This is a genomic window from Azospirillum sp. TSO5 (assembly GCF_003116065.1).
GTDB lineage: Bacteria > Pseudomonadota > Alphaproteobacteria > Azospirillales > Azospirillaceae > Azospirillum.
Genome location: NZ_LGQY01000063.1, coordinates 1 through 55,365 on the forward strand (window position 1 = coordinate 1; position 55,365 = coordinate 55,365).

Genomic DNA, 55,365 nt, shown 5'->3' on the forward strand with positions numbered 1-55,365 from the left:
GGGGCGGGGGTGGGGAGTGGGGCGGCAGGGGGGCGGTGGCGCAGCGCCGCCAGATCGCCCAGCGCCACCAGATCGGGACCCAGGTGATAGCGCTTGCTGCGGGTGTCCTGCTCCACCAGCCCGTCGCGCGCCAGCGCCATCAGCAGCCGGTGGGCGGTCGCCTTCGACAGCCCGACCCCGGTTATCAGGTCGGCCAGCCGCGCGCCGCCGGTTTCGGCGTCGGCCACCGCGCGCAGCAGGGCGATGGCGCGTTCCAGGCTCTGGGTGCCGCCCGCCGCGCTTGAGGTGGAGGGCGGAGCGGCCGGAGAGGGGACGATGTCGGCGTGACTGTTCATGAGGTCCATCATATGGACCGTGCGGCGCCTTATCGCAACAAAAAACATGCAATGGCGGAATGTCAGTGTTGAAAACAGACGGAGGCTCGGTATATAGTCGGGAAGTTGCTCATGAAACGGTCCACAATATGGACCTCGCCGGCCGCCAAGAGCCGGATCGTGACCCCGAGAAGCGGTACCAACTAGCAACGGAGGAGGAAATGTCCGGCGCGCCCGTCGCACCACACCCCGGCCCTGGCCAAAATTCCCCTGGCCAAAATTCGCCGACCACTCAGGCGGAGACCATTTTCGAGGCTCGGGGCGTCAACCTGCGCTTCGGGGGCGTCCATGCGCTGACCGACGTCAGCTTCGGCATCCGCAGGGGCGAGCTGTTCTCGATCATCGGTCCCAACGGGGCCGGCAAGACCTCCATGGTCAACTGCATCTCCGGCCGCTACCGGCCGACCGACGGCAAGGTCTTCTTCAAGGGCCGCGACGTGACGGGGATGACCCCGAACCATCGCGCCTCTCTCGGCATCGGCCGCACCTTCCAGAATCTGGCGCTGTTCGGGCACATGACCGTGCTCGACAACATCATGGTCGGCCGCCACCACCTGCTGAAGAACAACTTCCTGACCGGGTCGCTCTATTGGCTGACCGGCGCCAGGAAGGAGGAGCTGTCCCACCGCCGCGAGGTGGAGGAGATCATCGACTTCCTCGAAATCCAGCATGTGCGCAAGGCCACCGCCGGCACGCTGTCCTACGGCCTGCGCAAGCGGGTGGAACTGGCCCGCGCCATCGCGCTGAAGCCGGACCTGATCCTGCTGGACGAACCGATGGCCGGCATGAACCTGGAAGAGAAGGAGGACATGGCCCGCTACATCGTCGACCTGAACGAGGAATTCGGCATGACCGTGGTCATGATCGAACACGACATGGGCGTGGTCATGGACATCTCGCACCGGGTGATGGTGCTGGAATTCGGCAAGAAGATCGCCGAAGGCAAGCCGGAAGAGGTTCTGGCCGACCCCCGCGTCCGCCGCGCCTATCTGGGCGAGGATGACGAGGAGGAGGCGCCGGTTGCAGCCGTTCCTCCGGCCCGGAAGGAGGTCGCGTGATGTCCACTTCCACTCTGCCCGATCTGGTCGCCAACGACACCCTGCCGAAGCTGCTGGCCCTGCATGACCGCGAGCATGGCGGCGACATCGCCATGCGCGAGAAGGATTTCGGCATCTGGCGCACTTTCACCTGGAGCCAGGTCCATGCCCGCGTCCGCGCCTTCGCGCTGGGCATGACCAAGCTCGGCGTCGTGCCGGGCGAGGTCGTCGGGCTTCTCGGCGACAACCGTCCCGACTGGGTGATGGGCGAGATCGCGACCCACGCAGTGCGCGGCTACAGCCTGGGCATCTATCGCGACGCGCTGGACGAGGAGGTCGCGTACCTCATCACCTATGCCGACGTGAAGGTGGTGTTCGCCGAGGACGAGGAGCAGGTCGACAAACTGCTGAACCTCGCCGACCGTCTGCCGACGCTGCAGCACATCATCTATTCCGACCCGCGCGGCATGCGCAAATACCACGACCCCCGCCTGATGCCGGTCACCGATCTGGTCCGTATGGGCGAGGAACTGCACGCGCAGCAGCCGGCCCTCTACGACCGCATGGTGGCCGCGACGAAGGGTGAGGAGGTCGCCGTCCTCTGCACCACCTCGGGCACCACGTCGAACCCGAAGATGGCGATGCTGCCGGCCGGCCGGCTGATCCGCCATGTCGCCAGCTACCTGTCCGCCGATCCGAAGGGGCCGGAGGACGAGTATGTCTCGGTCCTGCCGCTGTCCTGGATCATGGAACAGGTCTATGCCGTCGGCATGGGCATGGTGTCGCGGATGCGCGTGAACTTCGTCGAGGAAGCCGAGACGATGATGCACGACTTCCGCGAGATCGGGCCGACCTTCGTGCTGTTCGCCCCGCGCCTGTGGGAGCAGATTGCTGCCGACGTGCGCGCCCGCATGATGGACGCCTCGCCCTTCAAGCAGAAGATGTACGATCTCGGCATGAAGCTGGGGCTGGAAGCGCTGGCCAAGGGTCAGCGGTCGGCGATGGCCGACGCGATCCTGTTCAAGGCTCTGCGCGACCGGCTGGGCTTCACCAACCTGAAATCGGCGGCGACCGGCGGTGCGGCCTTGGGGCCGGACACCTTCAAGTTCTTCCAGGCGCTTGGCGTCCCGCTTCGCCAGATCTACGGCCAGACCGAGACGATGGGCGCCTACACCGTCCACCGCGGCACCGACGTGGATTTCGACACGGTCGGCGTGCCGTTCGACGGCGGCATCGAGGTGAAGGTGATCGACGCCGACCACAACGGCGTCGGCGAGATCGTCACCCGCCACCCCAACATGTTCGCCGGCTATTACCGGAACGAGAATGCGACCGTCGCCGACATGCGCGACGGCTGGATGCACACCGGCGATGCCGGGTTCTTCGACAAGAAGGGCCATCTGGTCATCATCGACCGCATCAAGGACATTGCCACCACCGCCCAGGGCGACCGCTTCAGCCCGCAATACATCGAGAACAAGCTGAAGTTCAGCCCCTATGTGGCCGAGGCGGTGATCCTGGGCGACAAGCGCGACTATCTGTCGGCGATCATCTGCATCCGCTTCCCCATCGTGTCGAAATGGGCGGAGAAGAATCGCATCGCCTTCACGACCTACTCCGACCTGTCGTCGAAGCAGGAGGTCTACGACCTGCTGCGGGCCGAGGTGGAGCGGGTGAACCAGACGCTGCCCGAGTATCAGCGCATCTCCAAGTTCCTGCTGCTCTACAAGGAGCTGGACGCCGACGATGGCGAGCTGACCCGCACCCGCAAGGTGCGCCGCGGCGTCATCGGCGAGAAGTACGGCACCATCATCGACAGCATCTATGCCGGCCAGCCGAAGATCGACGTGGACACCACGATCGCCTTCCAGGACGGCACCAAGCAGCGCATCCGCACGACGCTGACCGTCATCGACCTGGCCCCGACCGCCGCCAAGGCGCCGCGGCAGCCGGTTGCGGCGTGAGGAGCGCGCGATGCACACCGCCAATCACACCCTCTCCCGCCCCGGGAGAGGGAGGGGACCCGTGCGCAGCACGGGGAGGGTGAGGGGTCCGGCAAGAAACGGGCACCCTGATCCTTGGACGACCCCTCACCCGACCGCTTCGCGGTCCCCCTCTCCCGGGGCGGGAGAGGGACAGAAAGAGGCCACGCCATGACCCTTCTGTTTCAGCTTCTCGTCAACGGCCTGATCGTCGGCGCGCTGTATGGCGTGGTCGCCATGTCCTTCGTGCTGATCTACAAGGCCAGCCGCATCGTCAATTTCGCGCAGGGCGAATTCCTGCTGATCGGCGCCTGGACCTGCTGGTGGTTGCTGACCAGCTGGCAGCTGCCCTTCTGGATCGGCTTCCCGATCACGCTGGTCTTCATGCTGGCCTTCGGCGTCATCCTGCAGATCGTCGTCTTGAGGCCGATGATCGGCGAGCCGATCATCTCCGTCATCATGGTGACGATCGGCCTGTCGATCGTCTTCCAGGCGGCGATGAAGTGGATGTTCGGCGTCTTCGCCAAGCCCTTCCCGCCGATCTTCGCCAGCCCCACCATGAACCTGTTCGGGCTGGAGGTGCAGACCGTCTACGTCATGTCGCTGGTCATCTCGATCCTGATCATGGCGGGCTTCGGCTGGTTCTTCAAATATTCGCGGACCGGTCTCGCCATGCGGGCCACCGCCTTCGACCAGCAGGTGGCGCAGTCGCTGGGCATCTCGGTCCGCCACATGTTCGCGATGAGCTGGGCGATCTCCGCCATGGTGTCGGCGGTGGCCGGCGTCACGGTGGGCGTGGTCAACGGCGTGTCGTCGGCTCTGTCCTTCTTCGGCATCAAGGTGTTCCCGGCGGTGATCCTGGGCGGTCTCGACAGCGTCATCGGCGCGGTGGTCGGCGGCCTGATCGTCGGCGTGCTGGAGAACATGGCGCATTACCTGGACAGCCAGTGGCTGAACTGGGGCAACATGTACGAGATCGCGCCCTTCTACGTCCTGATCGCCATCCTGATGATCAAGCCCTACGGCCTGTTCGGCACCAAAGACATCGAGCGCGTGTGAGGCCCCCATGGCATCCGTCAGCATCATCCCGAGCGGCGATTACAAGACGTCCTACGGGTCCGACACCACCATCTTCCCGACCAGGACCAGCCGCAACTTCGCGATCCTGGGCGTGGTCCTCCTGCTGGCCTGCCCGGCCTTCATGGACCGCTACTGGCTCAGCCTGCTGATCCAGATCAGCTATCTCGGCATCGCCGCGCTGGGCCTGAACATCCTGGTCGGCTTCACCGGCCAGATCTCCATCGGCCATTCCGCCTTCTTCGGCTTCGGCGCCTTCGCCTCGGCCTGGCTCAGCAACAGTGTCGGCGTCCCGGTGGCGCTGGCCATTCCGCTGGCGGGCGTCATCACCACGCTGGTCGGGCTGCTGTTCGGCATGCCGGCGGCGCGGTTGAAGGGCCTGTATCTCGCCATCGCCACGCTGGCGGCGCAGTACATCCTGCAGGACTTCTTCGCGCGGGCCGACTGGTTCACCGGCGGCACCGCCGGCACCATCGCCGAGCCGCTGACCATCTTCGGCTTCTCCTTCGACACCGACGAGCGCTATTTCTACGTCGCTCTGGTGGCGCTGGTGGTGATGTACATCCTCGCCACCAACCTGATGCGGACCCGCGACGGCCGCGCCCTGGTGGCGGTGCGCGACCATTATCTCTCCGCCGAGATCATGGGCATCAACCTGACGAAGTACCGGACGATGTCCTTCGGCATCTCCGCCTTCTACGCCGGGATCGGCGGCGCGCTGTACGCCCACTATCTGCAGTTCGTGTCGGTCGAGGGCTTCACCATCCTCTTCTCGATCCAGTTCCTGGGCATGATCATCATCGGCGGGCTGGGTTCGATCATGGGCACGCTGATGGGCACCGCCTTCATGGTCTTCCTGCCCGAGGCGATGCAGGCCCTGACCAAGCTGGTGAGCGGCACCGCCATCGATACCGCGCTGAACCTGAAGGACAACATCGCCTTCCTGCGCGAGATGTCGATCGGCCTCGTCATCATCCTGTTCCTGGTGTTCGAGCCCGACGGGCTGGCCCACCGTTGGAAGCAGATCAAGGCCTACTGGAAGCTCTATCCCTTCTCGCACTGATGCTCGTCGAACCATCTGGCTCTTTCCAACAAGCAACCACTCACCGTCATTCCCGCGAAGGCGGGAATCCAGACCTCCCGAAAAGGGGACTCCCGGCAAAGCCTGGATCCCCGCCTTCGCGGGGATGACGGCCGGGAAGCCTCCGCCTGCAAGCTTTTGCCGATCAACAAACAGAACAGAATGGGGAGTAAACGCACCATGTCGATCAAGACCGCGCTCTTCGCGACCTCTGCGCTTCTGCTGGCGACCTCCGCCACCGCTTATGCGGACATCCCGGTCGGCCATCTGGCGGACCAGTCCGGCGCCACCTCCGACGTCGGCGTGCCCTATGCGCAGGGCGTGTCGGACGCGCTGGCCTACATCAACGCCCATGGCGGCATCAACGGCACCAAGCTGGCGGTCGACACCGTCGACTACGGCTATCAGGCGCCGCGCGCCATCAGCCAGTACAAGAAATGGTCGTCGGGCAGCGACAAGATCGCCGCTCTCCAGGGCTGGGGCACCGCCGACACCGAGGCGCTGACCGGCTTCGTCGGCAAGGACGAGATCCCGGCCTATTCCGGCTCCTACTCCGGCCACCTGACCGACCCGACCGGCAAGGGTCCGCACGGCTCCAAGCCGGCGCCCTACAACTTCTTCTACGGCCCGTCCTATTCCGACGCGCTGCGCGGCATGCTGATGTGGGCGGCCGAGGACTGGAAGAAGCAGGGCGGTCAGGGCAAGCCGAAATACGTCCACATGGGCGCCAACCACCCCTATCCCAACGCGCCGAAGGAAGCCGGCGAGCAGCTGGCCAAGGAACTGGGCTTCGAGGTGCTGCCGGCCGTCCAGTTCGCCCTGACCCCCGGCGACTACACCGCCCAGTGCCTGACCCTGAAGCAGTCGGGCGTCAACTACGCCTATCTCGGCAACACCGCCGGCTCCAACATCTCGGTGCTGAAGGCCTGCCAGACGGTCGGCGCCAAGGTTCAGTTCATGGGCAATGTCTGGGGCATGGATGAGAACGCCGCCAAGGCCGCCGGCTCGGCCGCCGACGGCGTGGTGTTCCCGATGCGCACGGCGGTGACCTGGAACGCCGAGGTGCCGGGCATGAAGACGCTGAAGGACATCTCCAAGATCTCCGATGCGTCGGGCAACGCCTATCGCCCGGTGCATTACATGGCCGGCGTCTGCACCGCCTACTACATGAAGGAGGCGATGGACTGGGCGTCGAAGAACGGCGGCGTCACCGGCCCGAACATCCGCAAGGCGATGTACCAGAAGAAGGACTGGGTTCCGGCCGGGCTTGAGGGCGTCTGCGTTCCGTCGACCTGGACCGACACCGACCACCGCGGCATGACGGCGGTCAACATCTACCGCGCCAAGGTGTCGGGCGAGACCGGCGCCAGCGTGGACGATCTGGTCAAGGCCGGCACCATCAAGCTGGAGAAGCTGACCACCGTCGACGTTCCGCGCAAGGCGGAATGGCTGGGCTGGTAAGTCCTTGAGCAAGCGGCGCCTCCGCCCCGTTTCCGGCGGGGGCGCCCCCCTTCTTACGAACAGTTCAGGTGCCGCATGCTGACCACCGCCACGGCCGCTTCGACCAACGCTCCAGTCGCACCGCCGGTCACGGCCGCGAAAAAGCTGATGCTGTCCGTCAACAACATCGAGGTCGTCTACAACGACGTGATCCTCGTGCTCCGCGGCCTCAGCCTGGAGGTGCCGGAGGGTGAGATCGTGGCCCTGCTGGGCGCCAACGGCGCCGGCAAGTCGACGACTCTGAAGGCGATCTCCGGCCTGCTGAAAACCGAGGACGGCGAGGTCACCCGCGGCGACATCACCTTCAACGGCGAGCGCATCAACGGCATCGACCCCGACCAGATCGTCCGCAAGGGCATCTTCCAGGTGATGGAGGGCCGGCGCATCATCGCCGACATGACCTGTCTGGAAAACCTGCGCCTCGGCGCCTACACCCGCCGGGACGGTGGGGTGAAGGACGACCTGGACATGGTCTTCAGCTATTTCCCCCGGCTGAAGGAGCGCACCGGCCTTGCCGGCTACCTGTCCGGCGGCGAGCAGCAGATGCTGGCCATCGGCCGCGCGATGATGGCCCGGCCGAAGCTGATCCTGATGGACGAGCCCAGCATGGGCCTGTCGCCGCTGATGGTGAAGGAGGTGTTCAGCATCGTCCAGCAGATCAACAAGGACCTTGGCGTCACCATCCTGCTGGTGGAGCAGAACGCCCGCATGGCGCTGCAGGCCGCAACCCGCGGCTACATCATGGAGAACGGCAAGGTCGTGCTGGACGGCACCGCCGACGAGCTGCGCAACAACGAGGACGTGAAGGAATTCTACCTCGGCGGCGGCAATGAAGAGCGCAAGAGCTTCAAGAATTTGAAGAGCTTCAAGCGGCGCAAGCGCTGGATTTGATGGGAGCCGCTTCTGCGGTTGCCCCCTCCCTAACCCTCCCCCGCTCCGCGGGAGAGGGGACTGCCGCCACTCCTTTGCGACACTCCTGCGAGCGTCCTGCCCCCTCTCCCGCGGAGCGGGGGAGGGATGGGGAGGGGGCAAAACTGGCGATGATCGGCCGACCCCTGAACGGACGAACGACCATGACCGATTACTACGACGACCTCGAAACCCGTTCCTCCGACCGGCGCGAGGCCGAGCAGTTCGCGGCGCTGCCCGTCCATCTGCACCATGCCAAGGACGCGGCACCCTATTTCGGCCGGCTGCTGGCCGACATCGACCCGGCGTCGATCCACGACCGCAATGCGCTGGCCACCCTGCCGGTGACGCGGAAGTCCGACCTGATCGCGCTGCAGCAGGCGGACCCACCCTTCGGCGGTCTGGCGGCGGTGGAGGTCGGGCGGCTGGCCCGGGTCTTCGCCTCCCCCGGCCCGATCCATGATCCGGAGCCGCACGGCACTGATCCCTGGCGTAGCGCTCGCGCGCTGTTCGCCGCCGGCTTCCGCGCCGGTGATCTCGCCCACAACTGCTTCGCCTACCATCTGACCCCCGCCGGCTCGATGTTCGAGACCGGGGCGCACGCCATCGGCTGCGCCGTCATCCCCGCCGGCACCGGCAACACCGAGATGCAGGCCCAGGTCGTCGCCAGCCTAAAGCCGCGCGGTTATATCGGCACGCCCGACTTCCTGAAGATCATCCTGGAGAAGGGCGACGCGCTGGGGCTGGACGTGTCGTCGATCCGCATCGCCAGCGTGTCGGGCGGCCCCTATCTGCCCGACGCCCGCGCCTTCTATGAAGCGCGCGGGCTGGAGGTCTACCAGTGCTACGGCACGGCCGACCTCGGCATCGTCGCCTATGAGACGGAGGCGCGTTCCGGGCTGGTGGTGAACGAGGGCTGCATCGTCGAGATCGTCCGCCCCGGCACCGGCGACCCGGTTCCCGACGGCGAGGTCGGCGAGGTGGTGGTGACCATCTTCAACCCGGCCTATCCGCTGATCCGTTTCGGCACCGGCGATCTGTCGGCGGTGCTGCCGGGGACCAGCCCCTGCGGCCGGACCAACATGCGGCTGAAGGGCTGGATGGGCCGCGCCGACCAGACCACCAAGGTCAAGGGCATGTTCGTGCATCCTTCGCAGGTGGCAGAAGTGCTGCGCCGCCATCCCCAGATCGGGCGCGCCCGGCTGGTGGTGGGGCGGCAGGATGCCAGCGACACGATGACGTTGCGCTGCGAAGCGGAGGAGAGCGGGGAGGCACTGTCGGCCGCCATCCGCGAGACGCTGGCGTCGGTGACCAAGCTGAAGGGGGCGGTGGAGTTCGTGGCGCCGGGGAGTTTGGCGAACGATGGCAAGGTGATCGACGATACGCGGGGGTGAGCGGGTGCGGCGGGTGCCCCCTCCCTAACCCTCCCCCACCTTTGGTGGGAGAGGGGACTGCCGCCGCACTTCCACAAAGCTCCTGCCCCCTCTCCCTCGAAGAGGGGGAGGGATGGGGAGGGGGCACCCGCCGCGACAACCTATCTCAGCACTCCGCGTCGGCCGACGGCATCAGGTCGTACTGCGGCTTGTAGCCCGGCTGGGCGCGGATGCGGTCGGCCCAGGCCTGGATGTTGGGATAGTCCTTCGCCTCGATCCCGGATTCATTCAGCAGGTCGATCCAGGGGAGGGCGAAGATGTCGGCGATGGTCAGCCGGTCGCCTTCGATGAAGCTGCGGCCGGCCAGATGCTGGTCGAACAGCTTCAGGCCGCTGGCCGCCGAGGCGTCGATCCAAGGCAGGGCGTTGGCGTCGCCGTTGAACTTGCGCACCGCGCGGGCGCGCTGGACCGGCAGCAGCACGTCGGCCAGCCAGCTCAGCCATTCGGCAAGGCGCAGCTTCTCGGCCTCGTCGCGGCCGCCGAACTGGCCGGTCTGCTCGGCCAGATAGGTCAGGATCACGCTGGATTCGGAAATCGAATGGTCGCCATGCACCAGCGTCGGCACCCGGCCGAAGCGGTTGATCGCCTGATATTCGGGCGACTTCTGCTGGCCGTTGCGCAGGTCGACATGGCGGTACTGGAAGGGAATGCCGCCCAGCCGGAAGAACAGCGCGATGCGGGTCGCGGGCTGGGAATTCACGTTGCCATAGAGGATGAAGGGCGCGGTCACGTTGCTCTGTCTCCCTGATTTGTGGACACGGGGATCGCCCAGTGTCCGGCATTTCCCGGGAGCATGGCCTCAACCGGCCCAGCCGCGCCAGCGGAAACCGCGCCCACCTCCTCTCCGCATCACATGTCGCTGGTCGCCGGCTCCTGCACCCGCTTCACGCCCAGCAGCTTCAGCACATAGCGCTCGTACACCGGTTCGCTGATGCCCTTGCGGACCTTGCGCAGGAAATAGCGCTCGAACCCGATCTTGGCGAAATGGACCCAGCGCCCGTGCGACGACCAGTTGACGTTGCGCGGCGGGATTTGCGGCATGGCGACGAAGGCGACGCCGCTGTCGCCGAAATCGGCGAGGCACAGCGCGCTCCAGGTCCCTTCCTCCACCGGCTCCTTGCCGTCGAGCAGGGAGCGGATGTTGCGGGCGGCGGCGGTGACCATCGTTTCGATCATATAGCCGGTCTTCGGCACGCCGACCGGCACCGGCGTCTTTTCCACCGGCGGGATGGCGATGCAGACGCCGACGCCGAAGACGTTGCGGTGGGTCGGATTGCGCTGGTGCTTGTCGGCCAGGACGAAGCCGCGCGGGTTGACCAGCCCCTCCGCACCGCGCAGTGCGGCGATGCCGCGGAAGGCCGGCAGCATCATGGTCAGGCGGCTTTCGACCACATGCGCGGTCTTCTCCCGCCCCGCCTCGTCCATCTCCGTGACATGCACGGCGTCGGGGGTGAAGCGGTCGGTGCGGGCGTTGACGATCCACTTGATGTGACGCTCGCGCAGCGCCGATTCCAGCAGCCCCTTGGTGTCGCCGACGCCGCCCAGGCCGAGATGGCCGACATAGGGTTCCGAACTGATGAAGGTGATGGGGACCTTGTGGCGGATCTTCCGGCGCCGCAGGTCGGCGTCGGCGATCATCGCGAACTCATAGGCCGGGCCGAAGCAGGAGGCGCCCTGCACCGCGCCGATCACCAGCGGGCCGGGGTCGCGGCAGAAGGCCTCCCAGCGCTCGGCCGCCTCCACCGCATGGTCGACATGGCAGATGGAGATGGTGTTGGCCTGCGGACCGAAGCCTTCGATCTCGTCGAAGGCCAGTTCGGGGCCGGTGGCGATCACCAGCTGGTCGTAGTCGAGGCTGGTTCCGTCGTTCAGCTCCAGCCGGTTCTCCTCCGGCCGCACCTGACGGCAGCCGACCGGGGTGAAGGCGATGCCCTTGCGGGCGAAAGGTTCGGCAAGCGGGACGGTGATGTCCTCCCGCTTGCGCCAGCCCACGGCCACCCAGGGGTTGGACGGCACGAACTGGAAGCTGTTGCTGTTCGACACGACGGTGATCCGATCCTCCGGCCGTGCCAGTTCCTTCATTTCGTAGGCCATCGGGATGCCCCCGATGCCCGCCCCCAGGACGACGATATGCGCCATTGCTGTTTCCTCTCCTAAGGCAGGCCTTCTTCTCGGTCATCTCGACGGATCGACCGGCGGGCCTTGCGTTTATGGAAGATGTGCGCCGCCGCTCCCTCAGGAGAAGGCGACGCCGGAACGCGCGCCCAGCCGCTTCAGGATCATCGCCAGCGGGCAGAAGCCGGTGAAGGAGGCCTGCAGCAGGTTGGCGCCGACGAAGGCGGTAAGCCAGAGCCACTGCGGGCTGTGCAGTTGCGACAGCGCCAAACTGACCAGGATCATGGTCCCGGCGAAGGCCATTACGATACGATCGATGCTCATGTCCGTGTCTCCGGTGGGGAAGAGGGGAGTGCCGACGAATGGTCCGGTGGCGGTCCGTCGCAGTAGAGGCCCTGCAGCACCTCGATCACCGCGGCGGCCTCGGTGCTGGCCAGCGCATAGACGATCGAATGCCCAACGCGCCGGGTGCGAACGAGGCCGTCGGCGCGCAGCCGGGCCAGATGCTGCGACAGGGCCGATTGGCTGAGACCGATGGCGGCCACGAGCGCGCCGACGCACATCTCCCCGTGCGCCAGATGGCAGAGGATGGAAAGGCGCCGTTCGTTGGCGATCGCCTTCAGCAGGCGCGCCGCGGAGCGGATATGGCGGCCATCCGAATCATTCATTGACACTAAATTAGAGTATTCTAAATTAAAGGTCAACAGGCGTCCGCCGCACCTATCCGTCCGTTCCTCCCGTTCGAGGTGGCCCAATGTCCCGTCGATCCTCTCCAGCCCGTCTGGCCGCCCCCCTCGCCCTCGCCCTGGCCCTGCTGTGCGTCGCCGGCTTCCCGTCGCTGTCGCGCGCCCAGCCGGCCCCGCAGGCGGAGGTGCCGGCCAGCATCACCATCCAGCCCCGACCGGTGGAGGATCTGAAGGCCGTCTTCGCCACGGTGGAAAGCGTTCACGAGACGCTGGCCCGCACCCGCATCGGCGGCACAATCGCCGAGCTGAAGGTGAAGGAGGGGGACAAGGTCACCACCGGCCAACTGCTCGCCACCGTCCGCGACCCGAAGCTGCCGTTGCAGATCGTCTCGCTGGACGCCCGCATCCAGGCTTTGCAGGCGCAGCAGCATCAGGCCGAACTGGAGCTGGACCGGGCGCAGCGCCTGCGCGCCAGCGGGACGGGCACGCAGCAGCGGCTGGACGACGCGCAGTCGGCGGTGGACGTCGCCCGCGCCCAGATCGCCGCCATGAAGGCGGAACGGGCGGTGGTCGAGCAGCAGTTGCGCGAGGGCGAGGTGCTGGCCCCGGCCAACGGCCGCATCCTGCAGGTCAAGGTGATCGACGGCGCGGTGGTGGTCCCCGGCGAGACGGTGGCGAGCATCGCCACGGAGACCTATGTGCTGCGCCTGCACCTGCCGGAGCGCCATGCCCGCTTCATGCATGAGGGCGACCCGGTGCTGGTCGGCAACCGCGGGCTGGCGCCGGCCGCTCCGCAAGCCACGGCGCCGGTTGGTGAAACCGCGCTGAAGCGCGGCACCGTGCGGCAGGTCTATCCGGAACTGTCGGGCGGGCAGGTGGTCGCCGACGCCACCGTCACCGGGCTGGGAGATTTCTTCGTCGGCGAGCGGGTGCGGGTCTATGTGGCGACCGGCACGCGGCAGGCCATCGTGGTGCCGCCGGACTGGATCGTCCGCCGCTTCGGCACCGATTTCCTGCGGCTGGCCGACGGCAGCGAAACGCCGGTTCAGGTCGGCGGGCCGATCCCCGCGCTGGATGGCCAGCCCGGCGGGATCGAGGTGCTGTCGGGATTGAAGCCGGGCGACGTGATCGTCCGGCCGGAGGGCGTGTGATGAAGCTCGGCATTTCCGGGGTGTTGACGCGGACCTTCATCTGCTCGCCCCTGACCCCCCTGCTGCTGCTGGCTTCGCTGGTGGTTGGCGCCGTCGCCCTGATGTCGCTGCCGCGCGAGGAGGAGCCGCAGATCAGCGTGCCGATGGTCGACATCCTGGTCCGCGCCGACGGGCTGAAGGCCGACGACGCGGTCGAGCTGGTGACCAAGCCGCTGGAGGAGATCGTCAAGGGTATCGACGGGGTCGAGCACACCTATAGCCAGACCATGGACGACCGGGTGGTGGTGACCGCCCGCTTCCTGGTCGGCACCTCGTCCGACGACGCCATCCTGCGCGTGCACGAGAAGGTGCGCGCCAACATGAACCGCATCCCGCTCGGCATTCCCGAACCGCTGATCGTCGGGCGCGGCATCAACGACGTGGCGATCCTGACCCTGACGCTGGCGCCCAAGCCGGACGAGGCGGGGCGCTGGACCGACACCGCGCTGCACGGCGTCGCCGACGAGCTGCTGGCGCAGCTGGTCCAGGTCGAGGATGTCGGCAAGAGCTATATCGTCGGCGGCCGGCCCGACCAGATCCGGGTTGAACCCGATCCGGAAAAGCTGGCGCTGTTCGGGGTGACGCTGAACCAGCTGGTCGACAAGGTGAAGAACGCCAACCGGTCCTTCATCGTCGGATCGGTGCGGGCGCAGGGCGGCAGCCTGCCGGTGGTGGCGGGCCAGACCCTGCAGGGGACGGCGGACATCGGCCTGCTGCTGGTGACCACCCGCGACGGCCGCCCGGTCTATGTCAAGGACGTCGCCGACATCGTCGTCGGCTCGCGGCCCGACGACAGCATGGCGTGGACGATGACGCCGGACGGCAAGGGCGGGCTGGTCCGCACCCCGGCCGTCACCCTCGCCATCGCCAAGCGGGCCGGCGCCAACGCCGTCACCATCGCCGAGCGCGTGCTGGAGCGCGTCCACGCCATCGAACAGGAGTCGCTGCCGAAGGGCCTGACGCTGACCGTTACCCGCAATTACGGCGAGACCGCCAACGAGAAGGTGAACGAGCTGCTGTTCCATCTGGCGCTCGCCACCGTCACCATCGTCGCCCTGATCGTGCTGGCCATCGGCTGGCGCGAGGGCATCGTGACGCTGATCGTCATCCCGACGACCATCCTGCTGACCATGTTCGCGTCCTGGCTGATGGGCTACACCATCAACCGCGTCAGCCTGTTCGCCCTGATCTTTTCCATCGGCATCCTGGTGGACGACGCCATCGTCGTGGTCGAGAACATCGACCGCCACTGGGCGATGAAGGACGGCCGGTCCAAGGTGCAAGCCGCCATCGAGGCGGTGGCCGAGGTCGGCAACCCCACCATCGTCGCCACCCTGACCGTCATCGCCGCGCTGCTGCCGATGATGTTCGTGTCCGGCCTGATGGGGCCGTACATGAGCCCGATCCCCGCCAACGCCTCCGCGGCGATGGTGTTCAGCTTCTTCGTCGCCATGGTGCTGACGCCCTGGCTGATGGTGAAGCTGCGGCCCGGCGAGACGCCGGCTGCTGGGCATAGCGGTGGGCATGGTGGCGGTCATGAGGGTGGCCATGAAGGCGGCGGCGCGCTGGGGCGGATGTATCTGGCGGTGGCGCGCCCGCTGATCCGCAGCAAGCGGCGGGCCTGGACCTTCCTGCTGGTGGTTGGCGTCGCGACCCTGGCCTCGACCACGCTGTTCTACACCAAGGACGTCGCGGTGAAGCTGCTGCCCTTCGACAACAAGTCGGAACTGCAGGTCGTCGTCGATTTGCCGCGTGGCGCCTCGCCGGAGGAGACCGAGCGCGTGCTGCTGAACGCGGCGCGGGCGATTGGCGACCTGCCGGAGCTGGAGAGCGTCCAGGCCTACAGCGGCACCGCCTCTCCCTTCAACTTCAACGGTCTGGTCCGGCATTACTACCTTCGCGACCAGCCGGAGCAGGGCGATTTGCAGGTGAACCTCGCGCCGAAGGGCGAGCGCAGCCGCAGCAGCCACCAAATCGCGCTCGACGTCCGCGCCCGGCTGAAGTCCCTGGCGGTGCCGGACGGCACGACGGTCAAGGTGGTCGAGGTGCCGCCCGGCCCGCCGGTGCTCTCCACCCTGCTGGTCGAGGTCTATGGCCCCGATGCGGCGACACGGCAGAAGGCGGCGCATATCGTCGAGGACGCCTTCCGCAGCGTCGACTTCATCGTCGACGTCGACAACACCGTGCGTGCGCCCGGCGAGCGGCTGCGCTTCGCGCTCGACCATGAAAGCCTGGAGTTCCATGGCGTCGAGGAACAGGCGGTCTACGACACGCTGCAGGCGCTGGTCGGCGGCGTGCCGGTCGGCTATTCCCACCGCGGCGCCGGGCGCAATCCGATCGAGATCGCGGTGCAACTGCCGAAATCCGGCCTATTCCTGTCGGAACGCATCCTTGCCACCCCGGTGCCGGGGGCGCGCGGCACGGTGGAGTTGGGCGACCTCGTCACCATGACGCGGGAGCCGGCCTCCTACCCGCTGTTCCGCCGCAACGGCCGCTATGCCGAGATGGTGATGGCCGACCTCGCCGGCCGGTTCGAGGCGCCGATCTACGGCATGCTGGCGGTGCAGGACCGCTTGAAGCAGGTCGATTGGAAAGCCGCCGGTCTGGGCGCGGAGCCGGAGATCCTGCTGCATGGCCAGCCCGAGGACCAGAGCAAGCCGGCGCTGCTGTGGGAGGGCGAATGGGAGATCACCTATGTCACCTTCCGCGACATGGGGGCGGCCTTCGGCGTGGCGATCCTCGGCATCTATCTGCTGGTGGTCGGCCAGTTCGGCAGCTTCAAGCTTCCGCTGGTGATCCTGGTGCCGGTGCCGCTGACGCTGATCGGCATCGTGATCGGCCATTGGCTGTTCGGCGCGGCCTTCACCGCGACCTCGATGATCGGCTTCATCGCGCTGGCCGGCATCATCGTCCGCAACTCGATCCTGCTGGTGGACTTCATCCGCCATCTGCGGGAGCGCGGGAGGACGGTGCGCGAGGCGGTGCTGGAGGCGGGGGCGATCCGCTTCAAGCCGATCCTGCTGACGGCGGTCGCCGCGATGATCGGCGCCGCGTTCATCCTGACCGACCCGATCTTCCAGGGGCTGGCGATCTCGCTGCTGTTCGGGCTGCTCAGCTCGACGCTGCTGACCGTGCTGGTGATCCCGGCGATCTACGTCGTGCTGCGCGGCGACGCGCCCACCCTGCCGCCGCAACGGGGGGAGACGGCGGAGAGCCCGCAGGGGAAGGCGATGTCGGCGGGGGAATTGGTGGGGACGTGAGAGAATCCCCTCTCCCCCCGGGGAGAGGGTTAGGGTGAGGGGGGTGCGTGGTGAGGATTCTCGAGAATCCACCCTGTGCATCCCCCTCACCCCGACCCTCTCCCCGGGGGGGAGAGGGGGGGCCGGATTTTTCCCCCTACGCCTTTGAATCGCCGGACGCGCAGAACAGGTGGTAGAGGTCGCCCAGGATCGGGCGCACCCGGTCGGAGCCGATGCGGTAATGGATTGCGGTGCCCTGGCGGCGGGTGGCGACCAGCCCCTCCTCGCGCAGTTTGGCGAGATGCTGGGACAGGTTGGATTGCGACAGGCCGAGGCGGCGGACCAGTTCGCCCACCTGCATCTCGCCCTCCAGAAGGCTGCACAGGATCATCAGCCGGTGCCGGCTGGCGATGGAGCGCAGGAAGCCCTCCGCCTCCGCGGCGCGCGCTTCGAAATCGGCAGCCTCGAAGTCCGGGGTGTTGAGTGCCGTGTCGCCCAGCGTTGAGGTCATCGCCTGGACCATCCTGCCGTCGGAAGTCTGCAAATTAGGGTAAACTAATATAACCCTTGGCAGAGTGGGTTCAAGGGATTTGTCGGTCGCATGGCGGCTCAGCCGATTCGCCGCAGCGACAGACCCGACGCGGCGGTGCGGAAGCCGCCGTCCGGCGTCGGTTCGACCGGCTCGCCGCCGTCGAGGCGATAGCTCTTGCTCTCCGGAACCCAGCCGGCGGGGCCGCGGAAGGTCACCATCTGGATGAAGCTGGTCGTCTCGACTACGGCATGGATGCTGCCGTCCTCGGCCGTCACCTCGAAGCGGTCCGTTTCCATCTCCTGACGCAAAGGCATCGGCCTGCTCCCTCCCACATCCGCGGTGGCCCATAGCCTGCCACGGGGCCGCCGAAGCGAGCCATTAGTTTAATTTTGGTCTTCCGCGAGGAAAGCTCGTTTGTTCGCGCACCCCCGGCTTTTTATCGTCCGGCCATCGCAACAGCGGAAAACGGGGTTGGAGATGATCGGAAGACGGGAATTCCTGGCGGCGACAGGCGGGGGCCTGCTGCTGTCGGCGGCAGGGGCGGTGGCCGGGGTGCAGGCTGCGGAAAGCAAGAAGAACAAGGCTGGCAACGCGTCCGGCAGTGACGCGCTGGCCGCGAAGATGACGGAGCTGGAGGCCCGCAGCGGCGGCCGGCTCGGTGTCGCGGTGCTCGACAGCGGGAACGGCAAGCTGCATGGCTGGCGCGGGGACGAGCGGTTCCCGATGTGCAGCACCTTCAAATTTCTATTGGCTGCCGCCGTGCTGAAGACGGTGGACCAGGGCAAGGACCGGCTGGACCGGCGGATCCCGGTGACCAAGGCCGATCTGGTGCCCTATGCCCCCTTCTCGGAAACCCGGCTGGACGGCACGCCGCCGACGGTGGCCGAACTGTGCGAGGCGGCGCTGACGCTCAGCGACAATGTCGCGGCCAATCTGCTGCTGCCGGGGATCGGCAATCCGGCCGGCCTGACCGCCTTCATGCGGGGCATCGGTGACAAGACCACCCGGCTGGACCGCAACGAGCCGACGCTGAACACCGCCATCCCCGGCGATCCGCGCGACACCACCACGCCGGCCGCCATGGTGCGCAGCATGGAGCGGATCCTGGTCGGCGACGTGCTGCGGCCGGACTCCCGCCGGCAGCTGATCGACTGGATGGTTGCCAACAAGACCGGCGACAAGCGCCTGCGCGCCGGGCTGCCGGCCGGCTGGCGGGTGGGGGACAAGACGGGGACCGGCAGCTACGGCAGTGCCAACGACATCGCCATCGTCTGGCCGGAGGGCCGTGCGCCGCTGCTGGTCGCCTGCTATCTGACCCAGACGGCGGAGGGCTTCAAGCAGCAGGACTCCATCCATGCCGAGGTGGCGCGGGCGGTGGCCGGCCTGATCGGCTGAGGCATTCCAAGCGAGTTGGGTCAGGCGGGAGATGCCGGCGTTGGTTGCGGCGGCTGAGCCCATCGCACGATGGACCGCACGGCGTTCAGGGCGTTCACATTGTCCTGAATGTGAAAATGCCGCCGCAACTCGGCGACCGCCGCCCACTCGCCGCTTTCGTGAAACGCCTTCTGGATTGCGGCGGCTTCATCCTGGCTGACGCTGAACATCCGACCCTCATGGCCGACCTTGCGACCTTCACCGCCGATCATGCACCGGCGATGGTGTCGGTTGCAAGATCACCGACGGCCGATCCTTGCTGACGGGCCGGGAAAGGATGGGCGGCGGCATAGGCGGCGATCCGGCCGGCCAGATGGTCGGCCAGCGCGTCGACCCGCAAAGGGCGGCGGCGGCCGGAGGCGAACAGCAGCTGGAGCGGGGAATCCTCCTCGCTCCAGTCCGTCAGCAGCGGGCGCAGGCGTCCGGCGGTGACGTCGGCGGCGACATCCAGCCAGGATTTGTGGGCGATGCCGCAGCCGGCCAGCGCCCAGTCGCGCAGCACGGCGCCGTCGTCGGTGGCGCGGTCGGCCTCCACGACGATGCTGCGTTCGCCCGCCGGCCCGGCGAAGCGCCAGCGGTTCAGCGGCTCCCGGCCGCGCAGCAGGACGAGGCACCGGTGCCCGCGCAGATCCTCCGGCACGGTGGGGGTGCCGTGCGCCTCCAGATAGGCGGGCGAGGCCACCGGCACCCGGCGCGACGGCGCCATCCGCCGCCGGACGAAGGCGGAATCCGGCAGGGCGCCATAGCGCAGCGCGCAGTCGAGGTCGTCGCGCAGCAGGTCGGCCAGATGATCGCCCAGCAGCAGGGTGATGCGGATGGCCGGATGCCGGTCGTGGAACTCGTCGAGCCACGGGCGCAGGACCGTCCGGCCGAAGTCGGACGGCGCCGCCAGCCGCACCGGCCCGGCGAAGCGGCTGCGGTCGCCGGCCAGCCGTTCGGCCGCCGCGTCCAGCTGGTCCAGCGCCTGCCGGCAACTGGCGAGATAGGCGGCGCCGGCATCGGTCGGGCGGACGCTGCGCGTCGAGCGCTCGAACAGGCGGGCGCCCAGCGCCTGCTCGATCCGTTTCAGCGCCGCGCTTGCCGTCGCCGGCAGCAGGCCGAGTTGCCGCGCCGCCGCCGACAGGTTGCCATGCTCCGCAACGGCAAGCAGCAGGCGGAGGTCGTCGAGCGCGATCATTGTCAAACCTCGTTTGGCAATATCTCAAAAACTCCCAGGATTATCAGCCAAGGCGCCGAAGGACACAATGAGGTCCAAGGCAAGAGGGACGGCGCCGCCGCCCGGCCTCCGGAGATTTTCCCATGACCAATCCGATCGCCACCAGACCAAGACGGCCAATCGCCGGCGGTGCGCTGTCGCTCTTCGTCGCTTTGGCCGCCGCTTCCCTTCCGATGGGACCGGTGATGGCGGAAGAGGCGTTGCCGCAGCCCGCCCATCTGGCCGGCGATGCCGCATCGCCGACCGTGCTGGCCGCGCGCCGCTATGCCGCCTTCTGGAACAGCGGGGACGACGCCTTTGCCCGCGCCGCGCTGGCGCCGGGCTTCACCGACCGCACGCTGCCGCCGGGCCGTCCGCAGGGCATCGACGGGCCGTTGCAGGCCTCCCGCGCCTTCCGCGCCGCGGTTCCCGATTTGACCGCCGCGATCGAGGACATGGTGGCGGATGGCGACCGCGTGGCGGTGCATCTGCGCTTCCGCGGCCACTTTACCGGACGCTTCGGCGAGGCCCAGGGCAGCGGCCAGACCGTGGATTTCCAGGCCTTCGACCTCTACCGCGTCGCGGACGGCCGCATCGCCGAGAACTGGCATCTGGAAGACAACCTGACGCTGCTGCGGCAGCTCGGCGTCGTCAAGCAGTGAGGGCGGGCATCATGGACAAGACCGAAAATGCGGTGGGTGTCGCATCGCTGGCGGGCGGCAGCGTGGTGGTCATCGGCGGCGGGTCCGGCATCGGCCGGGCGGTGGCCGCGGCGGCGCGCGGGCAGGGGGCACGGGTGGTGATCGCCGGCCATGACGCGGTGAGGACCCGCATCGCCGCCGAGGCCTTGGGAGTCGAGGGGCTGACCGCCGATCTGGACGACCGCGGCAGCCTGGACGCCCTGTTCCGCAGCGTCGGCAGCCTCGACCATCTGGTGGTGACCGCCGGGCCGCAGATCGGCTCCCCGGCCTTCGCGCAGCTCGACCTCGCCGCCGCCCGGCGGGCGTTCGAGGTGAAGCTGTGGGGGGCGGCCGACGCCGTCCAGGCGGCGCTGCCGCATCTGGCGCCGGACGGGTCGGTGACGCTGACCTCCGGCCTGCTGTCGCGCAAGGCGAGCGTCGGATCGCTGGCCAAGACGGTGATGAACGCCGCCGTCGAAGCGCTGGGCAAGGCGCTGGCGAAGGAACTGGCGCCGCTGCGGGTCAACGTGGTGTCGCCGGGCGTGACGGCGACGGAGAACTGGCGGGCCATCCCGGCGGACGGGCGCGACGCCTTCTATGCGAAGGTCGGGGGCGGGCTGCCGGTCGGCCGTGTCGGCCGGGCGGAGGAGGTGGCTGCGGCCTTCCTGTTCGCGATGACCACGGGTTTCGTCACCGGATCGGTGATCGACGTCGATGGCGGAGGCCTGCTGTGAGCGGATCCCTGTTTTCCCCCTACCGGCTGGGCGGGCTGGAACTGCCCAACCGGATCGTGATGGCGCCGATGACCCGTGCCCGCGCCGGCGAGGACGAGGTGCCGTCGGATCTCGCCCCGGCCTATTACGCGCAGCGCGCCGGCGCCGGGCTGATCGTGACGGAGGCGACCCAGATCGGTCCCGGCGCCAAGGGATACTCGCGGACGCCGGGGCTCTACACGCCGGCGCAGATCGCCGCCTGGACAGCGGTGACCGATGCCGTGCACCGGCGCGGCGGGCGGATCGTCGCGCAGCTGTGGCACACCGGGCGGGTGTCGCATCCGATGTTCCATGGCGGGGCGAAGCCGCCGGCTCCCTCGGCCATCCTGCCGGTCGACACCGCGATCTGGGCGGTCGGGCCGGACGGCACCGGCGGCATGGTGCCCTGCGTCGAGCCGCGGGAGATGGACGGGGCGGAGATCGCCGCCACCGTCGGCCAGTTCGCCGCCGCCGCCGCGAATGCGGTTGCCGCCGGATTCGATGGGGTCGAGCTGCATGCCGCCAACGGCTATCTGATCGAACAGTTCCTGCGCGACGGCAGCAACCGGCGGACCGACCGCTATGGCGGGTCGGTGGACAACCGCCTGCGTTTCCTGACCGAGGTGGCGGAGGCGGTGACCGCCGCCATCGGGGCGGAGCGGACCGGCGTGCGGCTGTCGCCGCTGATCACGCTGAAGGGGATGAGCGACAGCGACCCCTACGGCCTGTTCACCCGGGTGATCGACCGGCTGGAGGCGCTGGGCGTCGCGCGGCTGCATTTCGCCGAGGATGACTGGGACAACGGCACGTCCCTGCCGATGGAGTGGCGCAAGGCTTGGCGGGAGCGGTTCCGCGGCACCATCATCGTCGCCGGCCGCTATACGGTGGAGCGGGCGGAGGCGTTGCTGGAGGCCGGGCTGGTCGATCTGGTCGCCTTCGGCCGGCCCTTCGTCGCCAACCCGGACCTGCCGGAGCGCCTGCGCCACGGCCTGCCGCTGGCGGAGTTCCGCGCCGACAGCCTGTTCGGCGGCGGGGCGGCGGGCTACACCGATTACTCCGCAGCCGCTTTCGCCGATTGAGGCTCAGGCGCCTTCCATCTCGGCGTCGGGCTCCATTCCGCCGGACTCGTCGAAATAATCGCCGGCGACGTCCGGCCCCCATTCCTGGACCAGCGCCACCTTCTTCTGCTTCAGCACCTCCACCCGCTTTTCGGCGCGGGTGACCTCCATCCCGGCGACCAGCGGCGGAATGCCGTAATAGAGGCCCCAGCCGACGGCGGCGGCGCTGTACATCACCAGCCAGGCCAGCGGATCGGCGAACACCTTCGCGGCGGCGCCGATGGTGTGCTGGTGCTTCCACAGATCGATGGCGAAGGGCATGCAGCCGCAGAAATTCAGCCCACCGACGGTGATCGGCGCCGATTTGTCGGGGTCGCGGTCGACGACATAGGCGACGATGGTCGGGATCATGCCGATGCCGAACAGGATGGTCGTCGGCAGCACGATCAGCGCCGCCGGGATGATCAGCAGGATCAGCGTGAGGCCGCCGCCCTTTTTCTTCTTCTTGCGCGCCATGGCGATCCCCCCGTTTTCCGGTCAGAAGGCGAAGAACAGGATGATGCCGGCGACCAGCACGGTCGACAGCAGGCTGGACGCGATGGCGGCGACCTGCCGGCCCGACGTTTCGATGATGGAATTGCGGTCGGCGATGGTGTGGCGGATCTTGTCCATCTCCGCATCGGCCTCGCGGTAGGCGATCTGCGCCGCCTCGAACTCCAGCCGGTCGCGGCGCAGCGCGTCCGGATCGTCCACCACCTTCAGCAATTCGGTCAGCCGGCCGTTGTGCGCGGCGGCGTCCGCCATCTTGCGCACCTCCTGCTGCTGCGGCCGGTTGTGGAAGCGGCGGAAGGCGGGGTCGAGCAGAGCCACCACCCAGCTGGCCAGATGGGTCAGCCCATCGACCCCGGTGCGGGCCTGGATATCGGACAGGATGGTCAGCATGGCGATGACGCGCCGCATCGGCTCCACCCCGCTGCCGAGCTGGGTGTAGAGCAGTTCGTCGCCGCGCTTGTGGCGGGCACCCAGGAAGGCGGCGATCTGGCGGTCGATGGGGTCCTTGTGCCGTTCACCCCCCGCGGCGATCCAGTCGAGCGCCCGCAGCAGCTCGGCCGGCGAGGTCGGCAACTGCTTGGCGACCAGGCTGCTCATGCAGGGCATGGTCGGGTTCATCTCGTACAGCACGCGCTCCACCCCCAGCCCGTGGCTGGAGCGGTCGAGAAAGCCGCGCAGCTGGTCGAAACTCTGCACCAGCGGCACGAATTCCGGCTTGAAGTCGGTCTGGACGTTGACCCAGAACATCGGCAGCTGGTTGGCCAGCACCTCCGCCACCGCCTGGGGGGATTCGCCGCGCATGAAGGCGTCTGCCAGCATGGTGGCGATGCCGTCCGGCATCATCGCCCGGCCGCGGTAGCGGATGGGGGCGGCGGGGTCGAGCGCGATGCAGACGCGGGCCACCAGCCGGTCGCCCTGGCTGCCGCCCTTGCCGCTGGAGGCGGTCTGGATGGCGTTGTTGACCGCCTCCGCCCGCACGTCGTCGCCCATCGACCGGCGCAGCCACTTGTCCAGCTCGCCGCTCTCGATGACGGAGGCGGCGGCGGGGGCATGGCGGGCGAAGGCACGGGCCAGCGTGCGGCAATGCCAGTATTCCGACCCCTGGAATTCCAGCGGCCGGGCGGCGCGGCGGGAAATCTGCGGCTGCTTCGGGCTGAGCCGGCGGCCGGCCACCCACAGATCGAGGTCGTTCAGGGTCCAGCGCTGCTTGGGGTCGTCCACCAGCAGGCCGCGCACCACCTCGTTGATCGCCAGCGGCAGACGGTGCTGCTGGACCAGCGCCGGGTAGGACCCGCGCTCCAGCTTCGCCTGCAGCACCGCCTCGTCGTCCAGGCCGGACAGCGGGTTGCGGCCGAGCGCCAGGATCAGCAGGGTGACGCCCAGCGAATAGAGGTCGTCGGCCATGGTGCCGGTGCCGCGCCCGGCCGGGTTGGCCATGCCGCGCTCGATCGTCTCCAACAGGACCGGCTGGCCGTAGCCGGGCTGCGCCGACACGCAATCGCCCAGCATCAGCCCGCCGCCGGCGAGATCGCGGTAGAACAGGTTGGTAGGGCGGATCGCGCCATGGACGACGCCGCGGCTCGACAGCTCCTTCAGCGCAGAGACCAGCGGGTGGATGATCTGCCGGGTCAGCTGGTCTTCCGGCATCGGGTCCAGCGTGTCGGTCAGCGACCCCATCAGCCGCTTGCCGCCCGGCCGTTCGAACACCAGGCAATAGCGCCGCCCGCGGTCCTGCGGCCAGTCCACCAGTCCCCAGTCGAGCAGCCGCATATGCGTGGCGTTGTCGAGGCTGCCGACGGTGGAGCAGATGTCCATCCGGGGCAGAATCGAGGCATGGCAGATGACGGCGAAGGGCTCGATCCGCTTTTCGCGCAGAGCCTTGGCGGTGAAGGCGTTGCCGCCGATGGCGTTCAGCAGCGGGATCGGCGCGCCGGGCTGGATCTCGTAGCGTTCGGCGAGTTTGACCGGTTCGGCGTTCGCCATCGCCCCCGTGGCGGCTCCCATCGTGGCGGTTTGGGCGTCGGATGGCATGGACGGCGGATCCCCGGGGCGTGCGAATGTGCGCAAGCCTTAGGTGGCGTGAAAAGGGCAAACAAACCCTTAACGTGCGCGTGCGTAACACTATCGGATTGGACCGGAAAGGAAAACCCCCGCCGGGAAGGGCGGGGGTTTCCCGTGCAGATAAGCGGCCGAACTCTGCCTTACCCGTTCTTGACCTTCACGTAGGACCCCGGCGCGTCTTCCAGGGCCGGCAGGGCGCCGTCGCCGGGCTGGCGGGCGGGAACCTTGCCGTTGGCGTACTGGCCGATCCACTTGTTCCATTCCGGCCACCAGGAGCCGGGGGTCTGGGTCGCCTTCTCCAGCCACTCGTCGGAGGTCTTGGCCAGCTTGTCGCTGGTCCAGTAGCAGTATTTGTTGGCCGCGGGCGGGTTGACGACGCCGGCGATGTGGCCCGAGGCGCCGAGCACGAACTTCACCGGGCCGCTGAACAGCTGGGCGCCGCTGTAGGTGCTCTTCCACGGCGCGATGTGGTCCTCACGGGCCGACAGGAACAGCGTCGGGACCTTGACCTTGCCCAGGTCGATCGGCACGCCCTTCAGCGTCACCGCCCCCGGCTGCGCCAGCATGTTCTTCTGGTACATGTTGCGCAGATAGAAGCTGTGCATCGCCGCCGGCATGCGGGTGCTGTCGCCGTTCCAGTACAGCAGGTCGAACGGGAACGGGTCCTTGCCCAGCAGGTAGTTGTTGACGACGAACGACCAGATCAGGTCGTTGGCGCGCAGCATGTTGAAGGTGGTCGCCATCTTGGAGCCGTCGAGATAGCCCTGCTCGGCCATCTGCCCTTCGATGAAGGTCAGCTGCTCCTCGTCGATGAAGACCGACAGCTCACCGGCTTCGGTGAAGTCCAGCATGGTGGTAAAGAAGGTGGCCGACTTGATGCGGTCGTCCTTCTTGGCCGCCATGTAAGCCAGGGTCGAGGCCAGCAGCGTCCCGCCCAGGCAATAGCCGATGGCGTTCACGTCCTTCTCGCCGGTCGCCTTCTCGATGGCGTCCAGCGCCGCCAGCGGGCCTTCGACCATGTAGTCTTCGAAGCCCTTGGCCGCCAGCGTCTCGTCCGGGTTGACCCAGGACAGGACGAAGACGGTGTGGCCCTGGTCGACCGCCCACTTGATGAAGCTGTTCTTCTCGCGCAGGTCGAGGATGTAGAACTTGTTGATCCAGGGCGGCACGATCATCAGCGGGCGCTTGTTCACGTCCGGCGTGGTCGGGGTGTACTGGATCAGCTGCATCAGGCTGGTCTGGAAGACGACCTTGCCCGGCGTGACCGCGATGTTCTTGCCCAGCTGGAAGGCGTCGTAGTCGGTCATGGAGATGCGCAGCTCGCCCTTGCCGCGCTCCAGATCCTTCAGCAGATGCTCCAGCCCCTTGACCAGATTCTCGCCGCCGCTCTCGATGGTCGCGCGCAGCACCTCCGGGTTCGTCATGACGAAGTTGGAGGGCGCCATCGCGTCGACGAACTGGCGGGTGTAGAAATCGACCTTCTTTGCGGTGTGGTCGTCCAGCCCGTCGACCTGATTGACGGTCGACTGCATCCACCGGGCGCTCAGCAGGTAGGACTGCTTGATGAAGTCGAACAGCGTGTTCTCGTCCCAGGCGGCGTCCTTGAAGCGGCGGTCGTCCTTGGCCGGGGCGATGACCGGCTGCGTCTCCTGCCCGAAGAAGCGCTGGGTGGTGCGCTGCCACAGGGTCAGGTAGTCCTGCCACAGCGACATCTGCGCCTGCATCAGCTTGGCCGGGTCGGCCATCATGCGGGTGGTCATCTCGAGGAAGGCATGGCCGACGCCCATCGGATCCGGGCTCTTCGGGCCGGCGCCGTCGGAGGCCTGGCGCGCGAGGAATTCGGAGACCAGCCGCTGGCTCTGTTCGGCGATGCGGGTCATCGCCCGCGACATCTCGACCGGATCGGGCAGCTTGACGTCGGGCACCTGGGGGGAAGCCGGGTTGGAAGCCTGGGGGGGGGCCTTGGTCTCGGCCATGAGCACGGTCCTTCTTCTTTGGGCGGGTGTCGCGTCGTCTCGGTCACATCGTGTCGACCACCATGGTCCTCATGGCCCGGCTTGCGCCAGATTGGGCTTTGGGCCTTGCGGACGGGCGGCTATACAGGCTTGCGGGCTATGGTCTTCGGTGGCGGTCTCCGGGGGGTGTTCTGCACCATGTCGCTGTGGGTGGCGTGCGGCGGTCCGACCTTCTGGTGCGGTGCGGGAGAAATCCGGGACCTCTCATACACCGCTGATGTGAACATTTCATTTCGCGGATCGTCGCACAAGTGTGGCGTGGCGGCCAGACACGGGGAAGGGTGATGGTGACGGGCAGTCAGGAAGGCGTTCGGGGCATCGTGGCGGCCGGACGGGCGGTCGGCGCGCTAATCGTAGCGATGCCAATGGTTTTCGGGCTGTCGGCCTGCAGCGACCGGGCGTTGGACACCGGCCTTCTGGGGGCCGTCACCGGCGAGCCTTCGCCGGTCAGCGACAATTCGTCGCCCATCCGCAACATGACCGGGGAGCGCACCGACTACCCCAACCTGGGGACTGTTCCGCCGCGCCCGACCGATCTGACCACCGAGGCGCAGCGCCAGCAGGCGATGGACCGCCTCGCCGAGGACCGTGCGGCATCGCGCCGCACGCGGGAGCAGACGGAAGCGATCCAGATGCCGGAGCCGCTGCCCATACCGCCGAAGCCCAACCTGCAGCCGGGCAAGAGCTGAGGGTTTTGGGTAAAGGAAAAGCCCCCGGCCGGATGGTCGGGGGCTTTTTTGTGTGTGGGAGGTGTCGGCTTCGATGGCCCCCTCCCTAACCCTCCCCCGCCCTCGGCCGGCCAAAGGCCGGTCCGATCGCGGGAGAGGGGACTGCCGCCGCTTCGCGTAAGGCACCCTCTCCCACCGAAGGTGGGGGAGGGTCGGGGAGGGGGCACAGCACTTCGCACCCCCAAACCCATCACTCCTGGATGAACGCCTTCACGTAGGACTGGCGCAGCGGCTGGATCAGGTAGTCCAGCGGGGTGCGGGCGGAGAGCACGATGCGGGCTTCCACCGGCATGCCGGCCTTGATCTTCAGGTTGCGGACCTCGTGGTTGTCGGCGTCCTTCAGGCGGATGCGAGCCAGATAATACTCCTGGCGCGTTGCGTTGTCGGTCAGGCGGTCGGCCGAGACGTAGGACACGGTGCCGTCGATGGTGCCGACGACGCGGCTGTCATAGGCGGTCAGCTGGACCTTCACCGGCAGGTCGACGGCCATCGACTTGATGTCCTTCGGCTGGATGCGGACCTCGGCCAGCAGGGCCTTGTCGTCGGGGACGATGTCCAGCACCGGCTCGTTCGCGGTGATGGTGCCGCCGACGGCCGGGTGGCCGTACATCACGACGTTGCCGGCGTCCGGCGCCTTGACGGTGCGGTTGTCCAGGCGGTTCTTGGCGTCGCGGATCTGCTCGGCCAGCTTCTGGGCGTCGCCGCGCGCCTTGTCCAGCTCGACCAGCACCTTCTCGCGGAAGTCGCTGCGGCGGCGGACCAGATCACCCTGGGCGTCGACCGCCTGCTGGCGCGACTGCGACATGCGGGCTTCCAGCTCATGGTCCTGGGCGTGGAGCTGCGCGTTCTCCTTCTGCGCCGCCACCAGCTTGGTGCGGGTGGAGTTGCCGCGGTCCAGCAGGCCCTGGGTGATCTGGATGTCCTCGTCCGACAGCTTGATCTCGCGGTTCAGGAAGGCGCGCTGCTGCTCCAGGCTCTTCACCTCGTCGCCCAGCGTGGCGATGCGGTCCTGGGTCAGCTTCGCCTCGGTCTCCAGCTGGTTGTGGCGGACCTGGAACAGCTTCTCCTGGTTCAGCATGGCGTTGTCGACCGCCGGCTCCTTGCCGCGGCGGGCGGCCAGCTCGGCCGGCCATTCGATGGCGGGCTTCTCGAACAGCTCGGCTGACAGGCGCGCTTCGGAAGCCAGCGTGTCGACCAGCGCGGCGTTCAGCATGTCCAGGCGGGTCTGCGCCTCGGTGTTGTCCAGCCGCATCAGGACCTGACCGGCTTCGACGCGGTCGCCCTCCTGGACCAGGATGGCGCTGATGACGCCGCCTTCGGTGTTCTTCACCACCTTGCGCCCGGTTTCCGGCGCCAGCGAGCCCGACGCGCTGATGGCGCTGTGCAGCGGGGCCACCGCCGCCCAGCCGGTCATGCCGCCGAAGCCGACCGCCAGGACCAGGAAGCCGCCCAACAGCAGGCCGCGCACGCTGGTTTCCGGCATCGTCGCCCGCAGCGCATGGATCGAGGTGATGGTCGCCGTCTTGCGCGACGGCTTGCCGGCGGGGGTTTCGGAACCGTTGTCACCGGACAGCGGGGTGGGGAACGTCGTGGTCATCGTGGTCATGGGGCTTCCTTGGCTCTGTCGGGTCGGGCGTCGCTGGCCGGGTGCTGAGAGGGCTGGGGGCGGTGCCGGCGGTCAGCCGGCGGCCCCCGCCGTGGCGGCGGACGGACCCTGAGGGCCGAGATTGCGAAGGCGGGCGAGGTTGACGGCGCCGGGCTGGGCCTGCTGCTGGTCCGGACGCGGCAGCTCCATCGCCATGCCGTTCTTCAGGACATAGGTGTGGTCGGACATGTCGACGAAGATCGGGGCGTGGGTCATGACGATGGTGGTCGCCCCGCGCTCCTTGCAGGCCGCGACGAAGGCGCGGACCGCCTTGATGCCCAGCTCGTCCAGGCCGGCGGTTGGCTCGTCCAGCACCAGCAGCGGCGGCTGGCCGAAGGCGGCGCGGGCAAGGCCGATCAGGCGGGCGCTGGCGCCGGTGATCGGGGACAGCGGGTCGTTGACCTCGGTCTCGTAGCCCATGGGCAGGCTTTCGATCCACTCGTGGAGGCCGACGGCCTTGGCGGCCTCTTCCACCTGTTCACGGGTGGCGGTGGTGAAGCGGGCGATGTTGTCGGCGATGCTGCCGGGCAGGAGATCGACCTGCTGCGGCAGGTAGCCGATGCCCTGTTCGGGGCTGTCGGGGGTCAGGGTGGCGACGGACAGGCCGCCCAGCCGCACCGTACCGGCCGACGGCAGGGCGACACCGGCAAGCAGGCGGGCCAGGATCGACTTGCCCGAACGGTTGGGGCCGGCGATGCAGACGGTCTCGCCCGGCTCGACCGACAGGGTGACGCTGCGCAGGATCGGCTTCTGGTCGCGGGGGGAGACGAACAGCAGGTTCTCGACGGTCAGGCGCTCGCTCTCGACGGGCACGGAGGGACGCTCCGGCTCACGCGACAGACGCTTCAGCAGCGGCAGCAGGCGGCGGACGGCCTGGGCGGAGCGGACCAGCCCGCCCCAGGCGCCGGCGGTCTGCTCGATCGGGGCGAGGCCGCGGCCGACCAGCATCGAGGTGGCGATCATGCCGCCGAAGGACAGGTGCTGCTCGATCACCAGCCAGGCGCCGATGCCCGTCACGGCGATCTGCAGGACCATGCGGACCCACTTGGTGGCGGCGCCGATGGCGGCGCTGCGCTCATAGCCCTGGCCCTGCATGGCGCTGGCGGTCAGGAAGTCGCGGTTGACGGCGTCCAGCGAGGCGTTGCCCATGCGCAGGCCGCGCACGGTGTCGGAGCGGGAGGCCAGCGCCTCGAACAGCTTCTGGGCGCGGCTGGCCGGCAGCTTGCTCTCGTCGTTGATGTCCTTGACGGCCATGTAGCCGATCCAGCCCATCACCGCCATGATCGCCATCGACACCACCAGCACCAGCGCCAGCATCGGGTGGATGACGTAGATGCCGATGACGTAGAGCGGAGCCCAGGGCAGATCCATCAGCGCCGGCAGCGAGGGACGCGAGAAGGCGCCCTTCAGCTCCATCAGGTCGGCGAGCGGACCATTGTCCGGACGGCCGCGGCCGGCGGCGTCCAGCGCGTCGGCGGTCAGCCGGCGGCGCCACCGCACCTCCAGCGCATTGCCGGCACGGGCCAGCAGGCGCGACCGCACCATCTCCAGCAGGCCGCTCAGCGTCAGCGCAAGCACGACGATGAGCGTCAGCATGATCAGGGTGTCGTAGTTGCCGGACGGAATGGCGCGGCTGAACACCTGAAGCGAATAAAGCGGCATGGCCAGCATCAGGGCGTTGATGGTGGCGCTGAAGATAAATGTACTAACGAGTATCCTGGTGAAATAACCGCGATTGAAAGCGGCTTCCGGCTTATCATTGCCGGGCTGTCGAAAAGAGTTGGACTTGGTAGTAACAGGCATGAACAGCCCTCCAATTGTCACCGGTCAGCGCAGTGCCCACTGGATGCAGGCGAGGTCAGAGAACGCCATCTTGGTAAATGGGACCTTAACATTCGGGGACGTCACAGGATTGCCACCGGATGCCACCACTTTTGCGCAGACTTGCCCCGGTATTGTTTGTTCATTCGGGGTGATTTGCGCCGCTAGGCCGGTCGGGACGCATGACCTATGGCCGGTTGGAGGGGCCGGGCATTGCCGGTATCGTGGCCCGCAGCGGCGATTCCGCCGGTCCACCCCAACCACAGCCGGAGAAGATGATGGAAGGGCGCAAGGTCCCCTCGGTGGTGTTCAAGACCCGCGTGCGCGACGAGAGCGTCGGCGGACCCAACCCGTTCCGTTGGCAGGATGTGCGGAGCGACGAGCTGTTCCAGGGCAAGCGGGTGGTTCTGTTCTCGCTGCCCGGCGCCTTCACGCCGACCTGCTCCAACGAGCAGTGCCCGGCCTTCGAACGGCTCTATGACGATTTCAAGGATTTGGGCATCGACGAGGTCTATTGCCTCAGCGTCAACGACGCCTTCGTCATGTACCAGTGGGGCAAGAGCCTGAACCTGAAGAAGGTGAAGCTGATCCCCGACGGGTCGGGCCATTTCACCCGCCGCATGGGCATGCTGATCGACAAGGACCATGTCGGCTTCGGCTTCCGGTCCTGGCGCTATGCCATGGTCGTGAAGGACGGCGTCGTTGAGAAGTGGTTCGAGGAGCCGGGCATCAACGACGAAGGCGAGAACGGCGACCCCTACGGCGAATCCTCGCCGGAGACCGTGCTGGCATACTTGCGGAGCTGAGACGCCCGATTCGGCGCCGACCGGGTGCCGCAGGGCGGGACACGAAGCAGAGCATCCGATGAAAGGCCGGCGGGGCAAGGGCTCCGCCGGCCTTTTTCATGTCCCCTCCGCGCCTGCGGCACCGGCGGTGGCAGGGCGCAGCATTGCGTATGAATGCGTGTGTCACGGTGGTCGATATTCTTTTTATTAGACAATCATTATTACATTGCTACCTTCGGCGCAGGCTTCGGCCACGGTTTCAGCCCGCAGGGCGGCCGGCAACAATCTGATCGTGCGCCGCCCGGCTTGCCGGGACAGGGTCGGCACGGCGGGGACGGATGACGCGACGAAGGGGCGGGGCGCAGATCGCCGCTGTCCATGCGACGTTGACAACCATTGCAGGGCAAAGGTGACCCTCCCATGAACATTTCCAAGCAAGACATTATCAAGACCGCGCTGGCGGCGCTCGTCGTCCTGGCACCGCTTCCCGCAGCGGCGCAAGTCAAGCTGTCGGATTTGAAGCTGAAGATCGACCCGGCGCAGACCACGGTGTCCGGCATTTCCTCCGGCGCCTATATGGCCGGGCAGTTCCAGGTCGCCTATTCGGGGCTGGTCAAGGCTGCGGGCCTCGTCGCCGGCGGTCCCTATGACTGTGCCGAGGTGTCGGAGGGCGGTATCGCCCCGGCGGTGGTGGCGCTGAAGCGCTGCATGGACGTGGCGATGGGCGCGCCCGACGTCGCTGCCCTGGTCGCCAACGCCAAGGCGCGCGAGAAGTCCAAAGACATCGACCCGCTGTCCAACATGGCGCAGTCGAAGATCTACCTGTTCAACGGCGACAACGACGTGACGGTGAAGCGCCCGGTCGCCGACGCCACCGCGCAGTTCTACAAGGCGCTGGGCGTGCCGGAGGCCAACGTCTCCTATGTGAAGCTGCCGAAGGCGGCGCACGCCTACATCACCGACGGTTATGGCGCCGCCTGCGACTTCATCCCGAAAGAGGATGAAAAGAGCGAATACATCAACAACTGCCAGTACGATCAGGCCGGTGCCATCGTCCGCTTCTTCTACGCCGACGCCAAAATCTCGAACGCCCCCACCGCGGCCCGCCAGCCGCAGCTGTTCAACCAGGCGCCCTTCGTCGGCGACACCAGCCGCAGCGGCATGGCCAAGACCGGTTACATCTATGTTCCGGAAGCCTGCGAGGGCGGCAAGCAGACCTGCCGCATCCATGTCGCCTTCCATGGCTGCAAGATGGCGTCGAACCTGATCGGCGACCATTTCGCCGTGAATGCCGGCTACAACCGCTGGGCCGACGTCAACAACATCGTCGTGCTGTACCCGCAGATCGACGGCGACGCCAAGCTGTCCTCCAACCCCAAGGCCTGCTGGGACTGGTTCGGCTACACCGGCTACGACTTCGCCCGCAAGGGCGGCTTTCAGATGACCGCCGTCCGCAAGATGATCGGGGCGTTGGCTGGGGAGTGAGGGGGCGTTCGTTTTGCCCCCTCCCTAACCCTCCCCCACCTTCGGTGGGAGAGGGAACTCCGCCGCTCTTGCGCTTAACTCCCTCTCCCGCGCTAGCGGGGGAGGGTCGGGGAGGGGGCGATCGAAGCCCGCACCCCACCAACAAAAAAGCCCCTCTCCGGCTACCCGGAGAGGGGCTTTTTCAAATCAGCGCACTCAGGCCTTCAGGATGCCGCGGCCGGCGAAGCGGGCGGCGACGCCGAGCTGCTCTTCGATGCGGATCAGCTGGTTGTACTTGGCCAAACGGTCCGAACGGCTCAGCGAGCCGGTCTTGATCTGGCCGCAGTTGGTGGCGACCGCCAGATCGGCGATGGTGCTGTCCTCGGTCTCGCCCGAACGGTGCGACAGGACGGCGGTGTAGCCGGCCTTGTGCGCCATATCGACCGCTTCCAGCGTCTCCGACAGCGTGCCGATCTGGTTCACCTTCACCAGGATCGAGTTGGCGACACCTTGGCGGATGCCCTGGGCCAGACGCTTCGGATTGGTGACGAACAGATCGTCGCCGACCAGCTGCACCTTGTTGCCGATGGCGTCGGTCAGCGCCTTCCAGCCTTCCCAGTCATCCTCGGCCATGCCGTCCTCGATCGAGATGATCGGGAAGCGGCCGACCAGATCGGACCAGTAGGAGACCATCTGCTCGGGCGACAGCGACTTGCCTTCACCGGCCAGCTCGTACTTGCCGTTCTTGAAGAACTCGGTCGAGGCGGCGTCGAGCGCCAGCATGACGTCGTCGCCCGGCTTGTAGCCGGCGGCCTCGATCGCCTTCATGACGAAGCCGAGCGCCTCGTCGGTGGAGCCGATGTTAGGGGCGAAGCCGCCCTCGTCGCCGACATTGGTGTTGTGGCCGGCGTCCTTCAGCTTCTTCTTGAGCGACTGGAAGATCTCGGAGCCCATGCGGATGGCGTCGGCGCCGGTCTCGGCACCCACCGGCATGATCATGAATTCCTGAATGTCGATCGGGTTGTCGGCATGGGCGCCGCCGTTGATGATGTTCATCATCGGCACCGGCAGCAGCGAGGCGAAGGCGCCGCCGACATAGCGGTAGAGCGGCAGGCCGGCATCCTCAGCGGCGGCGCGGGCGACGGCCAGCGACACGCCTAGGATGGCATTGGCGCCGAGGCGGCTCTTGTTCTCGGTGCCGTCCAGATCGATCATGGCGAGGTCGATGGCGCGCTGGTCGTCGGCGTCCAGGCCGGCGAGCGCGTCGTAGATCTCGCCGTTGACCGATTCGACCGCCTTCAGCACGCCCTTGCCGCCGAAGCGGGACTTGTCGCCGTCGCGCAGTTCGACCGCCTCATGGGCGCCGGTGGAGGCGCCCGACGGCACCGCGGCGCGGCCGAAGGCGCCGCTGTCCAGCGCAACGTCGACTTCCACGGTGGGGTTGCCGCGGCTGTCCAGGATTTCGCGGGCGTGAATCTCGGTGATGACGCTCATGGTCGGTCGATCCTTCGAGGAATGGCAGCCGCGTTGTCTCGCAGGCCGCGTTTTAAGGCGCGCAGGCTTGATAGCCCCGACGTCCGGGCGATGCAATATCTGCTTCGGCTTACAACCACGCGAAAATGCGGGGTTTTGCCGCAGAAATCAGAGGAATCCCTCCACCATCGCCGCGAATTCGGCCGGGCGTTCGGCGTGCAGCCAATGCCCGACCCCCTCGATCATGCGGATTTCCGCCTTGGGGAAGTGGCGGCGGATGGCGTCGTGATGCTCCGGCCGGATGTAGTCCGACGCGCCGCCGCCGATGAAGAGGGTGGGGCCGTCATAACGGGCACTGCCGAAATCGGGGAAGCCGATCAGCCCTGCCATGTTCGCCCCGATGGAGTCGAGGTTGATCCGCCAGGAGAAGACGCCGTTCTCCAGCACCAGATTCTGCATCAGGAAGGAGCGCAGCGGCGCCTCCGGCACGGCGTCGGCCAGCTGGGCCTCCACCTCCGGCCGGCGGGTGACGCCTTCCAGCTTCGCCGCCTTCATCGCGGCGACATAGGGGGCGTGGGTGTGGGTGTAGGCAACGGGGGCGATGTCGGCGACCACCAGCCGCTCCACCCGGTCGGGATGGGCCAGCGCCAGCGCCATGGCGGTCTTGCCGCCCATCGAATGGCCGACGATTGTGGCGCGGGCGAAGCCGCGGTCGTCGAGGAAACGCAGCACGTCGGCCGCCATGTCCGGATAGCTCATGCTCTCCGCCCAGGGCGCGCCGCCGTGGTTGCGCAGGTCCAGCGCATAGACCCGGCGCGATTCGCCGAAGCGCCGGGCCAACGTCTGCCAGTTGCGGGCCGAGCCGAACAGGCCGTGCAGGACCAGCATCGGCGTTCCGCCATTGGCTTCGCCGGCTTCCAGATAGGTCAGGGGGAGGGCTTGCTGCGGCATGTCGGGGCCTTCGACCTGTGATGTCGGGAGATGCGTTCTGGACGAATCCGGGCGGCGATCCTATGACGAACGCGGCCGCATCGCTAGGATGCCGCCGGGCATCATCCGCATCACAGAAGCGACCCTGCCATCGTGTTCCGTCATATCCTGTCCGTCGGCGGCCTGACCCTGGCCAGCCGGGTGCTCGGTTTCCTGCGCGACGTGCTGACCGCGGCGCTGCTCGGCGCCGGGCCGGTGGCCGACGCCTTCTTCGTCGCCTTCCGGCTGCCGAACCACTTCCGCGCCCTGTTCGCGGAGGGCGCCTTCAACTCCGCCTTCGTGCCGCTGTTCTCGGGCAAGCTGGTGCAGGATGGCGCAGCATCCGCCCGCCGCTTCGCCGACGAGGTGATGACCCTGCTGGTCATCGTGCAGATGGTGCTGCTGCTGGCGGTGCTTGCCTTCATGCCGCAATTCATGAAGGTCTTCGCCCCCGGCTTCGCCGACGACCCGGAGAAGTTCCGGCTGGCGGTGCTGTTCACCAGCATCACCTTCCCCTATCTGCTGCTGATCTCGCTGGTTTCGCTCTATGGCGGCGTGCTGAACAGCATGAGCCGCTTCGGGTCCGCAGCGGCAGCCCCCATCCTGATGAATCTGTGCCTGATCGCGGCGCTGGTGGTCGGCACGCCGCTGATGCCGACGGCCGGCCACGCGCTGTCCTGGGGCGTTCTGGCATCGGGCGTCGCGCAGTATCTCTATCTGGCCTGGGACGCCCGGCGGGCCGACATGACCCTCCGGCCGGTGGTGCCGCGCCTGTCCCCCGACGTGAAACGCTTCCTGAAGGTGCTGGGGCCGGCGGCGCTGGGGTCCGGCCTGACCCAGATCAGCCTGTTCGCCGACACGCTGATCGCCTCGGCCCTGCCGACGGGCGCGGTGTCCTATCTCTATTATGCCGACCGGCTGAACCAGCTGCCGCTGGGGGTGATCGGCATCGCCGTCGGGACCGTTCTGCTTCCGGAAATGTCCAAGCGGATCAAGAGCGGCGACGAGGCCGGCGCGGTCGACAGCCAGAACCGCGCTATCGAGCTGTCGCTGGTGCTGACCCTGCCGGCGGCCGTCGCCTTCGTGGTGGCGGGCACGCCGATCCTTTCGGTGCTGTTCCAGCGCGGCGCCTTCGGCCCGTCCGACGCCGCCGCTTCGGCGCTCACTCTGCAGGCCTATGCGCTGGGGCTGCCGGCCTTCGTGGTGATCCGCAGTCTGGTCAACGGCTTCTACGCCCGCCACGACACCGCGACGCCGGTGCGGATTGCGCTGGCGGCGGTCGGCATCAATGTGGCGCTGAAGCTGGCGCTGATGGGCCCGCTGGCCCAGGTCGGGCTGGCGGTCGCCACCTCCGTCGGCGCCTGGGTGAATGCCGGGCTGCTGGCGCTGCTGCTGCACCGGCGCGGCCTGTTCCGTGCCGACGCGCGGCTGACCCGCAACCTGCCGCGCATGGCGATTGCCGCCGCCGCCATGGCCGGCGCCCTGTGGCTGGCGACGGAGCGGCTGGCTCCTTGGCTGGGCGCCATGAGCATGGTCGAGCGGCTGGGCGGGCTGGTGGTGCTGGCGGTGGTCGGGCTGGCGGCCTATGCCGTCGCCGCCGTCCTGCTGGGGCTGGTGCGGCGCAGCGACCTCAGTCGTCTGCGCCGCCGGCGGGCCAAGGCGTAGATCACCCTTCCGTCTGCAACGGACGCTCGGGGTCGGCGCTCCACTCCGACATGGAGCCGTCATAGAGCCGCACCCCCGGCACGCCGGCGATCTCGCTCAGCGCGAACCAGGACACCGAGGCGAGGTGGCCGGTGTTGCAGAAGGTGATGGGCTGGTCGCGCAAGGGCAGCCCGGCCTGATCGGCCATCGCCTTCACCGCCTCGGGCGAGGCGAAGCGGTGCTCCGCCGGGGAGAAGAGGGCGGCGATGTCGAGATTGACCGCGCCGGGGATGGTGCCGGGGGCGCGGGCCTGCGGGCTCTTGGCCTTGCCGGCGAACTGCTCGGGCGAGCGGGCGTCATGCAGCGGCGTACCGCCGGCCTGCACCGCCGCCTCGACCTGCTCCACGGTGGCGCGCAGGTCGGTGCGGGAATGGACGGTGAAGCCGGTCGGCTGGCGAACCGCCGGCTGCGGCGTCACCGGGCCGCCGGCCGCGGTCCAGGCGGCGAAACCGCCATCCAGTACCGACACCGCGTCATGGCCCAGCATCTTGAAGGTCCAATAAACGCGGGTGGCGTTGCCCATGTCGGACGCATTGGCGCCGGCAGCCACCAGAACGACATGGTCGCCGTTGCCGATCCCCAGACCGCCGATCAGTCCCGCCAGCACATCCGGTTCCGGCAGCATCCCGGCCCCGCCGCCGACCACAGTCCGCCAGCCGGCCGTTGCGTAGTCGGAATGAACCGATCCCGAAACGAAGCCGCCGGCGGGCGGGGTCCGCATGTCGAGGACGACGATGCCGGGGCTGTCGAGCCGGCTTTTCAGCCAGGAAGCGTCCACAAGCGGGGAAATGCTGCTGTCGGTCATCAGGATAAACCCGGTTCCGGTTGGTCGATGCCCTGCCCTGCCTGGATTGTTGCGCATCGGCAATGAAAAGGCCGGCAGGTGGGCGGGCCGACAGTGTGGGCGAAGCGCCGCTATGGGAAAAGCCCAATCTTGTCGCAATCCCCATCGGTCGGTGGCGTTGCCGGCTAACCCGTCCGGGGTGTAGGATGTCCCGTTCGTGTAAGAAGGCGCCCATTCCGGCGCGGGAGCTTGGACAGACATGGCCAACATCGACGACCTGCTCGGCGCGGCCGATCCCAACGACGGCGACGCCTCGTCCTTCGCCATCGGCGATGCGCCGGTGGAGATCAAGGTCGTCATCGGCACCGCCATGCTCCGCGTCCGCGACCTGCTGAAGCTGGGCCGCGGTGCCGTCGTGGAACTTGACCGCCATCTGAAGGACCCGACCGACGTCTATGTCGAAGGCGTGCTGGTCGCCCGCGGCGAGGTGGCGATCATCGACGACAAGATCGGCGTCACCCTGACCGACTTCATCAAGTCCAGCCGCGAATGGAAGCGCTGAGCGCGTCGTCCCATCTTTGGGCCCGCCTTCCGGAATGCATCATTCGGTAGCAGCCGCGCTCCCGCTGCCGTCTTGACGGCGGGCGATGGCTTTTGGTCTCGTTGTGCGTGGTCGTGGGATGGGCCGTCGCCGACGGCACCGCTCACCGGCCGGCCCGGAGAGCGAAGCCATGCCCCAACACGCGGTCTCCCCATCCTCCTGCCTGCCGCGCCATTTCTCCAATCCGCATGCCGACCATGACCGGGTCTATGGCCCGTCGGAACGCGCGATCCTCAGCCGGGCCGCTTTCGAGGAGGCGATGGCGGAGATCGGCGCCTGGCCCGGCTATGCGCCCACGCCGCTGCGCTCCCTGCCGGGTCTGGCGCGGGAGGCCGGGATCGACCGTCTCTGGTACAAGGACGAAAGCGCACGCTTCGCGCTCGGCAGCTTCAAGGCGCTGGGCGGGGCGTACGCCGTGCTGCGGCTGCTGGCGCGGGAGGTGACGGCGCGGGTGCCCGGCGTGCCGGTGACGGCGCTGGACCTCGTGGTCGGCCGCTATGCCAAGGTGACGCGGACGCTGACGGTCACCACCGCCACCGACGGCAACCATGGAAGGTCGGTCGCCTGGGGCGCGCAGGTGTTCGGCTGCAGTTGCGTGGTGTACGTGCCCGCCGCCTGTACGCCCGGCCGCCGCGACGCCATCGAGGCGTACGGGGCGCGGGTGGTGGTGGTCGACGGACCATATGACGATGCGGTACGCCGGGCCGCCGCCGATGCGGCGGAGCAGGGCTGGTTCGTCGTCTCCGACACCTCCTACACCGGCTATATGGATGTGCCGCGCGACGTGATGCAGGGCTACACCATGATGGTGGAGGAGGCGATCTCCCAGCTTCCCGCCAGCGAGCGCCCGACCCATGTCTTCGTACAGGGCGGCGTCGGCGGGCTGCCCGCCGCGGTCTGCGGCCATCTGTGGGAAAGCTGGGGCCGCCAGCGCCCGCGCTTCGTGGTGGTAGAGCCGCACAGCGCCGACTGCCTGTACCAGAGCGCAGTGGCCGGTCGTCCGGTCCGGTCGGAGGGCGATCTGGACACGGTGATGGCCGGGCTTGCCTGCGGCGAGGTCTCGCTGCTGGCCTGGGCGATCCTGGAACGCGGCGCCGACGATTTCCTGACCATTCCCGACGAAGGGGCGATTGCCGCCATGCGCAAGCTGGCGGAAGGCAAGCATGGCGGCCGTCCGGTGGTGGCCGGCGAATCCGGGGTTGCCGGGCTGGCCGGGCTGCTTTGTGCCGCGGCCCATGAGGAGACCCGGCTGGCGCTGGGCCTCGTTCCCGATGCCCGCGTGTTGGTGTTCGGGACCGAAGGGGCGACCGACCCGGAGGTTTACGAGCGGATCGTCGGCCGCACGCCGGAGGCGGTCGCCGAGGGGCTGGTCAGCGCAGCAGGTCGGTGACGATGTTGGCGCCGTCGGCGCTCAGCCGGTCGGCGGTCTCGCGGTAATCGCGGGCGCCGGAAAAGCCGCCCTCCGCCGTCACCCGCTGGATCCAGGCCGGCGAGGCACCGAGCGACACCAGACGGTCCACCATCATCTGGATGGAGCGGATCGTCATCCGGCCATTCTCCGCCATGCGCGGCGCATGCACCATGAACTCGGCCCGCGGGGCGGCATAGCGCGGATATCCGGCCAGATAGAGGCCGACGCACATGCTTTCGCAGGAATCGCCGTCACGCACCCGCGTGGCGACCGGCCGTCCGTCCTGACGCTCGGCCAGCACGGCGTCGATCATCCGGTAGCCGGCGGCGGTGAAGCCGCCCGGGCTCGACAGTTCGATCACCAGCGGACGGCGGGCGGGCAGGGCGCGCAGGGCATCGACGAAGCTGCGCTCCGCCCCCGGGGTGATGATGCCGTCCAGCCGCAGGATGGTGATGTCGCCCTGGTCGTCGCGGGACATGGCGGCGTCGGGATAGTCGGACGAGGAGGGCGCGGCAGGTGCCGGGTTGACGGTGATCGGGCCGGCCGGGCTGCCGACGGGGCTGAGCGACAGGCCGTCCGGCTGGGTGGCGGCATGGCCGAGGGCGGCGCCCGCCATCAGCAGGGCGCCCAGACCGACACCGAACCCGACCTTCCGCACCAGCTTTCGCACCGACATCAGACTCTCCTGCGCTCGTCCGGTTCAGCGTGGCGGGCAAAGCTTGCCTGAGGGTTAACGGCGCGTCTGTGGCCGGCCGCACAATGGAGGTAGGGCGGTGGTAAGGCGGGGGCAGGAAAGCGGCGGCGCGATAAAGCGTGCGCGCGGGCGCAAAGGGCGTTAGAAGAAACAGGATTCCAAGGGTATGGCCGGGGCGCCCTTTTCCAGGGCGGCGCCCGTCCGGTCCCGTGCCGTGAACGTCGAAGAGCGGAACGATGTCGTACATCCAGGGTGAAACGGGCGATTGGGAAGTGGTGATCGGGCTTGAGGTCCATGCCCAGGTGATTTCGAACGCGAAGCTGTTTTCCGGCTCCGCCACCGAATTCGGGGCCGCGCCGAACAGCCAGGTCAGCTTCGTCGACGCCGCGTTCCCCGGCATGCTGCCCGTCATCAACGAATATTGCGTCGAGCAGGCGGTGCGCACCGGTCTGGGCCTGAAGGCGCAGATCAACTTGAACTCGGTCTTCGACCGCAAGAACTACTTCTACGCCGATCTGCCGCAGGGCTATCAGATCAGCCAGTTCCTGCAGCCGATCGTCGGCAAGGGCGAGATCGTGCTGGACCTGCCGGACGGCACCAGCCGCACCGTCGGCGTCACCCGCCTGCACCTGGAGCAGGACGCCGGCAAGTCGCTGCACGACCAACACCCGTCCAAGACCTACATCGACCTGAACCGGTCGGGCGTGGCGTTGATGGAGATCGTGTCGGAACCCGACATGCGGTCCTCGGAGGAGGCGGGCGCCTACGTGCGCAAGCTGCGCTCGATCCTGCGCTATCTCGGCACCTGCGACGGCAACATGGAGGAAGGCTCCATGCGCTGCGACGTCAACGTGTCGGTGCGCAAGCCGGGCGACCCCTTCGGCACCCGCTGCGAGATCAAGAACGTCAACTCGATCCGCTTCGTCATGCAGGCGATCGAGTATGAGGCCCGTCGCCAGATCGAGATCATCGAGGAAGGCGGCAAGATCGACCAGGAGACCCGGCTGTGGGACACGACCAAGTTCGTGACCCGCTCCATGCGGTCGAAGGAAGAGGCGCACGACTACCGCTATTTCCCCGACCCCGACCTGCTGCCGCTGGAACTCGACGCGGCGTGGGTGGAGGACATCAAGAAGACGCTGCCCGAACTGCCGGACGACAAGAAGGCCCGCTTCATCGAAGACTACAAGCTGTCGGTCTATGACGCCGGTGTGCTGGTTTCGGAGAAGTCGAAGGCCGACTATTTCGAGGCGGTGGCCAAGGGCCGCGATCCGAAGCTGGCCTCCAACTGGGTTACCGGCGAGCTGTTCGGCTATCTGAACAAGGCCGGCAAGGAGATCGAGGAAAGCCCGGTGTCGGCCGAGAATCTCGGCGGCCTGATCGACCTGATCGCCGACAACACCATTTCCGGCCGCATCGCCAAGGAAGTGTTCGAGACGATGTTCGAGACCGGCGAGAAGGCCGCCGACATCGTTGAGAAGAAGGGTCTGCGCCAGGTCACCGACACCAGCGCCATCGAAGGCTCGATCGACGCCGTGCTGGCCGCCAACCCCGACAAGGTTGCGGAGTTCCGCAGCGGCAAGGACAAGCTGTTTGGATTCTTCGTCGGTCAGGTGATGAAGGCGACCCAGGGCAAGGCCAACCCGGCCATGGTCAACGAAATCCTGACCAAGAAGCTGAAAGGCTAAGCGGCCACAGCCTGTTGGCGGGGCGAAATCCCCGCCCTGTCCGAAAGAAAGCCTCTCCGCCCGGCGGAGGGGCTTTTTTCTTGGGTACTGTCCGTCTGTACGGCAAAGCCGCAGTTGAATTTTCCCGGTTTCCATCGTCACAGTGCTGGAAACGGTGGAGGAACCATGGCGGCGGAGCCGGTGATGGTGGCGCTGGCGGCTGGTGCGGTCGGCGGTCTGCTCGGGGTGCTGCTGGGCCGGTATGCCGGGCGCCGGGCGGACGGCCGTTCGCCGGTCATGTCGGGACCCGGTACCGGGCCCGGCAGGGTCGCGGCGGCGCCCCTCCACGAACCGGAGATCGGCGAGCGGCTGGAAATGGCGCTGGAGGCGACCGGGGCCGCGGTGTGGGACGCCGATCTGGTGGCCGGCACCTGCTGGTGGTCGGACACCTTTCCGCGGATACTGGGCTATCGCAGCAGACCGGCCATGCCGCCCGATTTCTGGGAACGGCGGCTGCATGCGGAAGACCGCGACCGGGTGCTGGCCCACATCGCCTCGCATCTGGCGGGGGAGACCTCGGCCTATGCCTATTCCTACCGCCTGCGCCACGAGGCTGGCGGCTGGGTGTGGATCGCCGCCAAGGGCCGCGCCTTTCGCGACAAGACCGGCCGGGCGGTGCGCTATGCCGGCATCATGACCGACATCACCGAGGCCCGCCGGCAGGAAGAGCGGCTGCGCGCCAGCGAGGAGCGGCTGCTGAAGATCATGGAGGCGGCACCGATCGCGGTGAACGTCACCACCCGCGACGGCCGCTGGCTGTTCTGCAACGCCCAGTCGGTGCGGCTGATGGGGCGCGACCGGGCGGAGCTGATGCGCTCGCCGGTGGCGGACCTCTATGCCGACCCTGCCGACCGGGAGGCGCTGATCGCCCGATTCGACCGCGAGGGCGCCTTTCGCAATGCCGAACTCCGCTTCCGCCGGCCGGATGGCAGCATCGTCTGGGTGTTGTCCTCGTGGAACAGCATCGAACTGGACGGCGAATCGGCGCTGCTGACCTGGCTCTACGACATCACCGACCGCAAGGCCGCCGAGTCGGCGATGATCCAGGCCAGGGAAGAGGCCGAACAGGCGCTGGCCGACCTGCGCGAGGCACAGGAAAGCCTGATCCAGGCGGAGACCATGGCGTCGTTGGGCCAGCTGGTGGCAGGGGTGGCGCACGAGATCAACACGCCGATCGGCATCGGCCTGACCGCGGCCAGCCACATCGGCGAACAGGCGCAGGCCCTGCGCGACCGCTTCGCCGGCAACACGCTGCGGCGCTCGGATTTCCTGGAGTTCCTGGATGGCTTGAGCGAGAGCAGCCGTCTGCTGATGGCCAACATGGACCGCGCGGCGTCGCTGGTGCAGAGCTTCAAGCAGGTGGCGGTCGACCAATCCTCCGGCGACCGGCGGGTGTTCGAGCTGGGCAGCTATATCCGCGAACTGCTGTTCTCGCTTCGGCCCCGCCTGAAGCGCACCAACCTGAAGGTGGCGGTGGAGTGCGACGACGAGCTGACGATGGACAGCTTTCCCGGCGCGCTGGGGCAGGTGCTGACCAATCTGGTCATCAACGCCGTCGTCCACGCCTATGGCGACGGCGAGCGCCTGTCGGAGACGCCGTCCGGCACGATCAGGATCACCGCCCAGCCGGACGGGTCCGACAAGGTGCGGATCGACTTCATCGACGATGGCGTCGGCATCGCGCCGGAACATCTGTCGAAGGTCTTCGACCCCTTCTTCACCACCAAACGCGGGCAGGGCGGCTCCGGCCTCGGGCTGCACATCGTGTTCAACACCGTCACCGGCCCGCTGGGCGGCACCGTGTCGGTGCAGTCCTGGCCGGGGCAGGGCACCCGCTTCACCATCCTGCTGCCGCGCGAGGCGCCGGCCATGCAGCCGGCCCTGGCGGAGGAGCCGGCATTGGGCTGATGCGGTGGCGCGCCCGGTCAGTCGGTGGTCGGCAATTCAGGCGACGTGCAGTTCGTGGAGCTGCAGATGCTTGGGCCGCCGGCCGCGGCGCTTGGGAGCCGCGAAATTGGCGAGAGCACCATTTTCTCCGCGCAGTTCGGCGTTCAGTTCCTGCACGCAGCGCTGCAGCAGTTCCTTTTCGCGCTGGTCCTCGCGGTCGGTGATCTCCAGGCAGCTCAGCTTGATCTCGACAAGGTCGATCAGCGTTTCGGCGCAACGGCGTGACAGGGTCATGGCATCCTCCACGGCGACGGGGTGCGGCGTCACTGTCCGGCGGGGCGAGCCTTCGCGAAACCCCCGCGCGACCGAGTTGTGCGTCACCCAGGCTTTTTATTGCTCATGGTGGCATCATATCCTCCTTCCGTTAAAAAGTACCTAAAATTTTATACAGATTTGTCCTTCTCTGTCGATTTTCGGGAAAAGCGGATTTGTGCTTCCGTAAGCGTTGACAAGGCTACGGCCGGCCGCTAGAACCCTCCCCACGCCAGCGATGCCCCACGGGCACCGCACTGGCTGGAGGGGTGGCCGAGTGGCTGAAGGCAACGGTTTGCTAAACCGTCATAGGGTTTAAAGCCCTATCGTGGGTTCGAATCCCATCCCCTCCGCCATCTTGCTTGGCAGGCGCCAAGCCGTTGAATTTCCCAAATAGTTGAAGCGTTTAAAATTCCCGGTCGGGCACGGTCCATTGGTGCGCCGATGGAGATTTGTTGTTTGGCGCTCCGGTCAAGCCAGCGCGTAACTCTCCCCACATTTTGAGACCCGTATACAGTTCCGGCTGAAGATCCACGCCGCCGCTCGCTGGCTGCTGTGCCGGACGCCGGGAACAGGTGCTTCGTCAGGAGTGTCGGCAATCGCCGGCTGTCGTCGGCCCTGGGTTGTCCCCATGCGGGTGGTTGGCTGCCGCCGGACCGTGGTATCGACGGGGCATCGTCAAACCGATGGCTGATCGCGGGGCTTTCCATGCCGTTTCCTTTCCAGGCGCTCGTCTTCGATCTCGACGGAACGCTGATCGACAGCGCGCCCGACATGACGCGCGTGCTGAACCGCACCCTGGCCGAGTTCGGCCGCCCGGCCCTGACCGAGGTGCAGGTGCGGACGATGGTCGGCGACGGGTCGGCGATGCTGGTGCGCCAGGCTTTCGCCGCGACGGGCGCGCCGCTGGAGGACGAGGCGGTGCAGCCGGTGCTTCGCCATTATCTCGACACCTATTACGACGACGCGGAGCCGCCGGTGCTCTATGCCGGCGTGGCTGAAACGCTGGAGGCACTGGCCGGACGGGGTGTGCGGCTGGGGCTGTGCACCAACAAGCCGGAGCGGATCACCCGGAAACTGCTGGGTGTGCTGGGGATGGAGGGGCTGTTCGGCGCCGTGGCCGGCGGGGACACGCTGGCGGTGAAGAAGCCGGACGGGCGCCATCTGACCTGGGTGCTGGAGCGGCTGGATGTGTTGATGCCTGCGCGGGCGGCGATGGTCGGCGACAACGCCAACGACGTGAAGGCGGCGCGGTCGGCCGGCGTGCCGGTGGTCGCTATGAGCTACGGCTATCCCCGCATGCCGGTGGAGGAATTGGGCGCCGACCTGATCCTGGACCGCTTCGCCGATCTGCCGGATGGGCTGCTCCAGCTGGCCACCGCCGATTGAAAGGCGCCGATTGAACGCCACCGATTGAACGCCACCGATTGAACGCCACCGATTGAGCAGGGGCCGGTACCGGACGCGGTACGGACGGTCGCATACACTGATACTATCCTTTTGGACAGCAGCGGTATCCCTCAGGACCCGCGTGCCGGCTCGGTAAAGCCCCTAAGCTGTTAGGGTCGATCCGGCATCGCCGGGCGACAGGACGTCGATCCGGGGGAGGACGCGCCATGATGCAGGATGATGCCCTGATGGTCGGTCCGCTGACCTTCATCGCCACCATCCTGCTGCTGACGCTGGCCACAACCGGCAGGCACAACAAGCAATCAAGAACCTGCCGGTTGCGGGCCGGGCGGCGGCGCGACATGCCGCCGCCCGGCCAGCGTCACGGCGGTGGCCGATGGGAAGGAACTCCACCATGGTTTCTCGCATGGCTCGGATCGTTCATATGGGCAAACTGGGCGGCTATGCGGCGCTGCTGGACGGCACGCTGCTGGAACTCGACAGCCGCTTCCTCTGGCCGTCGGCCTCGGCGCTGACGGAGGCTCTGCGGCGGGCCGGAGTGACGCCGTCCGACATGATCCTGGACACCCGGTCGCCCGCCGGCGTCCGGCCGGCCGCTGCGGTCAGCGCGCCGGCTGCGGCATCGCACCGGCCCGGCGGTCTGCCGCTGGCGGCGTGACGCCGGTCAGGTGGACCACCACGCTGCCGAAATCACTGTCCGTCTCCAGCCGCACCGGAAGGGGCGGATAGCCGGCGGCGACCGGGGCCAGCCACAGATCGACCGGGGGGCGGTCCGCCGGATCGCTGCGCTGCCAGAAACGGCCGGCCGGTGATGACCGGGCATAGCCGGCCACCGGCTTGTAGGTTACCCGGCATTGCTGGGCCACGCCGGCGAAGACCGAGTAGCGCGACGGGTCGACGATGCGCCGACCCACCTCGCTGAACAGCATGTCATAGCGGCGGCGGCCGTCGAACACCGGCAGCGACCGGTCGCAGCCTTCGCGCGCCCCCACCGCGAACAGCAGGTCCAGCACGGCGCTCAGCGGGTCCAGAGTGCCGCGCTGCAGCGCCGGCGGCACCGGTTCGCGATCGTCCTTCTCCGGCGGCGGCGAGACGCTGACGGCGACATCGCCCTGGGGCCCGTAGGTCAGGGTGACGTTGCGCGGTTCGCCGCGAAGCTGGCTGGTCTGGCGGTGGCTGGCCGGCCGTAGGTCGTCGCCGCGGACATAGCCGTCGGTCAGCGAATCCGTGCGCCAGCTGAACAGGCGGCCGATGGTTCCGCCGGTCACCGCCGACACCTCGACCCGGTAGCGGTCGCCGGTCACGTCCAGCATCGCTTCGACGTCCAGCGCGGTGATGCCGCCGACGAAGACACGGTAGGTCGCCTTAACCGGCTGCGCCGACGCCATGGCGGTGGCGAGGGGAAGCAGAGGAAGGGACAGGCCGGCCGCCATCAGGGCTGCCCGGACAGGATTGGGAAGGCGGCGGGGGCTGGGCTGGGGCACGGTCCGGGGCTCCTGCGGTCGGCTGATCTTTTTTAAGATGGGGATGAATCTGGTGCTTGACACCCGGTGGGGAAGGCCGTAGAAACCCGCCCACCGCAGCGGCGGGGCCGACGAAAAACGGCCGCGACGCAAAAGAGTTTCAAGGTTCGGGCGCGTAGCTCAGCGGGAGAGCATTCGCTTCACACGCGAAGGGTCACAGGTTCAATCCCTGTCGCGCCCACCATCTCGAAAAGGCTTCGGACGACAGTCCGGAGCCTTTTTGCTTTCCGGCACCGGCAATCGTGGGCCGCGCGAAACATGCATTATGCATTGCTTATATGATTGACGAATCCGCGGTCGATTGACGCAGATCAGCCCTCTGCGCGCTGCAATGCGGTATTAGGGGGCCATCCCTGTCACCCGTTTCGGAAAGCCAATCAGATGGACGACACCCGTATCGCTTTGCTCTCCCTCGGCCTGCTGGTCGCTGTGCTCGCCGTCATCATCGGTTCGGTTGTCTTCGTCCCGTCCTTCACCGCCCTGCTGGCCACGCTGCTGGCCTGGGCGAACCTGGCCTATCTGGTCGGCATCACGATTAAGCGCTGATGGCCAAGCGCTGATCCAATTCCGCGGCGGGGCGCAGCCTTCCCCGCCGCGGATGCCGAACCTTCAGGGTCCGGCAACAGTCTGTCCTGCGGAAAGCTTTTCTGGACAGGAACGGTCCATCGGGTTATCCAGCGCGCGGTTTCGCTGCGCCCCCGATTTCGCTGTGCCAAGGACCGACGCCATGACGCCGACCACTGCCCAGACCTCCAGTCCGTTGCCGATCCTGAGGACGGTGGAGGACCTGAGAGCCCAGGTCGCGGCCTGGCGGCGGGAAGGGCTGACCGTCGCGCTGGTGCCGACCATGGGGGCGCTGCATGACGGGCATCTGGGCCTGGTGCGGCGCGGTCGCGAACTGGCCGATCGGGTGATCGCCAGCGTCTTCGTCAACCCGACCCAGTTCGCCCCGCACGAGGATTTCGACCGCTACCCGCGCGACGAGAGCGGCGACTCCGCAAAACTGGCCTCGGCCGGCTGCCATGCGCTCTATGCGCCGACCGTGCGCGCCATGTATCCGGAGGGCTTCGCCACCGCCATTTCGGTCGGCGGCCCGGCGGAGGGGCTGTGCGGCGCCTTCCGGCCGCAGATGTTCGGCGGTGTCGCGCTGGTGGTGACCAAGCTGTTCCTGCAGGCGCTGCCCGACGTCGCGGTGTTCGGCGAGAAGGATTACCAGCAGCTGATGGTGATCCGCCGCTTTACCCGTGACCTCGACATTCCCGTGCGGGTCGAAGGGCTGCCGACGGTGCGAGAGGCCGATGGGCTCGCCATGTCGTCGCGCAACGCCTATCTCAGCGCCGACGAGCGCGCCCGCGCGCCGGAGCTGTACCGGGCGCTGACCGCGGCGGCCGAGGCGCTGGCGCGGGGGGCGGAGCCCGACGGCGCCCTGACCGGCATCCGCGGCCGCATCGCCGAGGCGGGGTTCGGTGCCATCGACTATGTCGAACTGCGCGACGCCGAAACGCTGGAGCCGGTGACCGCCGTCACCCGTCCCGCCCGCCTGCTGGCCGCCGCCTGGATGGGCAAGGCCCGGCTGATCGACAATGTGCCGGTGATTCCTGCCGGTTGACATACCGGGGAATGAGGACGGCCGGCCCACTGACATCCAATGGGGCATCCAACAGGGCATCCAATGGCATTTGACCGGAATTTGTTGCGCGCCTAACATGATTTTCCTCGGGCATGGTCCCGATGGGAATCAGACCCCCGCAATTGGGGGCGGAAAGGCGATCTTGCGGCTCGTTCGTCGCAACCGGCAGGGGGAAACGGTTTCCCTGATGCCGCTCGTTCTGACCGGCCTCCTGCTGACGCTGGCGGCGCTTGGCGCTGGCGGCGCCATGATCGCCGGCCGCAACCGGGCTCCGGCCCCGCAGGCGCAGACGGGTCCCGACAAGAAATACGCCTCCCTGCCGATGATGACCTTCAGCCTCGGCGGCGGCGATGCCCGGATGGTGGACGTGAAGGTCCTGCTGGAGATCGATCCGTCGGTGGACGGCAAGGTCGCCGACCCCTATGTCCCCCGCATCACCGACCGCCTGTCCGACCGTATGCGCCAGATCGATCCCCAGCAGCTGACCGGCGCCGACGGGGCGAAGCTGATGAAGAGCACGATCGCCGGCGTGCTCGACCGCGAACTGCGCGGCGTGCGGGTGAAGGAAATCCTGCTGGACCGCATGGTGGTCCGGTAGGGCCGGAAAGGCCGCCGGCCCCGACGGACGGCATCCGGGGGCCGGCATTGCTGCGAGTGGTGGAACGAGGTCAGTCGGCCAGCCGGGTGGTCAGTCGCGGGGCGGCGCTGCTGGCCGCGGCGACATAGCGGGCGCGCAGCGGCTTCAGGACGAACAGGGCGAGGAAGGCGGCCAGCGCGTTGACGATGGCGACGCTGTAGAAGACGGTCTGCCAGCTGCCGGTCGCCTCCACCATCAGGTTGCCGACGGGGACCATCAGGGCGGCCACGCCCTTGGCGGTGTAGAGCATGCCGGCGTTGGTCGCGGCGAAACGCGAGCCGAAGGTGTCGGCGCAACAGGCCGGGAACAGGCTGAAGATCTCGCCCCAGGCGAAGAACACCAGACCGGTCAGGATGACGAAGGCCACCGGGTCGGCACCGTAGGCGCTGAGCGCCATCACCCCGACCGCTTCGATGGTGAAGGCGATGAACATGGTGTTCTCGCGGCCGATATGGTCGGAAACCCAGCCGAAGAAGGGCCGCGTGATGCCGTTCATCACCCGGTCGATCGACAGGGCGAAGGTCAGCGCCGGCAGGGTCAGGCCCAGGATGCTGACCGGCGCGTCGATCAGGCCCATGTCGGCGGCGATCGGGCCGAGCTGGGCCGTCACCATCAGACCGCCGGCGGCGACCATGGTGAACATGCCGTACATGATCCAGAAGACGGGGGTGCGCAGCATCTCCTGCGGGGCATAGTGGCGGCGCTGCGGGGCGGCCGTACCGCGGCTCTGGCCATATCCCATCTTCGGCGGATCGGTCATGAAGCAGGCCAGCACCAGGATCACCAGCCCCTGGCCCAGCCCGAAGGTCATGAAGGTGGTCTCGAAGCCGGAGGACTCGATCATGGTGGCGATCGGCACGACCGTCAGGGCGGAGCCGGCGCCGAATCCGGCGGCGGTCAGGCCGGCCGCCAGCCCACGGCGGTCGGGAAACCATTTCAGCGCGTTGCCGACGCAGGTGCCATAGACGCCGCCGGCGCCGATGCCGCCAATCACCGCGGCCAGATAGAGAAGCGCCAGCGAATCCGCCACCGCGTTCAGCGCCCAGGACAGGGCGCACAGCGCGCCGCCCACCAGCACGACGATGCGCGGACCGAATTTGTCGACGAACCAGCCCTCCACCGGCACCAGCCAGGTTTCGGTGACGATGAAGATGGTGAAGGCCACCTGGATCGCGGTGCGGCCCCAGCCATGCTTGTCGTCGATCGGCTCGACGAACAGTGTCCAGCCATATTGCAGATTGGCGATCATCGACATGCAGACGATGCCGATGGCAAGCTGCATCCAGCGCCCGCCCCAGGGTGCGACCTGGGCCGTTTTGCCGTGCGTCTCACGCACCATGTCCTTCCTCCCCAATGCACCCGACATGTTCTGTTCGGAGTCTCTTGTTCGGCATCTTTTGTTCGGATGTCCGGACCTGTATTTTCGACCCTGTTTTTGGTTTCTGGTGTCCGGTCCGGGAAAACGGCTGTGGGATGGGAGTCTTCCACCACCAACTTGCGGTTGCTGGCATGCCAAATGCCCCATGCCCGCCTTCACGATCATCAGTTTGACTGACTATGTCAATACGAACCATTTGCCGATGCAGAGACATGCATGCGAATTGTCCATGTGAATCCGTTGGAATTCCATGATCCGGAAAAAGCGGGGTGTCGTGGCTGGTCGAAAGCGCTACGCCGTTGCGGTAATGCTCGGCTGAACAGGAGGAATCCGTCCTATGCCGTTGCCTGATCCACCGCTGCTGGTCGTCACCGACCGCCGCCTCGCCGAGCAGCCGTTGCCGCAGGTGGCGGAGCGCCTGTTCGCGTGTGGCGTGCGCTGGCTGTCGTTGCGCGACAAGGACCTGCCCGATGCCGAACGTGTGGAGCTGGCTCGCGCGCTGATAGTACGCGCCCGTCGGTGGGGGGCCTGCGTCACCCTGCATGGCGACCCGGCGCTGGCGGCGGCGGCCGGGGCGGCTGGGGTGCATCTGCCGTCCGGCGGCGATCCGGCGTCGGCGCGTGCGTTGCTGGGGTCGGGGGCGCTGATCGGGCTGTCGTGCCACGACTCGGACGGCGCCGGGGCGATGGAGCAGGGCAGGGGGCAGGTCGATTACGTGACCCTGTCGCCGATCCTCCCGTCCGCCAGCAAGCCGGGCTACGGCCCCTGCCTGGGTGCGGCGGGGCTGCGGAGGTGGGTAGGGCGATGGGCGAATATGGGCGTGCCGGTGATCGGGCTGGGCGGCATCGACCACACCGGCGCGGTGGCCGAATGCCGGGCGGCCGGGGCGGCGGGCGTGGCGGTGATGGGGCTGGCGATGCGCGGCGACCCGCAAGCGCTGGCGCCGCTGCTGGCCGCGCTGGCGCCGGCCAAAACAGCCGGGTTGTCCTCCGGTTAAGCTCAGGCGCGTTTCACGCCGGTCCCCCTGGACATTTCAACGGCTTGCATGCATCTGGTATGTAGGATACGAAAAAAGGCCGGTGGCTCCGTGCAAGGGGCCGACCGGGTGCGCCGCGACCGCCGGCGAGACATGAGGACATCCACTCCATGACCTTTCCCGCTCTCAACGTCCAGCCCCTCGACACCGGAACCACCTTCCGCAGTCAGGTCTACCACGCGCTGAAGCAGGCGATCACGGAGATGGACATCTACGACCATGACCGTGAAATCCGGCTGGACGAACGGCAGCTCAGCGACAAGCTCGGCGTCAGCCGCACTCCGATCCGCGAGGCGCTGACCCTGCTGGAGCAGGAGGGCTTCATCCGTCTGCAGCCGCGCCGCGGCATCTTCGTCGTCCGCAAGACCAAGACCGAGATCGTCGAGATGATCCAGGTCTGGGCGGCGCTGGAAAGCATGGCTGCCCGCATGGCCGCCGAACATGCCCCGGCGGCGGAGATCCACAAGCTGTGGGACCTGTTCGGCAGCTTCGAACAGCGCAGCCCGAAGGACCATGTCAGCGAATATTCCGACGCCAACATCGCCTTCCACAAGAGCATCATCCAGTTGAGCGGGTCGAAGCTGATCCAGGACGTCACCGACAACCTGTTCATCCACATGCGGGCGATCCGCAAGCTGACCATCGGTCAGGAGGACCGGGCCGAACGCTCCATCCACGACCACCGCGCCATCATCAAGGCCCTGGAAGAGCGCAACGCCGACCTCGCCGAACGGCTGGTGCGCGAGCACACCATGGGTCTGGCCGCGCATGTGGAGAAGCATTGCGATTTCCTGGAGTGAGCGCCCGGTCAGGGGGGCGTTAGCCCCCCACCTCAAACCGTCACCGCCTCCTTCTGCGCCGTCTCCACCTTCGGCGCGTCATCGCCGTCGATGGTCACCACCCGCAGGGAATTCGTCTTGCCCGGCGTCCCGAACGGGACGCCCGCGGTGACCACCAGCGACTGGCCGGAACTGCCGATGCCGGTTTCCGCCGCCGCGGTCAGCGCACGCCCGACCATCTCCGAGAAATTCGCCACGTCGTCGGTCAGCACGGCATGGACACCCCAGGCCAGAGACAGCCGCCGTGCCGTCGCCTGGTTTGAACTGAGGCCGAGGATCGGCACGCCCGGCCGCTCGCGCGAGGCGCGCAGCGTGGTCGATCCGGTGGTGGTGTAGGTGACGATGGCGGCGGCGCTGATGGTTTCCGCCACCTGTCGCGCCGCGGCGGTCAGCGCGTCGGGGGCGGTCGCCTCCGGGCTGGGGTGGTCGGCGTCCATGATGCGGCGATAGAGCGGGTCGCCCTCCACCCGGCGGACGATACGCTCCATCATCGCCACCGCTTCGACCGGATAGCGGCCGGAGGCGGATTCGGCGCTCAGCATCACTGCGTCGGCCCCGTCATAGACGGCGTTGGCGACGTCGGAGGCTTCGGCGCGGGTCGGGGTCGGTTCCGACACCATGGATTCCAGCATCTGGGTGGCGACGATCACCGGCTTGCCCATGGCGCGGCTGAGCCGGATCATCTTCTTCTGCAGAGCCGGCACGTCTTCCGGGGGCAGTTCCACGCCCAGGTCGCCGCGCGCCACCATCACCGCGTCGGACAGCTCGATGATCCGGTCCAGCGTCGGCAGGGCGGCCGGCTTCTCGATCTTGGTCATCACATGGGCGCGGTTGCCGATCAGCTCGCGCGCCTCCAGAATGTCCTCCGGCCGCTGGACGAAGCTGAGCCCGATCCAGTCGACGCCGAGTTCGAGCCCGAAGGCGAGATCGCTGCGGTCCTTATCCGACAAAGCGCTCAGCGCCAGCGCCGCGCCCGGCACATTGACGCCCTTGCGGTCGGACAGGGTGCCGCCGGCGACCACCTCCGTCTCGGCGAAGTCGGGGCCGCAGTCCAGCACGCGCAGCCGGATGCGACCGTCGTTCAGCAGCAGGTCCAGGCCGGGTTCCAGGCTGGCGAAAACTTCCCCATGGGGCAGGCAGACGCGGCGGCTGTCGCCCGCCCTGCGGTCGAGGTCCAGGCGGAAGCGGTCGCCGATGGCGAGGTCCACCGGCCCGGACCCGAAGGTCCCGACCCGCAGCTTCGGCCCCTGGAGGTCGAGCAGGATGCCGATCGGCCGGCCCAGCGTCTTTTCGGTGGCGCGGATGCGGGCGTAACGCTCCGCATGTTCGGCCTGGGTGCCGTGGCTGGCGTTCAGGCGGAAGACATTCACGCCCGCCCGGGCCAGGGCCGTGATCTGGCTTTCCGAAGAACTGGCGGGGCCCAGCGTGGCGACGATCTTTGTGCTGCGGTGAAACGGCATGACGACAGCCTTCCTCCGCCCGGCCCTTTGCAAAAGGGGCGGGACTGGCGAATGATGATGAGCGAGGTTCGGTGTTGCCCGGATGCTGGAAGTCCTAGGCCGGACGGTCAAACGGCACCCGCCCCTTATTCCGCATCGTGAGAGTGGTTCTTCCCGCCGCACATGGACAGCCGGACCGCCCGTCGGCGACACTTGGGCATGTCCGAGACCACCCCTCAAAGCCCTGTTACTCCCCATCCGGCCGCCACGCTGATCCTGCTGCGCGACAGCCCGGACGGGTTGGAATTGCTGGTGATGGAGCGCCATGCCGGCCTGCGCTTCGCCCCCGGCGCCACCGTCTTTCCCGGCGGCCGGCTGGAGGCGGCGGACCATCACCCGCTGTGGCGCGCCCGCTGGCCGGAGGGGGAACCGCCCGCCGACCTCGCGCACCGGGTCGCGGCCTTGCGGGAATGCGTGGAGGAGTGCGGCATGCTGCCGACCCGCGATCCGCTTTCCTCCTCGGCGCTGGCGGATCTGCGCCGCGGGGTGGCGGCGGGGGAGGGCTT

51 protein-coding genes and 2 tRNA genes (1 of these 53 only partly in view) are annotated in these 55,365 nt (G+C 67.7%); 31 read left to right on the plus strand and 22 right to left on the minus strand.

The features are described from left to right. A partial coding sequence (locus tag TSO5_RS17655; RefSeq protein ID WP_247870803.1) for a helix-turn-helix domain-containing protein occupies positions 1-335 on the minus strand: 335 nt, incomplete at its 3' end. A gap of 200 nt (positions 336-535) precedes the next feature. On the opposite strand from TSO5_RS17655, the gene TSO5_RS17660 reads away from it, so the two are divergent. The 7 genes from TSO5_RS17660 to TSO5_RS17695 all read left to right on the plus strand — a co-directional run bounded on the left by TSO5_RS17660 (position 536) and on the right by TSO5_RS17695 (position 9,354). Beyond that, complete coding sequence (locus TSO5_RS17660) at positions 536-1,432, plus strand: ABC transporter ATP-binding protein (protein ID WP_199230925.1); 897 nt, start codon at positions 536-538, stop codon at positions 1,430-1,432. Then, positions 1,432-3,375, plus strand: a complete 1,944-nt coding sequence (locus tag TSO5_RS17665; protein WP_109152784.1) for a long-chain fatty acid--CoA ligase — start codon at positions 1,432-1,434, stop codon at positions 3,373-3,375. Before TSO5_RS17660 ends, TSO5_RS17665 begins: the two co-directional genes overlap by 1 nt. A 189-nt stretch (positions 3,376-3,564) precedes the next feature. Further along, entirely contained in the window at positions 3,565-4,452 is an 888-nt protein-coding gene (locus TSO5_RS17670; protein ID WP_109152785.1) for a branched-chain amino acid ABC transporter permease, read from the plus strand. 7 nt (positions 4,453-4,459) lie between these two features. Then, positions 4,460-5,533: a branched-chain amino acid ABC transporter permease gene (locus TSO5_RS17675; RefSeq protein ID WP_109152786.1), complete on the plus strand. Its 1,074-nt coding sequence runs from the start codon at positions 4,460-4,462 to the stop codon at positions 5,531-5,533. A gap of 198 nt (positions 5,534-5,731) precedes the next feature. Next, positions 5,732-7,012 carry an ABC transporter substrate-binding protein gene (locus TSO5_RS17685; RefSeq protein ID WP_109152788.1) on the plus strand — a complete coding sequence of 427 codons (1,281 nt, stop codon included), beginning with the start codon at positions 5,732-5,734 and terminating at the stop codon, positions 7,010-7,012. 147 nt (positions 7,013-7,159) lie between these two features. Continuing rightward, entirely contained in the window at positions 7,160-7,942 is a 783-nt protein-coding gene (locus TSO5_RS17690) for an ABC transporter ATP-binding protein (protein WP_199230927.1), read from the plus strand. 182 nt (positions 7,943-8,124) lie between these two features. Continuing rightward, a complete protein-coding gene (locus TSO5_RS17695; protein ID WP_109152835.1) occupies positions 8,125-9,354 on the plus strand; it encodes an AMP-binding protein in 1,230 nt (409 codons plus the stop codon). Positions 9,355-9,499: 145 nt separating this feature from the next. Here TSO5_RS17695 and TSO5_RS17700 read toward each other — a convergent pair whose 3' ends face one another. The 4 genes from TSO5_RS17700 to TSO5_RS17715 form a co-directional block, all read right to left on the minus strand. Then, positions 9,500-10,123, minus strand: coding sequence for a glutathione S-transferase family protein (locus tag TSO5_RS17700; protein ID WP_109152790.1), 624 nt, complete (start codon positions 10,121-10,123; stop codon positions 9,500-9,502). A 119-nt stretch (positions 10,124-10,242) separates the two neighbouring features. Then, a complete protein-coding gene (locus tag TSO5_RS17705) occupies positions 10,243-11,532 on the minus strand; it encodes an FAD-dependent oxidoreductase (RefSeq protein ID WP_109152791.1) in 1,290 nt (429 codons plus the stop codon). 96 nt (positions 11,533-11,628) lie between these two features. Then, on the minus strand, positions 11,629-11,832 hold the full coding sequence (locus TSO5_RS17710; protein WP_109152792.1) for a DUF2892 domain-containing protein: 204 nt from the start codon (positions 11,830-11,832) through the stop codon (positions 11,629-11,631). Continuing rightward, a complete protein-coding gene (locus tag TSO5_RS17715; RefSeq protein ID WP_109152793.1) occupies positions 11,829-12,176 on the minus strand; it encodes a metalloregulator ArsR/SmtB family transcription factor in 348 nt (115 codons plus the stop codon). Before TSO5_RS17715 ends, TSO5_RS17710 begins: the two co-directional genes overlap by 4 nt. 86 nt (positions 12,177-12,262) lie before the next feature. Between TSO5_RS17715 and TSO5_RS17720 the strand changes: the two genes are divergently transcribed. Together TSO5_RS17720 and TSO5_RS17725 are read left to right on the plus strand one after the other, a co-directional pair. After that, positions 12,263-13,345 (plus strand): efflux RND transporter periplasmic adaptor subunit, encoded by a 1,083-nt coding sequence (locus tag TSO5_RS17720; RefSeq protein WP_109152794.1) that lies wholly within the window; start codon positions 12,263-12,265, stop codon positions 13,343-13,345. Next, positions 13,345-16,644 carry an efflux RND transporter permease subunit gene (locus tag TSO5_RS17725; RefSeq protein ID WP_109152795.1) on the plus strand — a complete coding sequence of 1,100 codons (3,300 nt, stop codon included), beginning with the start codon at positions 13,345-13,347 and terminating at the stop codon, positions 16,642-16,644. The genes TSO5_RS17720 and TSO5_RS17725 overlap by 1 nt, the downstream gene beginning before the upstream one ends. 136 nt (positions 16,645-16,780) lie before the next feature. Here the strand turns inward: TSO5_RS17725 and TSO5_RS17730 are convergent, their stop codons facing one another. Beyond that, positions 16,781-17,134, minus strand: coding sequence for a metalloregulator ArsR/SmtB family transcription factor (locus TSO5_RS17730; protein WP_109152836.1), 354 nt, complete (start codon positions 17,132-17,134; stop codon positions 16,781-16,783). A gap of 98 nt (positions 17,135-17,232) precedes the next feature. Then, the gene (locus TSO5_RS17735) at positions 17,233-17,469 is read right to left on the minus strand and encodes a hypothetical protein (protein ID WP_109152796.1); all 237 of its coding nucleotides are present in this window, start codon (positions 17,467-17,469) and stop codon (positions 17,233-17,235) included. 163 nt (positions 17,470-17,632) lie between these two features. On the opposite strand from TSO5_RS17735, the gene bla reads away from it, so the two are divergent. Next, the gene (gene bla / locus TSO5_RS17740; RefSeq protein ID WP_109152837.1) at positions 17,633-18,550 is read left to right on the plus strand and encodes a class A beta-lactamase; all 918 of its coding nucleotides are present in this window, start codon (positions 17,633-17,635) and stop codon (positions 18,548-18,550) included. A gap of 20 nt (positions 18,551-18,570) precedes the next feature. On the opposite strand, the gene TSO5_RS17745 is transcribed toward bla, so the two are convergent. Then, the gene (locus tag TSO5_RS17745) at positions 18,571-18,759 is read right to left on the minus strand and encodes a hypothetical protein (protein ID WP_247870804.1); all 189 of its coding nucleotides are present in this window, start codon (positions 18,757-18,759) and stop codon (positions 18,571-18,573) included. Positions 18,760-18,797: 38 nt separating this feature from the next. Further along, entirely contained in the window at positions 18,798-19,766 is a 969-nt protein-coding gene (locus TSO5_RS17750; protein WP_109152798.1) for a LysR family transcriptional regulator, read from the minus strand. 122 nt (positions 19,767-19,888) lie between these two features. Between TSO5_RS17750 and TSO5_RS17755 the strand changes: the two genes are divergently transcribed. Genes TSO5_RS17755 through TSO5_RS17765 form a run of 3 tightly spaced genes read left to right on the plus strand, consistent with a single transcriptional unit; the run spans position 19,889 to position 22,295 of the window. Continuing rightward, entirely contained in the window at positions 19,889-20,446 is a 558-nt protein-coding gene (locus TSO5_RS17755; RefSeq protein WP_109152799.1) for an ester cyclase, read from the plus strand. An 11-nt stretch (positions 20,447-20,457) separates the two neighbouring features. After that, entirely contained in the window at positions 20,458-21,198 is a 741-nt protein-coding gene (locus TSO5_RS17760) for an SDR family oxidoreductase (protein ID WP_109152800.1), read from the plus strand. Next, on the plus strand, positions 21,195-22,295 hold the full coding sequence (locus tag TSO5_RS17765) for an alkene reductase (RefSeq protein ID WP_109152801.1): 1,101 nt from the start codon (positions 21,195-21,197) through the stop codon (positions 22,293-22,295). The genes TSO5_RS17760 and TSO5_RS17765 overlap by 4 nt, the downstream gene beginning before the upstream one ends. Before the next feature lie 3 nt (positions 22,296-22,298). Here TSO5_RS17765 and TSO5_RS17770 read toward each other — a convergent pair whose 3' ends face one another. The 3 genes from TSO5_RS17770 to phaC form a co-directional block, all read right to left on the minus strand. Then, on the minus strand, positions 22,299-22,790 hold the full coding sequence (locus tag TSO5_RS17770) for a hypothetical protein (RefSeq protein ID WP_109152802.1): 492 nt from the start codon (positions 22,788-22,790) through the stop codon (positions 22,299-22,301). Between the two features lie 21 nt (positions 22,791-22,811). Beyond that, positions 22,812-24,857 (minus strand): serine/threonine protein kinase, encoded by a 2,046-nt coding sequence (locus TSO5_RS17775; RefSeq protein ID WP_247870805.1) that lies wholly within the window; start codon positions 24,855-24,857, stop codon positions 22,812-22,814. Between the two features lie 170 nt (positions 24,858-25,027). After that, on the minus strand, positions 25,028-26,863 hold the full coding sequence (phaC, locus tag TSO5_RS17780; protein WP_109152803.1) for a class I poly(R)-hydroxyalkanoic acid synthase: 1,836 nt from the start codon (positions 26,861-26,863) through the stop codon (positions 25,028-25,030). A gap of 323 nt (positions 26,864-27,186) precedes the next feature. Here phaC and TSO5_RS17785 point away from each other — a divergent pair, with 323 nt between their 5' ends. Continuing rightward, positions 27,187-27,591, plus strand: a complete 405-nt coding sequence (locus tag TSO5_RS17785; protein WP_109152804.1) for a hypothetical protein — start codon at positions 27,187-27,189, stop codon at positions 27,589-27,591. 229 nt (positions 27,592-27,820) lie between these two features. On the opposite strand, the gene TSO5_RS17790 is transcribed toward TSO5_RS17785, so the two are convergent. Together TSO5_RS17790 and TSO5_RS17795 are read right to left on the minus strand one after the other, a co-directional pair. Next, positions 27,821-29,236, minus strand: a complete 1,416-nt coding sequence (locus TSO5_RS17790; protein WP_109152805.1) for an HlyD family type I secretion periplasmic adaptor subunit — start codon at positions 29,234-29,236, stop codon at positions 27,821-27,823. Between the two features lie 72 nt (positions 29,237-29,308). Further along, positions 29,309-31,078, minus strand: a complete 1,770-nt coding sequence (locus TSO5_RS17795; protein WP_247870806.1) for an ATP-binding cassette domain-containing protein — start codon at positions 31,076-31,078, stop codon at positions 29,309-29,311. Positions 31,079-31,374: 296 nt separating this feature from the next. On the opposite strand from TSO5_RS17795, the gene TSO5_RS17800 reads away from it, so the two are divergent. Further along, on the plus strand, positions 31,375-31,902 hold the full coding sequence (locus TSO5_RS17800) for a peroxiredoxin (protein ID WP_109152839.1): 528 nt from the start codon (positions 31,375-31,377) through the stop codon (positions 31,900-31,902). Between the two features lie 399 nt (positions 31,903-32,301). Beyond that, positions 32,302-33,366: a PHB depolymerase family esterase gene (locus TSO5_RS17805; RefSeq protein WP_109152807.1), complete on the plus strand. Its 1,065-nt coding sequence runs from the start codon at positions 32,302-32,304 to the stop codon at positions 33,364-33,366. 195 nt (positions 33,367-33,561) lie between these two features. On the opposite strand, the gene eno is transcribed toward TSO5_RS17805, so the two are convergent. Together eno and TSO5_RS17815 are read right to left on the minus strand one after the other, a co-directional pair. Continuing rightward, positions 33,562-34,839, minus strand: a complete 1,278-nt coding sequence (eno, locus tag TSO5_RS17810) for a phosphopyruvate hydratase (protein ID WP_109152808.1) — start codon at positions 34,837-34,839, stop codon at positions 33,562-33,564. Positions 34,840-34,986: 147 nt separating this feature from the next. Continuing rightward, entirely contained in the window at positions 34,987-35,769 is a 783-nt protein-coding gene (locus TSO5_RS17815) for an alpha/beta fold hydrolase (RefSeq protein WP_109152809.1), read from the minus strand. 132 nt (positions 35,770-35,901) lie between these two features. On the opposite strand from TSO5_RS17815, the gene murJ reads away from it, so the two are divergent. Beyond that, positions 35,902-37,452: a murein biosynthesis integral membrane protein MurJ gene (murJ, locus tag TSO5_RS17820; RefSeq protein WP_109152810.1), complete on the plus strand. Its 1,551-nt coding sequence runs from the start codon at positions 35,902-35,904 to the stop codon at positions 37,450-37,452. Position 37,453: 1 nt separating this feature from the next. On the opposite strand, the gene TSO5_RS17825 is transcribed toward murJ, so the two are convergent. Next, entirely contained in the window at positions 37,454-38,296 is an 843-nt protein-coding gene (locus TSO5_RS17825; RefSeq protein WP_109152811.1) for a sulfurtransferase, read from the minus strand. 238 nt (positions 38,297-38,534) lie between these two features. Between TSO5_RS17825 and fliN the strand changes: the two genes are divergently transcribed. Continuing rightward, positions 38,535-38,837, plus strand: a complete 303-nt coding sequence (gene fliN, locus TSO5_RS17830; protein WP_085084056.1) for a flagellar motor switch protein FliN — start codon at positions 38,535-38,537, stop codon at positions 38,835-38,837. Between the two features lie 169 nt (positions 38,838-39,006). Continuing rightward, positions 39,007-40,266, plus strand: a complete 1,260-nt coding sequence (locus TSO5_RS17835) for a diaminopropionate ammonia-lyase (protein WP_109152812.1) — start codon at positions 39,007-39,009, stop codon at positions 40,264-40,266. Here the strand turns inward: TSO5_RS17835 and TSO5_RS17840 are convergent. Next, entirely contained in the window at positions 40,247-40,963 is a 717-nt protein-coding gene (locus tag TSO5_RS17840) for an ATP-dependent Clp protease proteolytic subunit (RefSeq protein ID WP_109152813.1), read from the minus strand. The two genes, TSO5_RS17835 and TSO5_RS17840, sit on opposite strands and share 20 nt — an antisense overlap. Before the next feature lie 254 nt (positions 40,964-41,217). On the opposite strand from TSO5_RS17840, the gene gatB reads away from it, so the two are divergent. Continuing rightward, entirely contained in the window at positions 41,218-42,669 is a 1,452-nt protein-coding gene (gatB, locus tag TSO5_RS17845; protein WP_109152814.1) for an Asp-tRNA(Asn)/Glu-tRNA(Gln) amidotransferase subunit GatB, read from the plus strand. Between the two features lie 165 nt (positions 42,670-42,834). Then, positions 42,835-44,616, plus strand: a complete 1,782-nt coding sequence (locus tag TSO5_RS17850; RefSeq protein WP_109152815.1) for a PAS domain-containing sensor histidine kinase — start codon at positions 42,835-42,837, stop codon at positions 44,614-44,616. 36 nt (positions 44,617-44,652) lie between these two features. Here the strand turns inward: TSO5_RS17850 and TSO5_RS17855 are convergent, their stop codons facing one another. Continuing rightward, positions 44,653-44,889 (minus strand): hypothetical protein, encoded by a 237-nt coding sequence (locus tag TSO5_RS17855; RefSeq protein ID WP_109152816.1) that lies wholly within the window; start codon positions 44,887-44,889, stop codon positions 44,653-44,655. A 281-nt stretch (positions 44,890-45,170) separates the two neighbouring features. On the opposite strand from TSO5_RS17855, the gene TSO5_RS17860 reads away from it, so the two are divergent. From TSO5_RS17860 to TSO5_RS17870, 3 genes are all read left to right on the plus strand, one after another. Beyond that, positions 45,171-45,263: transfer RNA gene (locus TSO5_RS17860), tRNA-Ser, on the plus strand. A gap of 352 nt (positions 45,264-45,615) precedes the next feature. Beyond that, positions 45,616-46,296: a phosphoglycolate phosphatase gene (gene gph, locus TSO5_RS17865; protein WP_109152817.1), complete on the plus strand. Its 681-nt coding sequence runs from the start codon at positions 45,616-45,618 to the stop codon at positions 46,294-46,296. 427 nt (positions 46,297-46,723) lie between these two features. Then, positions 46,724-46,975 carry a hypothetical protein gene (locus tag TSO5_RS17870; RefSeq protein WP_199230926.1) on the plus strand — a complete coding sequence of 84 codons (252 nt, stop codon included), beginning with the start codon at positions 46,724-46,726 and terminating at the stop codon, positions 46,973-46,975. On the opposite strand, the gene TSO5_RS17875 is transcribed toward TSO5_RS17870, so the two are convergent. After that, positions 46,920-47,801, minus strand: coding sequence for a DUF3108 domain-containing protein (locus TSO5_RS17875; protein ID WP_109152818.1), 882 nt, complete (start codon positions 47,799-47,801; stop codon positions 46,920-46,922). The genes TSO5_RS17870 and TSO5_RS17875 overlap by 56 nt on opposite strands. Positions 47,802-47,949: 148 nt before the next feature. Between TSO5_RS17875 and TSO5_RS17880 the strand changes: the two genes are divergently transcribed. From TSO5_RS17880 to TSO5_RS17895, 4 genes are all read left to right on the plus strand, one after another. Further along, positions 47,950-48,024: transfer RNA gene (locus tag TSO5_RS17880), tRNA-Val, on the plus strand. Between the two features lie 197 nt (positions 48,025-48,221). Beyond that, positions 48,222-48,386, plus strand: coding sequence for a sugar tyrosine-protein kinase (locus tag TSO5_RS17885; protein ID WP_085084036.1), 165 nt, complete (start codon positions 48,222-48,224; stop codon positions 48,384-48,386). 181 nt (positions 48,387-48,567) lie between these two features. Next, positions 48,568-49,449, plus strand: a complete 882-nt coding sequence (gene panC, locus TSO5_RS17890; RefSeq protein WP_109152819.1) for a pantoate--beta-alanine ligase — start codon at positions 48,568-48,570, stop codon at positions 49,447-49,449. 208 nt (positions 49,450-49,657) lie between these two features. Next, positions 49,658-50,068 carry a flagellar basal body-associated FliL family protein gene (locus tag TSO5_RS17895; RefSeq protein ID WP_109152820.1) on the plus strand — a complete coding sequence of 137 codons (411 nt, stop codon included), beginning with the start codon at positions 49,658-49,660 and terminating at the stop codon, positions 50,066-50,068. Between the two features lie 70 nt (positions 50,069-50,138). Here the strand turns inward: TSO5_RS17895 and oxlT are convergent, their stop codons facing one another. After that, a complete protein-coding gene (oxlT, locus tag TSO5_RS17900) occupies positions 50,139-51,446 on the minus strand; it encodes an oxalate/formate MFS antiporter (protein ID WP_109152821.1) in 1,308 nt (435 codons plus the stop codon). Between the two features lie 376 nt (positions 51,447-51,822). Between oxlT and TSO5_RS17905 the strand changes: the two genes are divergently transcribed. Next, entirely contained in the window at positions 51,823-52,482 is a 660-nt protein-coding gene (locus tag TSO5_RS17905) for a thiamine phosphate synthase (RefSeq protein ID WP_109152822.1), read from the plus strand. A 149-nt stretch (positions 52,483-52,631) separates the two neighbouring features. After that, positions 52,632-53,321 carry a GntR family transcriptional regulator gene (locus tag TSO5_RS17910; RefSeq protein ID WP_085084025.1) on the plus strand — a complete coding sequence of 230 codons (690 nt, stop codon included), beginning with the start codon at positions 52,632-52,634 and terminating at the stop codon, positions 53,319-53,321. A 32-nt stretch (positions 53,322-53,353) separates the two neighbouring features. On the opposite strand, the gene pyk is transcribed toward TSO5_RS17910, so the two are convergent. After that, positions 53,354-54,820 carry a pyruvate kinase gene (gene pyk / locus TSO5_RS17915; RefSeq protein ID WP_109152823.1) on the minus strand — a complete coding sequence of 489 codons (1,467 nt, stop codon included), beginning with the start codon at positions 54,818-54,820 and terminating at the stop codon, positions 53,354-53,356. A 198-nt stretch (positions 54,821-55,018) separates the two neighbouring features. On the opposite strand from pyk, the gene TSO5_RS17920 reads away from it, so the two are divergent. Continuing rightward, a protein-coding gene (locus tag TSO5_RS17920; RefSeq protein WP_109152824.1) for an NUDIX domain-containing protein crosses the window boundary here: on the plus strand, positions 55,019-55,365 show its 5' end (the start). Its footprint extends 439 nt past the window's final position; the window shows 347 of its 786 coding nt (coding positions 1-347); it begins with the start codon at positions 55,019-55,021; the stop codon falls past the right edge of the window.

What these genes read in the sequence shown, in the direction of transcription:
- TSO5_RS17675 (WP_109152786.1), top strand. Translation starts at nt 4,460, where the DNA reads ATGGCATCCGTCAGCATCATCCCGAGCGGCGATTACAAGACGTCCTAC.
- TSO5_RS17800 (WP_109152839.1), top strand. Translation starts at nt 31,375, where the DNA reads ATGGAAGGGCGCAAGGTCCCCTCGGTGGTGTTCAAGACCCGCGTGCGC.
- TSO5_RS17725 (WP_109152795.1), top strand. Translation starts at nt 13,345, where the DNA reads ATGAAGCTCGGCATTTCCGGGGTGTTGACGCGGACCTTCATCTGCTCG.
- TSO5_RS17885 (WP_085084036.1), top strand. Translation starts at nt 48,222, where the DNA reads ATGGACGACACCCGTATCGCTTTGCTCTCCCTCGGCCTGCTGGTCGCT.
- TSO5_RS17720 (WP_109152794.1), top strand. Translation starts at nt 12,263, where the DNA reads ATGTCCCGTCGATCCTCTCCAGCCCGTCTGGCCGCCCCCCTCGCCCTC.
- TSO5_RS17905 (WP_109152822.1), top strand. Translation starts at nt 51,823, where the DNA reads ATGCCGTTGCCTGATCCACCGCTGCTGGTCGTCACCGACCGCCGCCTC.
- TSO5_RS17730 (WP_109152836.1), bottom strand. Translation starts at nt 17,134, where the DNA reads ATGACCTCAACGCTGGGCGACACGGCACTCAACACCCCGGACTTCGAG.
- TSO5_RS17785 (WP_109152804.1), top strand. Translation starts at nt 27,187, where the DNA reads ATGGTGACGGGCAGTCAGGAAGGCGTTCGGGGCATCGTGGCGGCCGGA.
- TSO5_RS17775 (WP_247870805.1), bottom strand. Translation starts at nt 24,857, where the DNA reads ATGCCATCCGACGCCCAAACCGCCACGATGGGAGCCGCCACGGGGGCG.
- TSO5_RS17665 (WP_109152784.1), top strand. Translation starts at nt 1,432, where the DNA reads ATGTCCACTTCCACTCTGCCCGATCTGGTCGCCAACGACACCCTGCCG.
- TSO5_RS17750 (WP_109152798.1), bottom strand. Translation starts at nt 19,766, where the DNA reads ATGATCGCGCTCGACGACCTCCGCCTGCTGCTTGCCGTTGCGGAGCAT.
- TSO5_RS17705 (WP_109152791.1), bottom strand. Translation starts at nt 11,532, where the DNA reads ATGGCGCATATCGTCGTCCTGGGGGCGGGCATCGGGGGCATCCCGATG.
- eno (WP_109152808.1), bottom strand. Translation starts at nt 34,839, where the DNA reads ATGAGCGTCATCACCGAGATTCACGCCCGCGAAATCCTGGACAGCCGC.
- bla (WP_109152837.1), top strand. Translation starts at nt 17,633, where the DNA reads ATGATCGGAAGACGGGAATTCCTGGCGGCGACAGGCGGGGGCCTGCTG.
- TSO5_RS17685 (WP_109152788.1), top strand. Translation starts at nt 5,732, where the DNA reads ATGTCGATCAAGACCGCGCTCTTCGCGACCTCTGCGCTTCTGCTGGCG.
- TSO5_RS17735 (WP_109152796.1), bottom strand. Translation starts at nt 17,469, where the DNA reads ATGCCTTTGCGTCAGGAGATGGAAACGGACCGCTTCGAGGTGACGGCC.
- TSO5_RS17855 (WP_109152816.1), bottom strand. Translation starts at nt 44,889, where the DNA reads ATGACCCTGTCACGCCGTTGCGCCGAAACGCTGATCGACCTTGTCGAG.
- oxlT (WP_109152821.1), bottom strand. Translation starts at nt 51,446, where the DNA reads ATGGTGCGTGAGACGCACGGCAAAACGGCCCAGGTCGCACCCTGGGGC.
- TSO5_RS17795 (WP_247870806.1), bottom strand. Translation starts at nt 31,078, where the DNA reads ATGCCTGTTACTACCAAGTCCAACTCTTTTCGACAGCCCGGCAATGAT.
- panC (WP_109152819.1), top strand. Translation starts at nt 48,568, where the DNA reads ATGACGCCGACCACTGCCCAGACCTCCAGTCCGTTGCCGATCCTGAGG.
- TSO5_RS17790 (WP_109152805.1), bottom strand. Translation starts at nt 29,236, where the DNA reads ATGACCACGATGACCACGACGTTCCCCACCCCGCTGTCCGGTGACAAC.
- TSO5_RS17710 (WP_109152792.1), bottom strand. Translation starts at nt 11,832, where the DNA reads ATGAGCATCGATCGTATCGTAATGGCCTTCGCCGGGACCATGATCCTG.
- TSO5_RS17695 (WP_109152835.1), top strand. Translation starts at nt 8,125, where the DNA reads ATGACCGATTACTACGACGACCTCGAAACCCGTTCCTCCGACCGGCGC.
- TSO5_RS17745 (WP_247870804.1), bottom strand. Translation starts at nt 18,759, where the DNA reads ATGTTCAGCGTCAGCCAGGATGAAGCCGCCGCAATCCAGAAGGCGTTT.
- phaC (WP_109152803.1), bottom strand. Translation starts at nt 26,863, where the DNA reads ATGGCCGAGACCAAGGCCCCCCCCCAGGCTTCCAACCCGGCTTCCCCC.
- TSO5_RS17895 (WP_109152820.1), top strand. Translation starts at nt 49,658, where the DNA reads ATGCCGCTCGTTCTGACCGGCCTCCTGCTGACGCTGGCGGCGCTTGGC.
- TSO5_RS17755 (WP_109152799.1), top strand. Translation starts at nt 19,889, where the DNA reads ATGACCAATCCGATCGCCACCAGACCAAGACGGCCAATCGCCGGCGGT.
- gatB (WP_109152814.1), top strand. Translation starts at nt 41,218, where the DNA reads ATGTCGTACATCCAGGGTGAAACGGGCGATTGGGAAGTGGTGATCGGG.
- TSO5_RS17770 (WP_109152802.1), bottom strand. Translation starts at nt 22,790, where the DNA reads ATGGCGCGCAAGAAGAAGAAAAAGGGCGGCGGCCTCACGCTGATCCTG.
- gph (WP_109152817.1), top strand. Translation starts at nt 45,616, where the DNA reads ATGCCGTTTCCTTTCCAGGCGCTCGTCTTCGATCTCGACGGAACGCTG.
- TSO5_RS17715 (WP_109152793.1), bottom strand. Translation starts at nt 12,176, where the DNA reads ATGAATGATTCGGATGGCCGCCATATCCGCTCCGCGGCGCGCCTGCTG.
- TSO5_RS17840 (WP_109152813.1), bottom strand. Translation starts at nt 40,963, where the DNA reads ATGTCGGTGCGAAAGCTGGTGCGGAAGGTCGGGTTCGGTGTCGGTCTG.
- TSO5_RS17690 (WP_199230927.1), top strand. Translation starts at nt 7,160, where the DNA reads ATGCTGTCCGTCAACAACATCGAGGTCGTCTACAACGACGTGATCCTC.
- TSO5_RS17805 (WP_109152807.1), top strand. Translation starts at nt 32,302, where the DNA reads ATGAACATTTCCAAGCAAGACATTATCAAGACCGCGCTGGCGGCGCTC.
- TSO5_RS17815 (WP_109152809.1), bottom strand. Translation starts at nt 35,769, where the DNA reads ATGCCGCAGCAAGCCCTCCCCCTGACCTATCTGGAAGCCGGCGAAGCC.
- fliN (WP_085084056.1), top strand. Translation starts at nt 38,535, where the DNA reads ATGGCCAACATCGACGACCTGCTCGGCGCGGCCGATCCCAACGACGGC.
- TSO5_RS17870 (WP_199230926.1), top strand. Translation starts at nt 46,724, where the DNA reads ATGGCTCGGATCGTTCATATGGGCAAACTGGGCGGCTATGCGGCGCTG.
- TSO5_RS17660 (WP_199230925.1), top strand. Translation starts at nt 536, where the DNA reads ATGTCCGGCGCGCCCGTCGCACCACACCCCGGCCCTGGCCAAAATTCC.
- TSO5_RS17835 (WP_109152812.1), top strand. Translation starts at nt 39,007, where the DNA reads ATGCCCCAACACGCGGTCTCCCCATCCTCCTGCCTGCCGCGCCATTTC.
- TSO5_RS17910 (WP_085084025.1), top strand. Translation starts at nt 52,632, where the DNA reads ATGACCTTTCCCGCTCTCAACGTCCAGCCCCTCGACACCGGAACCACC.
- TSO5_RS17760 (WP_109152800.1), top strand. Translation starts at nt 20,458, where the DNA reads ATGGACAAGACCGAAAATGCGGTGGGTGTCGCATCGCTGGCGGGCGGC.
- pyk (WP_109152823.1), bottom strand. Translation starts at nt 54,820, where the DNA reads ATGCCGTTTCACCGCAGCACAAAGATCGTCGCCACGCTGGGCCCCGCC.
- TSO5_RS17825 (WP_109152811.1), bottom strand. Translation starts at nt 38,296, where the DNA reads ATGACCGACAGCAGCATTTCCCCGCTTGTGGACGCTTCCTGGCTGAAA.
- TSO5_RS17850 (WP_109152815.1), top strand. Translation starts at nt 42,835, where the DNA reads ATGGCGGCGGAGCCGGTGATGGTGGCGCTGGCGGCTGGTGCGGTCGGC.
- TSO5_RS17670 (WP_109152785.1), top strand. Translation starts at nt 3,565, where the DNA reads ATGACCCTTCTGTTTCAGCTTCTCGTCAACGGCCTGATCGTCGGCGCG.